The sequence below is a fragment of the Centipeda flueggei ATCC 43531 genome (assembly GCF_000160695.1).
Classification (GTDB): domain Bacteria; phylum Bacillota; class Negativicutes; order Selenomonadales; family Selenomonadaceae; genus Centipeda; species Centipeda flueggei.
The window spans coordinates 114,244-171,914 of record NZ_GG694006.1; the positions used below are offsets into that span (position 1 = coordinate 114,244).

A 57,671-nucleotide genomic window follows, 5' to 3' on the forward strand; every position below is an offset into this window, starting at 1 on the left:
ACTCCGTACATTACGAAGTTGAGCCCTGCCGGTACACATCACATGCAGGATCTGAACGAGGCGGGAGGCATCTCTGCGGTGATGAAGGAACTGTCCAAGAAGAATTTGCTTCATCTGGACGCATTGACAGTGACGGGGACTGTACGCGAGCGGATTGCACACGCAGAAGTCCTGGATCCCACGGTCATCCACAGCGTTGATCATCCCTATCGCACTGAGGGCGGTCTTGCCATACTGAGCGGTAATCTTGCACCGGACTATGCTGTCGTGAAAGCATCTGCCGTGTCAGATGATATGCTTACCTATCGCGGATCGGCGAAATGCTTTAACTCCGAAGAAGAGGGAGTAAATGCCATCATGGAGGGGAAGATCCATGATGGTGATGTCGTTGTCATACGCTACGAGGGCCCAAAAGGCGGACCCGGAATGCAGGAAATGCTGAATCCAACTGCTGTGATTACAGGCATGGGGCTCAAGGTTGGGCTCATCACTGACGGACGTTTCAGTGGTGCAAGTCAGGGTGCCTGTGTAGGGCATGTGTCTCCCGAAGCTATGTCAGGCGGTCCTATCGCACTGATCGAAGATGGGGATATGATTACCATCGACATTCCGAATCGCAGACTTGAACTCGAAGTCAGTGATGAAGAACTTGAAAAACGGCGTAAGAATTGGGTAAAACCAGAACAAAAAATCAAAACGGGATACCTTGCGCGTTATGCTAAGTTAACAACATCGGCCAACACCGGCGCAATTCTGCAGTGATTTTGATTCGACCCATGGGAGATTCTCCTCCTATGGGTTGTTTTTATGATGCTAATTCGATATAATGTCGTTGCGTTGTTCAGGAAAAGAATGGAGAAGCGAACAATATGCATATTGTTCTCGTCGAGCCCGAGATCCCTGGAAATACCGGAAATATTGCACGGCTGTGCGCGGGGACAGGAATGGAGCTGCATCTGGTACGGCCACTCGGATTTTCAACCGATGATAAGCACTTAAAGCGCGCCGGGCTCGATTATTGGCATCTTGTCCGCGTTCACTATCACGATTCCTTTGCGGCGCTCCACCAACAATATTATGAGCATACATTTTACTTCTGCAGTACAAAAGCGCACCACAGCTACTGTGACATATCCTACAAAACAGACGATTTTCTCGTTTTTGGGAAGGAAAGTGCGGGACTGCCGGAGTCTTTATTGACAGATTACGAAGCCAATACTATCCGCATTCCGATGCGGGAAGAAGCACGCTCGTTAAATTTATCCAATGCTGTTGCCGTCGTGGCGTTTGAAGCTCTGCGGCAGCATCGATTTGCTGACTTACGTATATACGGAAACGGCTGCCACGGAAGGAGCACACAGATATGAATGAAGCATTCATTCATTCCTGTTATCAGGAGTTTGAACGGACAAGACTCTTTGAAAACGCTCCCATGCGCTTCCATACAACGTTTCGCATCGGCGGACCTGCGGATCTTCTATTTTATCCGCATAACACAGAAGAAGTGCGTGCGATTATACAGAAAGCGAAACACTATGATATTCCGGTCACCATACTTGGCAATGGGTCCAATCTGCTAATCCGCGACGGCGGTATACGAGGCCTGGTGATTCGTTTCAGTCGTCAGATGTCAGGTATCACGCAGGAGGGGACAACGCTTATTGTCTGCTCTGGAGCTCTTCTGAAAGATATTGCATCATTTGCACAAAAGAAGGGCCTCTCTGGCTTGGAGTTTGCTTGCGGGATACCAGGAAGCATCGGTGGTGCTGTCTTTATGAATGCAGGCGCCTACGACGGTGAAGTGAAATCTGTCGTCATGGCAGTCAAGACCATTTCACCAGATGGAGAGGTACGGCTGTATTCTGCGGATGAGCTGGACTTCGGCTATCGTCACAGTGTTTTTCACACAAATAACGAGGCGATTTGCGAAGCCCACCTGTGTCTTCGTACGGATGATCCATCGTCTATCTTGGAGAGAATGTCCGACCTCAATCAGCGTCGTGAAAGTAAACAGCCGCTTTCCTATCCCAGCGCCGGCAGTACGTTTAAACGACCGCCCGGATATTTTGCCGGCACGCTGATTGACCAGACAGGCCTTAAGGGGCTTACATACGGGGGGGCACAGGTCTCACAGAAACATGCCGGCTTTATTATCAATATAGGCGGTGCGACAGCGCGTGATGTACAGCAGCTCATACACTCTGTACAGAATCGTGTATATGCTAAGCATCACGTAAGACTGTTTCCGGAGCTTCGCATCATTGGAGAACCATAAGGAGAATGTTTTCCCCCATGAAAACATACCATCAGCTGGTTGATTTTGCGTCAAAATACAAAAATATCGTCGTTGCACTTGGCATGTTTGACGGACTGCATATCGGACACCAAAAGATCATCCGCACAGCAGCTGAACAGGCAAACAGGATTCATGGGACTACGTTTGTTTTTTCCTTTACGAATCATCCACGGGCAATTGTTGATTCCTTGGGGGCCCCACGCCGTATCAGCAGTGAACAGGTAAGTCGGCGAATTTTACGGAATTTGGGCGTCGATGTCTTGGTGGAAATTCCTTTCACTCCTGCTTTTGCCGACACCTCACCCGAAGAATTTATTCATCTGCTTTACCGTTATTTTTCACCGCAGTACGTTGTTGTCGGTGAAAATTATACATTTGGGAGGAAAGGCGTGGGAACACCACAGCTCCTGCGCGGTATAGGGAGAAGATATACCATAGAAACCATTGTGTGCGCATCCGTTTTGTACGATAATGTGCCAATCAGCAGTACACGCATTCGTACCTATATCGAACAAGGGGATATAACGCACGTAAATGAGCTTCTTGGATACCCTTTTACAATGATTGGGACGGTAATACACGGGCAGGCGCGTGGACGGCTGCTCGGCTTCCCCACGGCCAATATTGCGCTCTTCGAATTCTATGAGATTCTGCCGAACGGCGTATACGCGGTAACGGTCCTATACCATAATCATATCTATTCAGCCGTTGCCAATATAGGAAATAATCCAACGTTTGGGTCATGTGATCGGCGCATGGAAGTTCACATTATGGACTTTGACGGAGATCTTTACGGAAAGAAGATTCTTGTATCATTTCATAAAAGGATACGGAGTGAGAGGCGATTTGATTCCGTTGATGAACTCATTTCACAAATTAAATCCGATAAAGAATGCGCAGAACGTGCGCTGCAGGAAACTTTTCATTTACAAGAAAAAATTTCTATGGTAATATGAACAACGAAGTTGTGTCCATGACTCAGATAGCGAGTAGTCCGACGTTTTCTTGGTCATTGGCTATTTATTTTATGAGGAGGATTTTTTATGATCACGCAGGAACAGAAGCAGGACATTATCAAGCAATATGCAGTACACGAGGGAGATACGGGCTCTCCTGAAGTACAGATTGCTGTTTTAACTGCCCGCATTCAGTATCTCACTGAGCATCTGAAAGAGCATAAGAAGGACCATCATTCGCGCCGTGGCCTGCTGAAGATGGTCGGACACCGCCGCCGTCTTCTCGGATATCTTTATCAGACGGATATTGAGCGGTATCGCTCTATTATTACAAAACTTAATCTTCGCAAGTAATTGCTTAGCGGAGCAAAGGCACAGGACGGGGATTCCCGTCCTTTTTTACTGCGAAAACAAGGATTCTGCAATGTTTTGTCGAATGCATTAACTGTACGCGTATGTGAAAATCCGAGGAGGGTACTATGCAGAGTTTCGAGATCGACCTAGGCGGACGTAAACTGACGGTCGAATATGGAAAAATGGCGAAACAGGCAAACGGCGCTGTTTTAGTTCGATATGGTGATACTGTTGTATTAGTAACGGCCACAGCATCAAAAGCCCCCAGGGAAGGTGTTGATTTCTTCCCGTTAACCGTAGACTACGAAGAAAAAATGTATGCTGCAGGAAAGATTCCAGGGGGCTTTATCAAGCGGGAAGGACGTCCCAGCAGTGACGCTGTCCTTTGTGCACGTTTGATTGACCGTCCCATCCGCCCGCTGTTTCCGGATGGATTTCGTAATGACGTACAGATTGTGGCTACGGTTCTTTCCGTGGAACAGGATAATCCAGCTGAGATCGCAGCGATGCTCGGAGCGTCTTGTGCCCTGACGATATCTGACATCCCCTTTATGGGGCCAATTGCAGGGGTACGCGTTGGTTATATCAATGGCTCATTTGTCATCAATCCGACAGAGGAGCAGCGCGCTGACTCTGATTTGAACTTAACCGTCGCAGGTTCATACGATGCGGTCATGATGGTGGAAGCCGGAGCAAACGAGTTGCCGGAAGAAATTGTTTTGGATGCTATCCTTTTTGGACATGCAGAGATTCGGCGACTAGTCGAGTTCCAACAGAACATACAGCGGACCTGTGGAAAAGAGAAGCAGATTCCTGCGGTATTCAAAGTATCCGAAGAACTGGAAGAAAAAGTGCGCTCGTATGCAGAAGCCCGTCTTGACGCAGCAACGCGAAACAGCGACAAATTTGCTCGTGACGCAGACATTTCTGCCATCAAGGAAGAGACCATAGTACACTTCACTGAGGAATATCCGGACGCAGTGAAGGAAATTGCCCAGATCCTATACCGTATTGAGAAGGGAATCGTGCGCCATATGATTACGCACGAGAAGATACGTCCGGATGGGCGTGCCCTAGATGAAGTTCGCCCGGTCAGCTGCGAAGTGGGCATTCTGCCGCGTGTCCATGGCTCAGGCCTTTTCACCAGGGGGCAGACGCAAGTGCTCACGGTAACGACATTGGGTTCCATTGGGGATGAGCAGATCATCGACGGACTTGGCCCTGAGACAACCAAACACTACCTGCATCATTATAATTTCCCTGGCTACAGTGTCGGAGAAGCACGACCCATGCGAAGTCCCGGACGCCGTGAGATTGGTCATGGGGCGTTGGCGGAGCGCGCGCTTTTTCCGATGATTCCATCGATTGAGGATTTCCCCTATACCATACGGCTGGTCTCGGAAATATTGGAATCCAATGGCTCCAGTTCTATGGGCAGCGTGTGTGGAAGCACACTCTCCCTTATGTGTGCCGGTGTCCCCATTAAGCGTCCGGTCTCCGGCGTGGCGATGGGCTTGGTGCGCGATGGTGATGACTATTCCATCCTGACGGACATACAGGGGATGGAAGATGCTCTTGGAGATATGGACTTTAAGGTGGCAGGCACATCGAAGGGGATTACAGCCATTCAGATGGATATTAAGATTGCCGGGATCACGCGAGATATTCTTGCCTCAGCCCTTGAGCAGGCAAAGCAGGGAAGAGCCTTTATCCTCTCCAGAATGCTTGAGTGTATCGATAAGCCGGCAGAAGAGCTCTCGCCTTATGCACCGCGTGTAGAAACAATTAGCATCGACATTGAGAAAATACGCGATGTCATCGGTACCGGCGGCAAGGTCGTGCGCAAAATCATCGATGAGACCGGGGTGGATATCGACATCCATGAAGATGGGAATATCTTTATTACATCTCCCAATACAGAGGCCATGAATCTCGCACGCAAGATGATTGAGGATATCGTCCGTGAAGTACAGGTAGGAGAGGTTTACACCGGACGCGTGACGCGCTTCTTGAAGTTTGGGGCATTTGTCGAACTCCTCCCTGGGAAGGAAGGACTTTGCCATATTTCTCAGATTGCCAAGCACCGTGTTGAAAACATTGAGGACGTTGTTCATATCGGCGATCAACTTGAAGTCAAGGTCGTCGAAATCGATGAAAAAGGGCGTATCAACGTCAGTCACAAGGTGTTGCTCTAATGCTTCAAGTTTACACCGGAAACGGTAAGGGGAAGACAACCGCTGCGATTGGATTGGCAATTCGCTCTTTGGGGGCTGGGCATCGTGTATACATGATGCAGTTTATGAAAAGTCTTGCATACGCGGAGCAGCATATTCTAAAGGACTTAGCGAATATGACGCTGGAGACAACGGGAAAGCCTTTCTTTATTGCTGAGGAAGGGATGGTGAACGAAGAGACTAGGCTGGCTTTTGGGGATGATCTCGTCGTTTTTCCACACGGAAAACCACCACATGATTATCTTGCTCTGATGTCTGCCGGCATAGGGCATGTCACCGGACTCCTGCGCGAACAAGTCTTTGATCTCGTCATTCTGGATGAGATCAATGTGGCACTCTCGTTTGGCCTGATTCAGCGAGAGCAAATGGAAGAGCTGTTGAATTTTGTTCCTGTGGAGACAGAGGTCGTCTGCACGGGGAGAAATGCTCCCTCATGGCTTCAGGATCGGGCAGATCTGATCACCAATATGGAAGAGGTGCGTCACTACTACCGACATGGCGTTGACGCGCGTAAGGGAATTGAAAACTAGAGGAGATGAATGTAATGACATCCATGATTCGTGATATTAAATTGGCACCGTCCGGTCATGCAAAAATTGACTGGGTAAAGCGCTTTATGCCTGTCATGGCGGCTGCAGATAAAGAGTATTCAGTGACGAAACCGTTTGCAGGGATTAAGATGGTCATCACGCTGCACTTAGAGGCAAAGACGGCATATATGGCCACAATCTTTAAGCATGCCGGTGCAGATGTTGCCGTGACGGGGAGCAACCCTCTGTCCACGCAGGATGACGTTGCTGCGGCGCTGGTGGAGGAAGGCATCCACGTATTTGCTTGGCATGGCTGTACCGATGAGGAGTATGCCGAATTCCTGAACAAGGCACTCGATATACACCCGGATATTGTCATTGACGACGGCGGTGATTTGGTCGATATGCTTCATACTACGCGGCGCGAACTGCTTCCGTCGCTGATTGGCGGATCAGAGGAAACCACGACGGGCGTTCATCGTCTTCATGCATTGGCGCGGCAGGGAAAACTTGAGTTCCCGATGATTGCTGCCAATGATGCATACTGCAAATATTTGTTTGATAATCGATATGGAACGGGGCAGTCCACTTGGGACGGCATCATGCGTACGACAAACTTGGTCATTGCTGGAAAGACCGTGGTCATCGCAGGCTACGGATGGTGCGGCAAAGGCGGTGCAATGCGTGCACGCGGACTGGGTGCAGACGTTATCATTACGGAAGTCGATCCGATCAAAGCAATTGAAGCCGTTTTCGATGGGTTTAGGGTCATGCCGATGGATGAGGCGGCAAAGATTGGCGATATCTTCTTAACACTTACAGGCAATAAAGACATTCTTAGAAGGCATCACTTTGATGTGATGAAGGATGGCGCGATGATGGCTAATTCAGGCCATTTCGATGTTGAAATCAACATCCCTGAACTGACCGAAGCCTCTGTATCGAATGCCGTTGTGCGTGAAAATATCCGCGAATTTGTTCAGAAGGATGGTCGACGCCTCTATCTCTTGGCAGAAGGGCGGCTGGTCAACCTTGCAGCAGGGGATGGACACCCAGCAGAGATCATGGATCTTTCCTTTGGCGTACAGTTTTTCTCAGCCCTCCATTTAATTCGTCATGGACGGGAAATGGAAAAAGGCGTTCATCTCATGCCGGAGGAAATCAACGTGGAGATTGCAAATATCAAACTGAAATCGCTTGGTATCGCAATCGATGCACTCAGTGCAGACCAGAAGAGCTATCTTGGCCTGGCATAAGGAGATATACGTTGAATACGCTGATTCAGAATGTAACGGCACTTCTCCCGGATGGAACAACGGATGTTGTCAATATTGCCATCACCAACGATGAAATTTTTTCTGTCGGTGATGTTCCTGATGACTTCATCGCACAGAAAGTGATCGATGGGACGAAACATTTTGCTGTTCCGGGATTTGTCAATGCCCATACACATGCTTCGATGACACTGCTGCGCAGTTACGCAGATGACATGAAGCTGATGGACTGGCTGCAGCAGATGATCTGGCCAATAGAGGCAAAGCTTTGCTCAGACGATATTTATTGGGGGGCGATGCTTGCTGCTGCCGAGATGATTCGCAGCGGAACAACGACGTTTGCCGATATGTATGGTCCGGATATGGAGCGTGTTGCCGAAGTTGTTGAGATTTCCGGCTTGCGTGGCGTACTATCCAGAGGGCTTATCGGGCTTGCTCCCGATGCTGAGAAAAAAATTGATGAAAACGTATACCTCTACGAGAATTTCCACGGCACAGCAGATGGTCGCATCACGGTCATGTTTGGTCCTCATGCACTTTATACATGTCCGCCGGACTATCTAAAAAAAGTTGCTGAAAAAGCACAGGCTCTCGGTGCTGAGGTTCACATCCACATGTCAGAGACCATCGGAGAAGTTGAAGATTGCATGAAGAAATACGGGAAACGCCCGTTTGCCCATGTTGCTTCTACTGGCCTCTTTGAAAATGGAACGCTTGCAGCACATTGTGTGCATTTGGATGATGAGGACATTGATATCATCAAAAAGTATCACATTCGTGTGGTACACAATCCGGGCAGCAATATGAAGTTGGCAAGCGGAACGGCACCTGTTCCACGGCTTCTGGCAGAGGGGGTCTGCGTTGCACTCGGCACAGATGGTGCGTCCAGCAATAATAATCTGGATATGCTTGATGAGATCCAGCTGACGGCACTCCTTCATAAGGTAAATACATTAGACCCGTTGGCTGTCCCGGCATTGACCGCCATAAAAATGGGGACGGAATATGGTGCTCAAGCGCTGTCCCTTCCTCATATTGGAAAGCTTCAGAAGGGGGATAAGGCAGATATCGTGCTTTTCTCGATGCACGGTGTAGAGTGGACGCCATGTTATCATCCTGCTTCGCTTCTTGCCTATGCGGCGAAGTCCTCGTCGATTGACACAGTGATGGTCAATGGCTCACTCCTGATGGAAAATGGCGCTCTGACAACACTCGATGAAGAGCGTATCCTCTATGAGGCGCAAAGGGTTGCAGATCGACTGACAAAATAGTATACTGTTTCCCAGATCAATGGGGTATGTATTATGCCTCCGTTCTGTCAAGAACGGAGGCATAATATGATATGGGGGGATTCTTTTTGAAAAAGAAAAGTTCTGGTCGGCGACCGTCTAAATCTGTTTCTGCAAAATACGGAAATACGACGACCAATGGATCAGGACGGAAATACGAACTCATCGGCCTTATCCTGCTCTCCTTCGCACTGATCTCCGGCATAGGGCTGCTCGGTCTCAATGTGGGGTTCGTTGGATTCTTTTTTGCGGATATATTTCGTTATCTATTTGGCTGGGGGGCATTCTTTGCCATCCTTATCGTTCTGCTGATCAGCATACAATATATCACGCATCATCGCGGCGTACAATACACCAAAAAGTTCTTCGGTGTGATTGGTTTATTCATCTCCCTTTTGGCAATATGGCATCATTTTGTCGTTCCTGTGGGCGAAGAAATCCTTCCGCAAAGCCTTTCGGAAGGCGGTGGACTTCTTGGCGGCGGTGTTTTATTTGTACTGCGCGCTCTCTTCGGAGTAGACGGTGCGGTCATTCTATTGGGCACATTCGTCGTCGGTTCAATTCTCCTATCGACTACATGGTCGTTGGCATCCGGCTACATAAAAACGCGTGAACAGGCAAAGAAAAGTGCTCAGGCGGCGGGGGCTGCCCTTCATACAACACGTGAGACAATTGGAACAGTCGCAGAAAAATTTGAGCAGCGGACGACGCAGATGGTCAATCAGATGACCGACACGATGCCGTACAATCAGGAACAAGACCACCTGTTTGTGGGGCAGCACAGCCAGACGGACGATACAAAAAATCAACCAGATGATACTGAAGAAAAGATGCAGAACAGCATGTCAGCGGAACCTGAAATACATACGCCTATCGCAGAGGAAGAACCTATTTCTGCCGCCCCTTCTGTGGAAAGCATGGTGGTAGAGCAGGAGACCAGTTCTGGCGCCTATTTGACAACGCTGAAACAAGAACACGAGAATACACCCACTCAATTCTCCATACAAAAAAGCGAAGAGAATTTACCAGAGGAAATTCCATCTGTGCCGTACGAGCAGCTCATTGAGGTGCTAAGAATTGCGTCAGATGAAATCGAGGAAACAGACGATACGATATCCGACGCAGAGGAACAGGAAGCGTCAGACGAAGAGGAGCGACAGGACGATACTGAGACAGCTACGGCACTGAGTTCTGAGCAGATTAGCTCCCCGGACGCTGAGACAGCAGGGCAAACAGCTTATATACTTCCTAAAGTCACACATATACTTTCTAAGCATGTGAAGAAAGAGAATGAGTCGCTTGACCAAGAAATCGAAGAAAATGCACATACCCTCCAACAGACACTGGAGAGCTTTCATGTGAATGCAAAGGTGGTTAGTGCATGTCACGGTCCTGCTGTAACGCGTTATGATTTGGAACCTGCTCCCGGCGTGAAGGTTAGCAAAATCACGAATTTAGCTGAAGATATCGCTTTACAGCTTGCCACCACATCGGTTCGTATTGAACCGGTGCCGGGAAAAGCCGCCATTGGTATTGAGATTCCTAACCGTATCCTGGAAAGTGTTCAGCTGCGTGACGTTTTGGAGAATCCTGCCTTCCAAGAGGCGCAGTCAAAGCTTACTGTTGGTCTTGGTATGGATATCAGCGGGCAGGCGATCTTTGCAGATATTGGGAAAATGCCGCATTTATTGGTTGCCGGGGCTACTGGTTCGGGTAAGTCGGTCTGCATCAATACGTTGATTTCCAGTATTCTGTTCAAAGCTGCTCCGGATGAAGTAAAGTTCATCCTCATCGACCCGAAGATGGTCGAGCTTTCTAATTACAATGGAATCCCACACCTCATGGTTCCCGTCGTGACGGATCCTAAGAAGGCGTCGTCCGTACTGAACTGGGCTGTGCAAGAGATGGAGAAACGATACGCTGTCTTTGCATCACACAGTGTGCGTGACATCAAGTCGTTCAATCGTCGTTATGCCGAAGAAAAGATGCCGTTCATCGTCATTGTGATTGATGAGCTGGCGGATCTTATGATGGTATCCCCACGCGATGTGGAAGATTCCATTTGCAGAATCCTACAGAAAGCGCGTGCCGCCGGGATTCACATGATCCTAGCGACACAGCGGCCGTCCGTCAATGTCATTACGGGCATCATCAAGGCAAATCTTCCTTCCCGCATCTCGTTTGCGGTCTCCTCACAGGTCGATTCCCGTACGATTTTGGATCGCGGCGGTGCAGAAACCTTGCTTGGTAAGGGGGATATGCTCTTTTCCCCGCAGGGAGCCCCAAAACCGATCCGCGTGCAGGGAGCATTTATCAGTGACGAAGAAGTTGAAATGCTTCTTGACTACATCCGCTCACAAGGACAAGAGGTCAGTGAAAATGAAGAGCTCATTGACTTTATTGAGAATGATTCTAAAGAAGATGATTCTTCCGAAGAGGACGAATCTCTCGTCAAGCAGGACAAACTTCTACCGGATGCCGTAGAGCTAGTCATGTCCACAGGGCAGGCATCATCGTCCAGTATACAGAGGAGATTTCGTGTTGGATACTCCAGAGCGGCACGGCTGGTGGATACTATGGAGGAACTGCATATCATTGGCCCGAGCGGGGGAGGGAATAAACCGAGAGAAATCCTCATGGCACAGGAACAGGCCATGGAATTGGTTAAAAGTCTGATGTAATATATTTTTCCAATGAAATGTGTTATACTTACAAACGAATCGATGCTGGGAGGGCGATTGAATTGAAATATATGACGGGAAAAGAACTGCGGGAAGCATATCTTAATTTTTTTGCAGAGAAGAAGGGACATCTTCGTTTGCCCAGCTATTCTCTTGTCCCGGAGAATGACCCGACGTTGCTTTTGATCGGTGCCGGCATGGCACCCCTCAAGCCATTTTTTACCGGTAAGGTAAAGCCGCCGCGCCATCGCATCGTTACTTGTCAGCGCTGTGTGCGTACAGGAGATATAGAAAACGTCGGGCGTACTGCTCGGCATCAGACATTTTTTGAGATGCTCGGAAACTTCTCCTTTGGAGACTATTTCAAGAAGGAAGCGATTCCTTGGGCATGGGAGTTTCTGACTGAAGTCATTGAACTGCCCAAAGAGAAGCTTTGGGTAACCATCTATCCGAACGATGACGAAGCACGACAGATTTGGTTGGAGCAGCCGGGGCTTTCCCTGGATCATATTGTCCCGTTGGAAGATAATTTCTGGGAGATTGGCCCGGGGCCATGCGGTCCTGATTCTGAGATATATATTGATCTCGGAGCGGAACGTGGCTGTGGCAGTCCGACCTGCAGTGTAGGATGCGATTGTGATCGATTCCTCGAAATCTGGAATCTCGTCTTTACACAATATGATCGCACCGAGGATGGTGAGTATAACCTCCTTGCCCATAAAAACATCGATACGGGCTGCGGACTTGAGCGTCTTGCTTCTGTCGTACAAAATAAGAAGACAAATTTCGAAACCGATTTGCTCTATCCTGTTATCGAATATGCTGTCAATGTATCTCAGACGGAGTATGGCGCTGATCCACAAAAAGATATATCCCTCAAGGTCATCGCCGATCATGCGCGTTCTGTTGTCATTATGATCATGGACGGAATTCTGCCATCCAATGAGGGAAGAGGATATGTATTGCGCCGTACGATACGGCGTGCGATCCGTCATGGACGGATGTTGGGCATCACAAAGCCATTCCTGGACGGAGCGGTTGATGCTGTCATCGAAATCTTTGGTGATGTAAAAGACTTTAGCGAACTCGTATCGAAAGAGGAATACATTAAGCGTGTCATACGCATTGAAGAAGAACGGTTTGCTGCGACGCTCGTCCAGGGCATTGATCTCCTGAATGAAGAGATTGACTCGCTGAAAGCGAATGCACAGCAGATACTTCCCGGAGAAGTCGGATTCAAACTCTATGATACCTATGGATTTCCCCGTGAACTTACTGAGGAAATTCTTCATGAGAATGGCCTCAAGTTGGACGATGCTGGATTTGCGCAGGAAATGGAAAAACAGCGCAACCGGGCAAGAAGTGCACGGGCTGAGAACCAGGCTGTGGCTGTTCCGGATCTTTCCGGATTGGATACATCAGCCCTGACCGAAAACGCAGAGGCGCGCAAGGCTGAGGTTGTCGCCATTTGGCGTGATGGGGCTCTGGTCGACATGCTGCATGATGGAGAAAGCGCCGGAATCATCCTGAGCACCACGCCGTTCCACGCGGAGGGCGGCGGACAGGTAGGAGATGCTGGGCTTCTCCTCAGTGATGTCGGACGAATTGTTATCCGTAATACGAAAAGACTTCCTGATGGGACAGTTTATCATCTGGCGTATGTTGAGGAAGGTCAGATTCAGCGAGGAGAGACAGTTCAAATTCAGCTGGATGAGGTGCATAAGCTATCATCCGCACGTAATCATACAGCAACACATCTTCTTCAGGCGGCACTCCAGAGAATTGTCGGAGATCATGTGCATCAGGCAGGGTCTTTGGTGACGCCTGAACGACTTCGCTTCGATTTTACGAATTTTGAACCTTTGACACAGCAGCAGGTGCAGGATATCGAGGATTTGGTCAACGAAGAAGTTCTTAGCTCAATCGATCTCGACATTTCAACGATGCCAATTGCAGTGGCGAAAGAACGCGGTGCAATGGCTCTCTTTGGAGAGAAGTACGGCGATATTGTCCGTGTGGTTGAGGTTCCGAATTTCAGCATCGAGCTGTGTGGCGGTTCTCATGTATCCAACACAGGACAGATCGGTCTTTTTAAGATCATTGGCGAATCTGGTGTTGCTGCAGGCGTACGCCGTATCGAAGCAATTACCGGCCGTGCGGCATATCAGTATGTGTCAGAAACGGATGCGCTGATCCGTACACTTTCTCAGCGGCTGAAAGTAAAGGCGGGAGACCTGCTCACGCAAGTCGATAAACTGATCGACGAGAAGAAGAATATGCAGGAGCAGTTACGTGTTTTCGCAGACTCTCGCGATCAAGCAGACGCACAAAAACTGCTGTCAGATGTCCAGGAAATTGGAAAATTCCACGTCATTGTTGGAAAAGTAAATGTGGATTCCATGGAGGAACTTCGCAATATTGCAGATCTTACCTGCGAAAAGCTCAGTGCGGGCATTGTCGTTCTTGGTATGGCGGCTAACGATAAGGTGAATCTCGTCGTTAAGGCAGACCAAGATGCTGTAGCCTATGGTGCCCATGCCGGCAACATCATTAAGGCGGCTGCTAAAGCCGTTGGTGGAGGCGGTGGTGGACGCCCCGACATGGCACAGGCTGGTGGAAAAATGCCGCAGAACTTGCCACAGGCCTTTGACGATGCAGTTCTTGTCATACGTCAGCAGGCAGGAAAATAATACAACCATGATGATTGGGCTGTCACGTGCTGACAGCCCTTTTTTAGAAGGCAGAGACATGGAACAGGATATAACACAAAAAATCAAGGGCAAAAGTATTCGTTATCTTATTGTATTTATCTGCATGATTCTTTTGGTCTCTGGCATATTGATTTATGCAAAAAGTACGAGCAGCGGCTTTCATGTTTCTCAAGCGTATATTTCCTGTGAGAAAAAATACCTGCAGTCTTCGGATCGCATGATGGTACAGGAACTCCATGTCAGCACTGGAGATCATGTAAAACAAGGAGATCTCCTGGTAACAGTACAAAAGACTTTTTCTGACGAGGACATCCAACGCTTACAGCAGAGCGTGACACTCGCTCAAAACAATGTTAACCAGCTTCGCGCTGGTGCAGCTGTTTCTGATCAGCCAGAGATTTCACTGATTTCCAACGAAGCTGTTGATGCTGCACGCAGTAAAGTGGAACGTATGTCTGCGTTATATGAGATGGGGGCGGTCAGTGCAGCAAAAAAAGAGGAAGCTGTTCGGGAGTATGAGGAAATGCAGTCTTCTGTGCAAGAAAATAGGGGAACTTCATCGATAGCGTTCAACTCTGCTGCCCTAAAAGGAGCGGAAGATCAATTAAACCAGGCAGAAGCATTGTTAAAAAAGGCAAAAGAACCATCTTATTCTACCGATATCTATACAAAATGGAATGGAGTCGTTTCTCAATTATATGTTCAGAATGGAGATGTCCTCGAACCAGAAAGCAACATTATGGAAATTGAATGCACGGATCACATACGAATCGAAGCAGAAGTTTCCTCCGATACGGCCAAACAAATCTATCTCGGGCAAATTGTTACCTATTCACTAGATGGGATAAAAAGGGAAGGTACGGTAGAAGATATCACCTCTGCAGATGATTCAGGAGAGGAAGATGCCCCAGCCTTAATTTCCGTCTCGATGCCGAACACGGAATGGTCTGATCTTCATCAGACGGATCAAATCGAATTATATTTTTATTTGTAGAGAATGTATGTTTTGTCCATTCTTCTCGCGCACATGAATCTATGCTATACTGTTGCTGAACATATTATGAAAGGAAATGACAAATGATAGATCAAAGACGAAAGGTTCCTTCCACTGATCAGTTGTTTCGTGCGGTTCTCTCTCTGCAGACCGTTGATGAATGCTATCAATTTTTTGAAGATCTTTGCACCATTGGCGAACTTCGTGCCATGGCACAAAGACTTGATGTTGCGCGTATGTTATACGGGGGAAATACCTATGATGAGGTTGTTGCCCATACAGGTGCAAGCACGGCAACAATCAGTCGTGTGAAGCGCTGCCTAAATTACGGTGCAGATGGATACACACTCGTTCTGAAGAATGGATGTCTTTCGGTGAATGCGGACGGAGGAGATACAGATGAATGCTAAAAACGCTATCCTAGAAACCCCATATGGGACAAGAGATCTGCTTCCTGCTGATGTCATTGAAATGCGTTACCTCGATCAAATCCTATCGCAGATCTTTTCCTCATGGGGATATGACGAGATTGCTACGCCGACAATCGAGCATTTGGAAACTCTTGTTTCTCGCATTCAGGAAGAGAATGACCTCTTTATTCTTTCTGGAAATAAAAACAGACTTCTTGCCTTGCGCAATGAAATGACGACGCCGATTGCGCGTTTGGTCAGCAGTCGGTTAAAAGATCTTCCTGCACCGCTTAAATTATCGTATATCGGCAACGTATTTCGCATTGAGCAGACGCAGGAAGGTCGTCAATGCGAATTTCATCAAGCAGGTGTAGAGCTGATGGGATGCCATACTGCGGCGGCAGATGCAGAGATCATTGCGCTTGCCATCGAGGCTGTCCTGGCATGTGGGATAAAGGAGTTCCAGATTCATATTGGGCAGGTGAACTTCCTCAAAGGGATGATGACGGCCTTTGGGATCGATGATGCGCATCGTGAAGCATTAAAGAATGCGATGGAATCTCACGACATTGTGCAAACGAATCAAATCATTGATACACTCTCTATCTCTTCTGCCTCTAAAGAGCTCCTAAAGAGTATTCCTCTTTTGAATGGGAAGGAGGATGTCATTGAGCATATTTACAATCTTCCATTGAACCAAGAAAGTCAACACGCAACGAATAATTTGGTGGAAATATACTCGATCCTGAAAGACTATCACTTGGCAGACTACGTGTATTTTGATTTTGGCGTGATTCGCGATTTTCACTATTATACGGGCATGGTCTTTGAAGGATATTCCCCGGGACTTGGCTTTCCTTTGTGCGGGGGAGGCCGCTATGATGATCTGTTGGGTAAATATGGAACTCCAATGCCTGCGACCGGATTCGCCCTTGGGATGGAACGTGTTGTACTGGCACGAAAGCGACAGAACGTCAATGCACAAATGGCGCAGAAGGACGTATATATCGGATATGGGGAAGGACAGATCCAGCCGGCGATCACACGTGCAAAAGCCCTTCGAAATGATGGCAATGTCGTAGAGCTTGCTGTCGCTCCGCAGACAAAGAATGAAGCGGCATCCTCAGGAAAACAAAAGGGATACATAGCTTTTGAGTATTTCGCATGATACAGCGTATACGGCAGTTTCTGTATGCTGTATTCGGACGTTTGGATGCAGAGGCAAACACATTCGTTCGCTGCTACTTATCCAAAGAAGAGCAGAAGCTGTTTTATGCCATGCACGAAGCGGATCAATTCCATGCATGGCGTGTCGCACGAAGTGCGCAAAAAAAATATCTGCAATATGACGTCGTCCATTCCGATGCGTATATCCTGTTGACGCGATGTGCTCTATTGCATGATATCGGGCGCGAAAAGGGGATGGCTGATGTATGGGGGAAGGTACTGTCCGTCCTTGTGTATCGTTTTCTTCCGCATCTTGTTGAGTATTTTATCCGGGAAACGAGCGGACATCGTGGAAGAATTGGTATAGCGTTGCATATCTGCCAATACCATCCCATCCTTGGGGCAAATAAATTGCGGAAAATAGGAGCGATAAAAGAAGCAGAAATCATCGTACAGCATCAAAAAAAACCAGCACCGGAGGATTCACTGGTGCTGGCTATTCTGAAGGAAGCTGATGGAGAGAACTGAGAGTATGCTATCAGTTCGTTTGGTCATAACAAGGTAAAAAACGGGACGCAGGGAGGTGCGCCGTGGAGAATCGTGCCATTAATATCCGCGCATCTTATCTACGACATTGAGCATTCCAATCCGCTGTGGAAAGATTTGCAAATTGTTGCGGAAAATTTTGAGAGAGCGATCCAGATACATAGGGGAGATTGATGAGTGGTGTGGAGTGATATAAAGATTTTCCACATCCCATAGCGGTGAATCCTCCGGCAGTGGTTCCTCTGCAAATACGTCTAAGGAAGCCCCACGAATCCGCTTTGAGGACAGGGCATCAACAAGGTCGTCTTCATTGACCACGTCACCTCTGGATACGTTGATAAAGAATGCAGTCTCCTTCATCATGTTGAATGCTCTGCTGTCAAAGAGCTGATGTGTCTGTGGGGTCAGAGGAAGTGCAACGATCACATAATCTGCCTTGGACAACGCCTCTCCCAGATGCTCCGTGTCGAACAGTTCATCTACAAACGGCTCGGTCGTTTTCTTTCGCTTGACGGCAACGACACGCATTCCAACGTTCTTTAGATGCTTTGACACCTCTCGACCAATGCTTCCCAAGCCAACGACAGCAGCAGTCTTCCCATAGAGCTCATCAGGGGCTGTGAGCCTCTTCCACTGGTGTGCTTTTTGATTCTCCCACGCTTCGATGAGACAGCGACTGAACGAGAGCATCGTCCCGAGGATGTGTTCAGCCATGGGAATACCGTGAATCCCGCGTGAGTTGGTCAATAAAATATCGGAACGTCGGAAGTTCTCGTTGGCAAGAAGACGCTCTACACCAGCACTGTACGTATGGATCCACTTTAAATTGGGCATTTGTGGAAGAAATGCATCCATATCCATCTGCGCATCATATCCCAAGAGGACATCGATTTGTCCATAATGAACAGCAGCTTCTTTGGGGCGCAGACAGTTAATATGGCAGTCGCCGCTTTTACGGATGAGATCCTTTTGCGAATCACTTAATTGGATAAATGATAATATCTGAAGCGTCATCTGCATCTCCTTCTCATAAAATGAATCCTTTGCATAGGGATTATTCTAGATTCCCCGGAAAAATCCTTTTTTAAGCATTGACCATCGTGCATTTACGTGCTAGTATGTGCTCATATTAGTTCTTTAACGGACTAAAGGATTGGAGCTGTTTTCTATGGAAAATTACATGAATGATTATTTGACGATAGCTTTGCCAAAAGGGAAATTGTTTACCATCTCTAAGAACCTTCTTCATCGTGTTGGACTTTCAGCGGATCACCTGAGTGAAAAATCTCGTAAACTTGTCATTGAAAACAAAGACCTAAAGGTACGATTCATCATTGCAAAAACATCGGATGTTCCTACCTATGTCGAATATGGTGCTGCGGATATCGGAATCATAGGGAAGGATGTTTTGCTGGAATCCCAAAAAGATGTGTATGAAATTTTGGATCTTGGCTTTGGAAAATGTCATTTGATGATGGCTGTTCCCCAAAAGGAAAAGCGTCGACGCTTGCTCGATTACTCCTATACAAGAGTCGCAACCAAATATCCTCATATTGCAGAAAGTTTTTTTGCAAGGCAGGGGATGCAGATGGAGTACATCAAGTTAAACGGCTCCATTGAACTCGGTCCCATTGTTGGACTGTCCGAGAGCATTGTAGATATTGTTGAAACGGGAACGACGCTGGCAGAAAACGATTTGGAAGAGATCGCACACATCTTGGATGTGAGTGCACGCCTGATTGTCAACCGCGTGAGCTTCAAACTGAAATTTCATCGAATCAATGAGATTGTCAATAACCTGAGACCGATTATAGAGAGTGGGGAAATCCTATGAAGATCATTTCTGTTGCTGATGTCGGCATAAAAGAGGCTGAATTACAGCTCATGAAAAAAGCCTTTGACGAAATTGAGCTGGGGGCGTCCATGCGGGCGAAGAATCAAGAGATTTTCGGCGAAGACCTGACGGCAAGCGAATTGGTTCATCACATTGTTCGAGATGTACGTAGCGGGGGAGATCAAGCACTTCTTCGTTATACTAAATTACTGGATGGTCTCGACCTAAGCAGCACGGACATTATGGTGTCTGAATCCGAGTTACAGGCGGCAGCGGATCAGGCCGATGCAGCCGTTCTTGCTTCACTGGAGCGGGCAGCAAAGAATATCTTCGCCTTTCACGAAGAACAAAAGCCGAAATCATGGATGACCTATCGCGCCCATGGTTCGATCCTGGGGCAGGAAGTGATTCCACTCTCGCGCGTTGGTATTTATGTTCCAGGAGGGACGGCGGCGTATCCGTCATCTGTGCTCATGAACGCCATACCTGCCATTGTCGCTGGCGTTGACGACATTATCATGTCAGTTCCAACCAAAGGCGGTGTCCTCAATCCATATGTATTGGCCGCCGCACACATGCTTGGCATCAAGAAAATATTCAGGGTCGGCGGAGCACAAGCCATTGCCGCTATGGCATACGGAACAGAAAGTATCCCTCGTGTCGATAAAATCACAGGGCCTGGGAATCTTTTTGTCACCTTGGCGAAGAAAGAAGTATATGGGTATGTAGATATCGATATGCTTGCGGGTCCCAGTGAAATTCTGATTCTAGCGGATGAGGAGGCTTCTCCAAAATATATTGCGGCAGATATGCTCAGCCAGGCCGAACATGACCCTCTGGCATCCAGCATCTTAATCACCGATAGTGCGGACTTGGCATCGAACGTTCGCTGTGAAATACAAGATCAGCTGCAGAGTCTGCCGCGCATGGAGACCGCTTCTGCCTCACTGGAACGTAACGGACGCATCATCGTGACGGAAAATATTCAGCAATCCGTTCATCTTGCAAACTATTCTGGACCTGAACATATTGAACTTCTCGTGAAGGATGCCTTTCACTTACTTCCAGAGATCCGATGTGCAGGCGCTGTCTTTGTGGGCTCATATTCTCCGGAGCCATTGGGGGATTATTTCGCAGGACCGAATCATGTTCTTCCGACAGGAGGAACAGCACGGTTTTATTCCGTCCTCAATGTAGAAACCTTTATGAAGCGAACCAGCATCATATCTTATACGAGAAAAGCGCTTGATGAAGTGAGTGATGACATCATCCGCCTGGCAGAAACAGAGGGGCTGGAAGCCCATGCAAGAGCCATTCGGACAAGGAGAGACAATATATGTTGAACTACCGAAACGGATTGGATCGTATGCCATCCTATGACACGACAGAACAGGATTGGAAGATCAAAGTAAATGCCAATGAATCGAACCTTGGACTTCCTCCATTGGTCGAGGAACGTGTGCTGTCCCGATTATCACGCGTTGCATTCCAACGCTATCCGAATCTGGAATATGATATGTTATGTGAACAGATTGGATGTGCCTACGGATGGGGGAAAGAAAACGTTATCCTAGGAAATGGATCCAGTGAGATCATCGAAAAGATATTCTATGTCTTTGGTGGTGATGCCACGCATAAGATCGTTTACCCTGCTCCTTCCTTTTCTATGTATAAAATCTATGCAGCTGCATCTGGGGCGCAGGATGTTGTTGTCCCGCTGCAAGAGGATTATTCTCTTGATGCAGATGCATTCATTCAGGCCGTAAATCAAAACAATGCATCTCTTGCCGTTCTTTGTAATCCAAACAACCCCACCGGCAATGTCCTGTCGATTGAAACCATAGATTATATTGCCGGGCGAATTCGCTGCGCTTTTCTCATTGATGAAGCATACACAGAATTCTGTGATCAGAGTGCCGTTTCGCTTCTAAAAAAATATGATCACTTGATGATTGCACGTACCTTCTCCAAGGCCTACTCCTTGGCTTCGTGTCGTGTCGGCTATATGTTGGCACATCGTGATATCATTGACATGGCTGCGAAAACATATATGCCGTATCATATCAATACGTTATCCTTGACCACGGCAGACACCGTCTTTCAAATGTGCGCTGAATTTGAACCGCAGATCCAGATGATCTGCGGAGAACGTGATCGTATGCAGGAAAAATACAAACATTTGCGCGGTGTAACGGCATATCCGTCATATACCAATTTTATCCTGATTCATTATGCAGGAGCATGCGCGCTAAATGATGAATTGATCCACCAGGGAATTGGTGTGCGTAGTTTTCACAATGCACCTCGGCTGGAGGATACGCTGCGCATTTCCATGGGAAGACCCAATGAAAATGACGCCGTGTTTCGCGCAATAAAAGATTATGTGGAGGCACGTACATGAGTACACGACACGCAGAGATTCACCGGACAACAGCGGAGACCGATGTCCTTGTATCCATGGAGCTCGACGGAAGCGGAACGTCTCATATTGATACGGGGATTGGATTTTTTGATCACATGCTCACGCTGTTTGCCGCACATGCTCGTGTCGATTTGAGCGTTACGTGTCATGGGGATATCGAGGTCGATGGACATCATACGGTGGAGGATATTGGCATCAGCATAGGCGATGCATTTCGGACAGCCATTGGAGACAAGCGTGGTATTTCCAGATATGGTACCTTCTTCCTGCCAATGGATGAAACGTTGGCAATGGTCTCCTTGGACATCAGCGGACGTCCGTTTTTGTGTTATGACCCGGGAACTGAGCCAATGACACCGATGATCGGAACCTATGACACAGAACTCACCGAGGAGTTTTTGCGTGCTTTTTCCACCCATGCAGGAATCACGCTTCATGTGAAAATTTTATACGGAAAAAATTCACATCATCGTATAGAAGCCGTGTTCAAAGCATTTGCACATGCACTGCGTATTGCCATAGAGAAGGACGCACGAGCAGGTGACGCGATTCCATCCACCAAGGGGCTTCTGTAAGGAGAGCACATGATTACCGTAATAGATTATGGGGCAGGTAATTTATTTAGTGTCGAAAAAGCATTTTCGGCAATCGGAGCAGAGGTATGTGTAAGCGAAAGATCAGTGGATCTTACATCTGCAGATAAAATTGTCCTGCCAGGCGTGGGTGCATTTGGAGACTGCATGACCAGACTCAATGCGTCGGGGCTGGTCCCTTTGCTAAAAGAGCGTATTGCCGAAGGGGTACCGCTCCTTGGAATATGTGTTGGGCTTCAGATCCTATTTGAGGGCAGTGAGGAATCACCGGATGTGCAGGGGCTGGGACTTCTGCGCGGACATGTGAAAAAAATCTCTGCAAAAAACAAGAAAATACCGCACATGGGTTGGAATGCCGTGCATATTGCAGAGAATTATAAGGGAAGTGGACTGCTCAAGAACATCCCGGATGCCTCTTATGTTTATTTTGTACACAGCTACCATGCGGTTCCTTCCGATCCTTCGATGATTTCATCGACATGTTGCTATGGAGAGGAGATCACCGCATCGATTGCTTCCAAGCACATCATGGCAACGCAGTTTCATCCGGAAAAATCCGGGAAAATCGGGCTGGCGATGATAAGAAATTTTGCAAACTGTTGATAGGAAGGATTTTTATGCTGATTCTCCCTGCTATTGATTTACGCGGCGGGAACTGTGTCCGCCTTATTAAAGGAGATTTCAAACAAGAAACTATCTACAGTGAACATCCCGAAGAAATTGCTCTTCGCTGGGAAGGAGAAGATGCAGAATTTCTTCACGTGGTTGACTTGGATGGAGCTCTTGCTGGAGAGCCGCAGAATATGGACGCGATAAAACGTATTCTTCAGGCGGTGACAATACCCATTGAGGTCGGAGGCGGCATACGGTCAATGGAATCGATTGATCGTCTCCTTTCCATCGGTGTTTCGCGTGTTATCTTGGGCTCTGTTGCCGTGCACAAAGAGGAACTGGTACAGGAGGCATGCAGCACATACGGAAATCGTATCGTCGTTGGCATTGATGCGAAGAAGGGAATTGTCGCAACGGATGGATGGGAAAAATCCGGCGGCATATCGGCAGTAGAGCTTGCGAAAAAACTCGGCGCATTTGGCCTGGAGACGATCATCTATACTGATATATCACGTGATGGGACACTTTCCGGTGTGAACGTCACAGAAACGGCACATTTGGCTCGCGCCTCCGGGATCAAGGTGATTGCCTCGGGCGGAGTGAAATCCATCAGCGATATTGAGGAACTCAAGAAAAGGGAATGTGATGGCATCATCGGGGTGATTGTCGGAAAATCCATTTATGAAGGAACACTATCTCTCATCGAAGCAATCTCAGCATCGCGTTGACATGTACGTGTATCTTTCGAAAGGATTGATTTCATCATGCAAACAACCTTTGCAAAACGTGTCATCCCATGTCTGGATGTCAAAAATGGACGCGTGGTCAAAGGAACAAATTTTGTTGGACTAAGGGACGCAGGAGATCCTGTCGAATTAGCAAAACGATACGACGAAGAAGGTGCTGATGAAATTGTATTTCTGGATATCACAGCATCTCATGAAAAACGGAAGACGATGGATCACGTCGTCTCAAGCTGTGCGTCCGAGGTATTCATTCCGCTCACAGTTGGCGGCGGGATAAGCACCTTGGATGATATGCAGCATATACTCAAGGCGGGAGCCGATAAGACTGCAGTCAATACCGCCGGCGTAAAAAATCCGGAATTGATCCGAGAGGGAGCTTTACGATTTGGCCGTCAGTGTATTGTCGCTGCAATCGATGCACGTCGTACCGGAAGAGATACATGGGAAGTGTATATCAATGGCGGACGTACGCCAACGGGACTTGACTGTGTAGCGTGGGCAAAGGATGCAGTACGTCTTGGAGCCGGTGAAATTCTGCTGACAAGCATGGATGCAGATGGGACAAAAAACGGCTATGATATAGAACTTACACGTGCCGTATCAGAAAGCGTCAACGTTCCTGTGATTGCTTCCGGAGGAGCAGGAACACTGCAGCATTTTTACGATGTTCTCACAAAAGGAAAAGCGGATGCCGTTCTTGCTGCGTCGCTGTTCCATTATGGTGAGTTCACGATAGAAGAGGTAAAAACATATCTTAGGTCACATGGACTGGGGGTTCGATTATGATGAATGTAGATATGTCAATGATTCAATTTGACGACCGAGGGCTGGTGCCGGCAATCGTACAGGAAGAAAACAATCAAGTCCTGATGCTGGCATATATGAATCGGGAATCGCTTGAAAAAACAATAGAGACTGGATTTGCATGGTATTACAGCCGCAGCCGCCAAAAGTTATGGAAAAAAGGCGAAACATCGGGTAATGTCCAACGCATAAAAGAAATCTCTTACGATTGTGACGGTGACACCATATTGCTGCGTGTCAAGCAGTCAGGCGTAGCGTGTCATACAGGCACCTACTCATGTTTTAGTGGTCGTAAACTCTATGACGCAGACAGTAAGAGTATTATCCCTCTAATAGAAAAAGAAGAGCATCCATTGACTGAAGTTTTGGCGTCCCTTTATCAGGTCATCCAGAACCGGCGCCTGCATCCGGTCGAAGGATCCTATACCAACTATCTATTTGATAAAGGACAGGATAAGATCCTGAAGAAACTCGGCGAAGAAACGGCAGAGACGATCATTGCCTCCAAGAATAACATTCGCGAAGATGTCCTCTATGAGATGGGAGATTTGTGGTATCATTGTCTCGTCTTGTTGGCGTATCACAACATGACGCCGGAAGATCTGCTGGAAGAATTGAAGCGGAGAAACAGCGGAGGAAAATATCATAAATTTGCCGGCAAGACAGGCATACGTCCAAATATGTGATCCCTCTGTTTTTCACCAGCTATCCATAATGGTAATTATGGATAGCTGGTGAAATAAAGAAAAACTGGAGCAAAAGATATGTGAATCTTATAACTTGTCATTGACAATAACGCAATTTGAAACTATAATTTAGATATTGGGTTATATAACTATAGATTATAGTTTTAATCAAGGAGAGTGTTCTTTTATGGCAAAGAATCCGGTCAAAATTACCGAGACTGTCCTCCGCGACGGACATCAGTCGTTGGTAGCAACGCGCATGCGCATTTCGGACATGCTTCCGCAGCTTGCGGCGCTTGATGCCATCGGCTACAATGCTCTTGAGGCATGGGGCGGTGCTACATTTGACACATGCCTTCGCTTCCTCGATGAAGATCCGTGGGAGCGCTTGGATATTCTGAAGAAGAATCTTAAAACGCCAATTCAGATGCTCCTTCGTGGCCAGAACCTGCTTGGATACAATCATTATTCCAACGATGTTGTTGAGAAATTTGTCCAGAAAGCATCTGCACACGGCGTCGGTGTCTTCCGCATCTTTGATGCATTGAACGATATCCGCAACCTGAGGGTTGCTATTGATTCGGCTCTGAAATGCCCGGAGAAACCGCATGTCCAAGGCTGCCTTGTATATACGATCAGCCCGGTTCACACAAACGAAAGCTTTGTTGAATTGGCTGTCGAGCTCGAGAAGATGGGATGTCATTCCGTCTGCATCAAGGACATGTCAGGCCTGCTGAAGCCATATGTTGCTGAGGATCTGGTCAAGAAGCTCAAAGCAGCGGTGAAGATCCCCATCGATCTCCATACACATTGCACCTCTGGATTTGGTCATGCAACGTATCTGAAAGCCATCGAGGCGGGTGTTGATATCATCGATACAGCACTGGCTCCCTTCTCCAGCGACACATCTCAGCCGTGTACTGAAACGATGGTTGCGATGCTGGAGGGAGAAGAGCGTGATACCGGACTTGACCGTCAGGCAATGACGCCGATCTCCAAGTACTTCCTCAAGGTAAAGCAGGATCTCATTAAGACGTTCAACCTTAAGGGATACTTTGACGTCAATCCGAATGTGTTGGATTTCCAGATTCCTGGCGGTATGCTTTCCAATCTTGCGAACCAGCTCAAAGAAGCCGGCATGGAAGACAAGTACCAGGATCTTCTCGACGAGATGCCGCGCGTACGCAAAGATGTCGGCTATCCGCCGCTCGTTACACCCTCTTCGCAGATCGTTGGAACCATGGCAACGTTTAACGTTATGAGCGGCCAGCGTTACAAGATGGTGCCGAATGAGTTCAAGGATCTTGCTCGCGGAAAATTCGGCAGAACCCCCGTTGAGGTCGATCGTAAGTTCCTGACCGATACACTTGGGATTGCTCCGGAAGATATCATCGAAGACTGCTCGATCGAAGATGCAAAGGCAAAGACATTCGCCGAGTTTAAGGAAGAACTGAAAGGAAAGGGATATCTCAATCCGACCGATGAGGATGTTCTCTCCTATGCCCTTTTCCCACAGGTTGCAGAGGAGTTCTTCAAGGCACACTACAAGCCGATTACAGCATACGTAAAAGAATAAGCTCAGACATAAAAAAGAAGGTGGAACGTGATTCGTCGCGTTCCGCCTTCTTTTATTTTTCCTTGAAGAATACCGATTTTCCAATAAATTCTCGAAAGATGGAATTATTGGGGATATCATCGATGTCATGAATTTCATCGACATATTGAAGAAAACGCAGAATCAATCGCGCTTCTGTATATCCCTCTTCCCCTCTGCCTATCGCCTCTAAAAGAGGTACTGCATATTTTTTTAACACACCAATTTCATAGATCAGCGCGGAATTAAACAAAACATCGGCTTCTTCCTGAAATGGGAAAATATATTTTTCCTCCCCAGCCCTGACATCCGGCCACTGCTTAATCGTCTTAATGGCCTTCGCACCACGAAATTGATGATCTCGAACCAATCTGCGAAGAAACCGCACATCTGTAGTCGGAATACGATTATGCGCATCAATATTCAGTTGTGTTAATGCACTAATATATATTTTGTATTTATTTTTTCGTGCTATATCGGCCGTAAGCCGTTCATTCAGGCCATGAATTCCTTCAATAATAATTGGTTGATCTTCTTTCATCAACAAGAAATTATCGTCATGCCATTCCCTCTTTCCTGTAATGAAATTGTAGTAAGGGATTTGTACCCTATGTCCATTTAAGAGTTCCAGCATATTTCGATTGAAGAGAGCTGTATCGATGGCGTCGATCGACTCATAGTCATACTGTCCTTTTTCATTTCGAGGCGTATCCTCACGATTTAAAAAATAATCATCCAATGAGATCATAATGGGATGCAGCCCGTTGACTCGAAGCTGTATCCGCAGTCTCTGAGCAAAGGATGTCTTCCCGGAAGATGATGGTCCAGCAATCAGAATGAGTCGTATATTGTTTCGATGTGAAGCGATGTGATCCGCAATTTGCCCGATACGTTTCTCCTGCAATGCTTCAGATACGCGTATAAGTTCTCCCATACGATGTTCTGTATTGATCTGATTTAGATCCGAGATGTATGGGCACTCCAAGATCCTCGCCCATTCCTTCGCTTCAGAAAGAATGTGTCCAAATTTCGGTTGCTCTACACGTGTTCTGATTTTCCCGTCTGTCATTTCATCTGGTGTACGTATCAAGACACCGGATTGTTCCATATCTAATGCAAACTGTCCGAGAAGTTTTGTCTCTGGGAGCATCGCTCCATACAGGTAATCTGGATAGTTACAGCACGTATATATACTGATCATGGGGTGGGGAAGTGAGGCAATCAGTGCAGCTTTTCCCCTATTACCGCGCGTCTGAAAGAGTTCAATTGCTTCTTGGCGCGGAATACCGTGTTTAAGAATAGGCACGTTGTTTGCAATCATCCCCCGCATCTCTTGTTCGATGTCTTGGATGAATCGAAGATTGATGGATTGTCCTGGGATTTTAACTTCACAATATAGGCCTTTATTGACCGTAAACTTGGCGACGACTTCTGCCTCTTTGTTCATATTGGACAGCGCAACGATAAAGAGAAAGAGTACGGAACGTTGGTAGATTCTCCATCCAAGGGCAGTATTCAACTCAATAAATGAAATCTCATCATCATGATTATATTCTGACTGTATATCTCGTACTTCGCCGTTGATTTTAGCAGCAACAATTGGACTAGAGTAGTTCTGCGCTTCCTCTTGTGCAAGCTGTATCAATGTTTCTTGCATCAGAATCCCCCTTCTCTCTTTACAGAAAAACCTGCTCACAATGAGCAGGTTTTCATCAAATAAAGAATGTAACAATTTTATAGGTAATTGCACCCATGACAGCCGTACACGGGATTGTCAGCACCCACGCTATTACCATTTGCTGTGCGACACCCCATCGGACTGCGTTAATGCGTTTTGCCGCTCCTACGCCCATAATGGAGCCGGAGACGACATGTGTTGTGCTCACAGGCAAATGCAGCAAAGTTGCACCAAATATGATAATGGATGAGTTCAAATCCGCCGAAAAGCCTGAAATCGGCTGTAATTTAAATATCTTACCTCCGATGGTCTTGATGATGCGCCATCCTCCGACTGCTGTTCCACAAGCCATTGCAGTTGCGGCAAGGATCTTGACATAGGTGGGGACTTCGAACGCATCAATATATCCACCAGCCAATAAGGCGAGTGTAATGATGCCCATAGACTTCTGTGCATCGTTGGAACCATGAGAAAATGCCATAGTAGCAGCCGATAGGATCTGCATCTTCTTGAATTTCCCGTTGATGGATGTCGGACGTGAATGCCCAAACACACGGAACAACAGCAACATAATTATGCATCCAGATACCATACCGACCAATGGAGATAAAATCAACGAGAGGACAATTTTTTCGATTCCCGTGAAGTTCAATCCGTCGACGCCAGAGGACGTCATCAAAACAGCGCCGATCACTCCCCCGACAAGTGCGTGTGAACTGCTGGAAGGCATCGAAAACTTCCACGTGATCACATTCCATACAATAGAGCCGAACAGTGCAGCAATAAGAACGTGTTCGTCTACATGAGATGCTGATTTTACGATATCTGAACCGATGGTCTTCGCCACACCGGTGCTGTACATTGCACCGAAAAAATTAAGGACTGCGGCCATAATAATGGCGTGCTGCGGATGAATCGCTCTCGTGGAAACAGAAGTTGCAATCGCATTCGCTGTATCATGAAAGCCGTTGATAAAGTCGAATATCAATGCCAACAGGATCACTAGAAAGATCAAGAGCTGCAAATTAGGCATATTTCATTACCACTCCTCGCAGCATATCAGCAATATGTTCGCAATGATCCAGCGTATCTTCCAGCTGTTCCAGAACATCTTTCCAGCGAATGAGTTCGATAGGATCTTTCTCGTGTTCAAACAGATAGGCAACTTCGCGACGATAGAAGAGATCGCCTTCACTTTCAAAGCGTTCAATCTTGTGCGATGCGTCCAATATGCCTACTTGATTTTTGCGGATATTCCCCAAAAAAGATACCGCACGAACAATTTCCTCCGTTGCAGAGAGCAATAATTTGGTCAGGTTTATTGCTCCCGGCATTGGTTCCCCCATATGATACATATCATATCGCTGTAGTATCCCTTGGAGGAGATCCACACCGTCATCGAGATTGTTTGCCAATGCGTATATGTCTTCACGATCGATCGGTGTAATGAAAGTGAGATTCAGCTTGTCAATAATACGGTCATTGATGGCATCCGCTTCGTGTTCAATTTTGTTGATTTCTTCTACCTTAACCGCCGTTGTTTTGTAATCCCGGATGACCTCGTCCAGAATCAAAGCTCCTGCATGAAAGAATTTTGCACTTTCAAGGAATAGATCAAAGAACTCATCATCCTTCTGTTTGAAATTAAACATAAATCCAGATCCTCCCCAGGAATACATTTACTTGGAGGTACATACAGAAAAATCACATCCCAATAATATCATTATTTCAGATTGACAGCAAGCCAAAATTTGACCGTACTCAAATCCTTTCGGCAAGCCGCTCTGCGAGGAGTGTATAGCGGCGTCTCGTTCGATCATTGCTTACAGCGGTAAAGAGTGCAGTGCGATCTCCTACAAGGATCACACGTTTTTTTGCGCGTGTGACAGCAGTATATAGGAGGTTACGCTGCAGCATAATATGATGCGCACGTACAAGCGGCAAAATTACAGTGCTGTATTCGCTGCCTTGACTCTTGTGTACACTCATGACATAGGCGAGTGTAAGTGATACAAACTCATCCCGTGTATACGTGACATCCACATCATCCGTATATTGCACGATAAGTTTCTCTGTATCAATCCATACAATACGGCCAACATCGCCATTGAAAACATTTTTGGTATAGTCATTTCGTATCTGCATGACCTTATCGCCGCTGCGAAATCCTGCGATCAACTTATTGTCTTCCGTTTGTGGGTTAAGGGCTTCCTGCAGCGTACGGTTGAATGCATCTACGCCACATGCTTCACGACGCATGGGCGAAAGCACCTGCATGTCCATCACAGAGTGTCCCGTAGCAATCAATGATTGACAAATTGATAGGATTTGTTTCGCAGCTTCCTCGGCGGATACTGCCGGAACAAAGGAGAAATCATCTTCCGTAAATGTCGGCATACATCCAGTGTTGATTGCATGTGCATTGAGCACGATTGTTCCTCTGTTATTCTGACGAAAAATCTGTGTCAGACGCACGCACGGAAAAACGCCCGAACGAAGAAGATCTTTTAGTACCGATCCTGGCCCAATTGCCGGAAGTTGATCTGCATCTCCAACGAAGATAATATGTGTGCCCGGAAGGACAGCGGAAAGCAGGTGCTGCATAAGCACAATATCCATCATGGATACCTCATCGATGATGATAACATCTGCCTCGAGCATACATTCTGCATCGCGTGCAAAATGCATCTCACCGTCTTCGCGTCCTTGTGCTTCGAGCATGCGATGTACAGTGGCTGCGGGAGCCCCTGTCGCCTCCGAAAGACGTTTTGCAGCACGGCCTGTTGGCGCGGCGAGAAGGATCTCCAGCCCTTGCTCTCCCATAATATCAATCATGCTTCGAATCACTGTTGTCTTTCCTGTGCCAGGGCCGCCGGTAAGTATGACAACGCCATGAAGCAGAGATGCAATCACGGCATCTCGCTGCTGCTGTGCGAGTGTTACGTCATGTTCTTTCTCCCATGTGCTGACAAGTGCTGCTGGGTTGTGTACGTGAATTGGTTCTGCCTTTTGCTTCAGCATGCGGAGGAGATCTGCGGTTTCCACCTCTGCATGATACAATTGGGGCGAGTAAATCAGACGCTCTCCCATCTCGTCCACGGCATAGACGCGATGCATTTTCACCTCGCGTCGGAGTACATCCATAATGTCAGCATGCTCGACACCTAGACGCTTGGCAGTATGCTCAATCAGCAGCGCCTCTGGAATGCAGCAATGCCCATTGGACGCAATTTGTGCCAGTTCAAAAAGGATGCCTGCTGCAATCCGTTCCATTGAGTTTTTTTCCCACCCACATGCTGCAGCAATCGTATCCGCCGTGACAAAACCAATACCATCCACTTCTTGTGCCAGCTGATATGGATTTGTCTCCATCACCTTTAGAGAGAGCAAGCCATATTGCTTGAAGATACGGGCGGCATATCCCCCGGTCACACCGTGCTCTTCCAGCCAAAGCATAATATCACGCAGTTCGTTTTGCCTATGATAGGATGCTGTGATTTTCTCTGCCGTTTTAGGTCCAATTCCGGTAACTTCCGTTAGACGACGTGGGGTGCTCTCTATGACCTTTAGCGTGTCTGTACCAAAACGTTCAACGATACGACGTGCTGTTGCCGGGCCGATTCCTTCGATCACACCGGAAGACAAAAACCGTTCAATGCCATGTGCCGTCGTCGGTGCACTAACGCGCATTTGCATCGCTCGAAACTGTCGCCCAAAACGAGGATGCACAACCCATGTTCCGCTTAAATGCACTTCCTGTCCGAGAAGCGGTGCGGGAAGGTTCACCGTTGCCGTACATTTTGACTGACCTTGCAGCCGCAGGCGAAAAACAGAAAATTCATCATTTGCAGCCGAAAAAATGATATGATCTACAATACCGGTTAGTCGTTCTTCCTTGTTATTGAAATCAAGATCTTTCTGAAGCTGCATCATCGACCTCCGTCAGCTGCTCCCAATTGGTATAGCGCTGTATAATTTCCTGCTCTTTCTCTGCATACGATGCAGCAACAGTGCGGCTGCGTTCGGGGTCACTTTGTGTTTCCGGTAAATTCATCTCGTATTCCAACCATTTCAGCTCTGCCTCAGCCATAGCGATCTCTGCTTCAGCACGTTCGATCATTTCCTGACGGCGGTCCGTAGGCAGCGTGCTTGCTGACGACTGACTATGGGAATTGTTTTTTTGCGCAGGAGGTTGTTCTGTTTTCTTCTTTTGGGAGACATGTCCCTGCTCTTGTGGCTGTGAAGACGCCTCTTCTTTTTTCATCAGATAGTAACTGTACCCACCGAGATACTCCGTGATCGTTCCTTTGTTCAACACCAATGTGCAGTTTGCTGTCTTATCCAGAAAATAGCGATCGTGAGATACGGCAATGAATGTTCCAGGGAAGGCCATAAGAGCCTCCTCTACTGCCTCACGTGCCGGGATATCAAGATGGTTCGTCGGCTCATCCAGAACGAGAAAATTTGCTCCTGTCAGCATCAGTTTCAGAAATGCGACGCGCGCCTGTTCACCGCCGGACAATTCCCCAATACGACGGAGCACATCATCTCCGTGAAAGAGAAATGTACCGAGATAGCTGCGCGCTGTCTCCTCGCTTAATCCGTAGGTATAGCTAATTTCATCTAAGATCGTATTATTGGGGTTAAGGCCTTCGTGCTGCTGGGAAAAATATCCAATCTTGACACGACTGCCGATCTTCACACGTCCTTCTGCTTCACGTTCTCCCACCAGAATTTGAAGGAGTGTCGTCTTCCCTGCACCATTTTCTCCGATCAGTGCCACACCGTCTCCTTTTCGTATCAAAAGGGAGATATGATCAAGAATACGATGCCCATCCTGATAGGAGAATGAGACATCCTCAAGTTCCGCAACACGCTGTGCGCACTCTTCCGGCGGAGCAAAGGAAAAGAATTGAAACTGCGCTGCTTCAGGCGGAAGTACGATGCGTTCCAACCGATTAAGCTGACTCTGTCTGCCGCGTGCCTGTTTTGCTTTTATCCCTGCTTTATACTTGCGAATGTATTCTTCTGTCTTACGGATATGGTCCTGTTGTTTTTCGTAAGCATGCTGAAGTGCTGTGCGGCGCTCATTTTTTATGCGTATGTAATGTGTATAATTTCCTGTATACGACGTAATGGTCTGATGTTCGAGCTCGAGAATATGCGAGGCGACACGATCAAGAAAATAACGATCATGAGAAATTAAAAGCACACCGCCTCTGTAGGAGCGGATAAATTCCTCCAGCCATTCGATCATGCCGATATCCAGATGGTTGGTCGGCTCGTCTAAAAAAAGAAAATCCGGTTTACGCAAAAGTGCTTTGGCAAGACATATACGTGTTGTCTGACCACCGGAAAAATGATGAACATCCTTAGTCAAATCCGATTCGGAAAAACCAAGGCCAAATGCAACGCGCCGAATATGTCGTTCAAAATCGTACCCATTCATGGATTCGAATTGATTCACAAGATTTCCATAGGCTTTGAGATCTTCTTCGCTGCTCTGTCCGGAAGAGATACGACGTTCCATCCGTTCTTTTTCTTCACGAAGTGAAATAATATCAGAGAAAGCGCTGTATAATTCATCATACAGTGTTTCCGAAGAAAATACTGCCTGCTGCTCAACGTAACCGATGGTATCGGTCGGATCGACAGACACCGTACCATCATCCGCCTCCTCTCGTCCAAGGAGAACACGCATCAGTGTTGTTTTACCGCTTCCGTTAGCGCCCACAAGACCTATTTTATTACCGCGCATAATTTCAAGGTTCACATGAGAAAAAAGTGTATGTATCCCATACGATTTTTCCAGCCCAACCGCCTTAAAACTCCCCATATTACGCTTCTCCATCTTTGTGCTTTCGCGCTGACTGATAGTCACGTCCGATATATATGATTGCCTGCTGTTCTCCGGCTCCGTCCACCGGCATAATAACGCATGGGAACGGCATGCCATAAAAAAGATTGACATGCGAATCCGCCGTCATGACTGCAGTTTTTGGACGATCTGACGATCGTCCCGTCTCGACACTTGAAATTCGAAATCCTTTTGCCTGCAGAATATCTGCTACTTCTGCCCCTGCCCCATTAATTCCGCTGGAATTGACGATGAGGACTGAAATACAGTCCGTTGAATCCTGTCGCTTTTCTGTGCCTGCTTCTTTTGATTCTTTTTGTTCGGCTGTACGATGTGCACTGATCACACGATCTCCCTCCGCCAACAGTTCATCAGAAGAAGGAAAATTGACTTTCGTACTGTTCTCCATCATTCTGCGCAGCCGTTCCGGCATATTGGCGAGGTATTGATCGGCATCCCGTTCAGCTTCTTCACGCATTGGTTCTGACAGTTCTCTTCCGACGCCTTCCATGAGCAGTGATCTTGATGCGACAATGTCCGGAATCCAATAACTCACATCTCCTAGGTATGCAGGAGTTCCTGCAACCATTGCCATCGAAAGTCCATCTGCTTCAATATGTTTAAACCGTTTTGTCAGCGCAATCAACTGTCGCAGAGAAAGATCGGTCTGAACTACATTCTTTACTTCCCCTAATATTGCAGAGATGCGGGGCAGAATCTCCGGGGATATGAGGCGGGTAAAAAAAGCCCGAATGAAGCGCTGCTGGCGTGAAATGCGCCCGATATCCCCTTCCCCATCCCGATAACGCACATACTGAATGGCATGAGCACCATCCATGTGCTGCATGCCGGGCTGAAGGTCAATGATAAGACCGCCATTGTCGTCCCAGGGATCTTCATAATGCATGCGTTTCTCTACGTCGATATCAACACCGCCGACAGCGTCGACAATCCGCTCAAACGCTGATATGTCAATCAAAATATAGTGTGATACAGGCACACCGAGCAGCTTGCGAACAGATGAAATTGTCAGATCATGGCCGCCAAATGCATAAGCATGGTTGATTTTATCATATCCATAGTTTTCGATTTCAACGCGCGTGTCGCGAGGGATGGAGAGCAGTGCTATCTGATCTTTTTTTTCATCGACGGCGGCAAGCATCAGCGTATCGCTTCGTCCGATATCGTTATCTCTGCGATCTATGCCCATGAGCAGCACGTACCCGAGATCGCCGTAAACACCGGTACACCCGTTGGCCGCCCTTAATGAACTGGAAAAAATATATCCTCCTGCATAATAAATCACACACACCAGTACAAATGAAAGCGTAAATATAATTCCTGCATACTTAGCAAACATACGATCTGTTGTTGCCTCATCCGATGGGGTTATTTCAGGTTCTTGTGCCATCGAGTCGTAAATCTCCCTCTCCGCTTATATCGATCGGATTTAGTATAGCAAAAACAGGCATTCTGCGCAAACGATACCTACAAACGAAAGGCTTTGTAACTGGTCAATTTGGCTTTACAAAGCATTACATTTCATGTAAACTGGTATCCATAATTTAAACATCTGGATTTATACACATAAACAGATAAAGGAATAATCCAGATACGGGGAATATGGCACAATATTGCAGGGGGAAAATTATGCTTAGACTTCCTGTATCAAAATTAAAAGATGGCATGATCCTTGGGCAGAGCCTATTCAACACTGCTGGTGGAAGTTATTTGGTCAAGGGGCAGCCTGTCACCATTGACTATATACGAAAGCTACATCAGATCGGTATTCAGTCCGTAACTGTTACTTCCATGGATCCTGCATACAAGCTGCCGCCGCCTCCAGATGTGATTGAAGAAAAAACACGGATCAATGCAATCGGCACAGTCTACAATACATTCCAATCTATTGAAGAAAATGGAACACTTGATGTAGATGCATTACAAAAAGTGACAGATTCCATTGTCTTTGATCTTTTTGAGAATCATGAAAACCTCGTTCAGCTGACGGATATTCGTGCCCATGACGCATATACGTTTGCTCACAGCGTCAATGTAGCCGTTCTTTCGGCTATGATGGGGATGCTATGTCATCTTCCCAAAGATGAGTTATCACTCATTACTCTTGGAGGACTCTTACATGATCTAGGGAAAGTAGATGTAAACACAGACATCCTTACCAAAAGACGGGGACTAAACGACAATGAGTTCAAGATCATGAAAAAGCACCCAGAAGATGGTGCTCGTCGTATTCTGAAAATGAACGATCTTCCAAAAACGAGTATCCTGGCTGCTATTGCCAGTCAACACCATGAGCACATTGATGGAACGGGGTATCCAAACGGAATTACAGGGAATGAAATGCATCGTTATGCTAAGATAACAGCGATTGCAGATGTCTATGATGCCCTGACTAGTGAACGCCCATATAAGAAGGCGTATATGCCAAATATTGCCTATAATATCATGTACAACATCAATAAAGGTCAATTTGATAGAGACCTGCTAAATACGTTCTTTAATAATGTAGCACTCTATCCAGAAGGAGCCGTGTTAAAAACGACTTTGGGGTTCGCCGTTGTCAAAGAGAGTAAGTTTGGTCGTACAACAACTCCAATTATTATTCTTTTTGCCGATACCAATGGAAAACTATTACATGAAAGAACCGTTATTGATCTTTCAGACATAAAAGATGGTGCAAAATCTATACAACTTGTGCCAACAGGAAATGAACTGTATCACTTTATCCATGAACTAGGTGTCGATCCGTCTTCCTATCTTGAAGAAGAACGCAAAAAAGATAAGGATGCAGGAATAAAATCCTCAGGATTATCCACCGCACCATGTGTGAATATTACTTGACCAGTTAGTTGATCTGTACAAAAAGAACAGTACGCACGGACAATCATGGGAGCATTCCACAAATCTCCTGAAGGGGTTCGTTCGTACTGTTTTTTTATATCCTTTTCGCAAGGAGCACATCTGACATTTCGGATATTGTATTACAATTTCCAACAGGGTAACCGATCTCTTCAAGATCTTTTCCGAGCCTTAGAAGATGCGGTGCAACAAGAGAGGCACGATCTAAGAGATCTGTATCTCGGAAAATCTTCCAAGGAGCCCCCTCACCTATTACCTGCCCATCTGCAAGTAAAACTAAATGTTGCGCCACACAAAGAATATCTTCCATACTGTGTGAAACAAGTATGATGCACATCTTTTGTTCACGATTCAACACAGAAAGCATTGCTAGAAGTTCTTCACGACCACGTGGATCTAGACCAGCAGTCGGTTCATCCAATACAAGGTAACGCGGTGCAAGAGCCAGCACTCCGGCGATTGCCGCACGTCTGCGCTCTCCTCCAGACAGAGCAAATGGAGAACGATCCCGATACCCTTGCGGAAGATGCAGCAGATCCATTGCTTCCTGTACGCGTTTTTCAACATCTATCTCAGATAGTCTTTGGTTGCGCGGGCCAAAAGCAATATCTTCATAAACGGTTTCTTCAAAGAGCTGGTACTCCGGATACTGAAATACCATACCGACGCGAAAACGAAAGGAGCGTTCAGTTATATCGATGTTTTTTTGCTTTGTCCAGAGCGATACTCCATCAACAGTGATATTTCCGGATGTCGGCCGGATAAGGCCGCCGATCATTTGCATCAGTGTAGATTTTCCAGCACCTGTTTCTCCGGCAATCGCAGTAAATGATTCTTCTGTAATCGTTAGCGAAACATCGCGAAGTGCTGTGTGGGAAAGCGGTGTATCCTCCATATAGATATGGGAGACAGAATTTATCTCGATAGACAATGGACCAACTCCTCGTCTGTTAAAATATCTTGCGGCAGATCTTCTCCACCGATACGCAGCCGCTGCGCAAGATCAGCTGCAAGAGGAAGATCCATCCCTAAACTTCGCACATATTCCGGCTTGCTAAACACGTTCCGGGGCGTACCGTCCATGACAACTTTTCCTTTATCCATCAAAATGATTCGATCAGCGGCAATGGCTTCTCCCATAAAGTGGGTGATGTATACAATCGTTGTCCTTTGTTCCTCATGCAGTTTCTTCACTGCCGAAAGAACCTCAGCACGACCACGTGGGTCAAGCATTGCCGTTGGCTCATCAAGAACAATACACTCAGTGCGCATCGCAATAGCCCCAGCAATAGCTATACGTTGTTTCTGCCCGCCGGAGAGAAGATGAGGCGCATCACCGGCGTGTGTACTCATTCCGACAAGATTAAGAGCATCTCGCACACGTTTTCGTATTTCCTCCGAAGGAACACCAAGATTTTCAGGTCCAAAGGCAACATCATCCTCAACAATAGCTGCAATCAACTGGTTATCCGGATTTTGAAATACCATACTTACTTTTTGTCGAATCTGCCAGTGCAAGGATTCATTCCGTGTGTCCATCCCATCAACAAGGCACTGCCCTGATGTCGGAAGAAGAAGTGCATTCAGATGACGTGCAAGTGTAGATTTTCCAGAACCATTAGCACCAAGGACAGCAACAAATTCCCCTGATGGAATGGAAAGAGTGATTCTGCTAAGTGCTTCATGTTCTTCATCATCTCCACTTTGATAGATATGTGACACTCGATCAAGTGAAAAAAACGGCTTTGATTGCATCATTTCCTATCATCCTGTGTGTTTTTTGTTCGAGTCTTTAGGTAAACATGGAATATTGTTCCTTTACCGACTTCACTCTCAAGGGTAATTGTTCCGTGATGTGCTTCAACAATCTCACGTGCGATCGCGAGCCCAAGACCATTCCCCCCCATGCGGCGTGAACGCGCTTTATCGACGCGATAAAACCGATCAAAGATTCGCCCTTGATCTTCTGCTGCAATACCAATGCCACTATCTGCGACAGATAGATGGATACGTCCATTTTCTGACAACACAATGGAAACCATTATATGCCCATGATCCAATGTATACTTCACTGCATTATCGATCAATATCAGTATAAGTTGCCGTATCTTTTGCTCATCAGCATATATCTCCATATGGCTGGGAAGCATCTCTTTAATAGCAATATCCTTTTTCTCGGCAAACGCCCGCATCATGCGAACCGTCTGTCTAGCGACAGCAGCAATGTCCATACGCACTGGTTTGAGCTGTAAGGCTTTCCCATCTGTTCGCGCAACTGTGAGCAGGTCACTCACGAGTTTCGTCATCTTCTTTACCTCATCGCGCACATCCTCAATCACTTGCTTTAGAAAAGGCGATGTGATTGTCGGATCACTGCGCAGAAGATCTGCAGAGGCGAGGACAACAGCGAGAGGTGTGCGGAGTTCATGTGAAGCATCTGCGGCAAATTGACGCTGGCGTTCGTATGCCTCGCGAATTGGCTGCATAGCTCCACCGGAAAGAACATAACCAATAGCGGCAGCAAAGATGATAGCGATCACCCCCAACGCTGCCAGCGCTGATGTTGCCTTTTCTAGTCCATTATACATGGCAGTAACATCTTTGCCAACGTACACAGTCTGCATTGGCATCGGGGGGCTGGAGACAGTCTGCGATGTCATCATTACTTTCGTCTGTACACCGCGCTCATTCATCTTAGTAAAAACACGTACCTCACGATCCGACGGAGCCCACGCGCTGACAATATCCAAAACAAAGGACTCAATGCGGGATGACGCACGTGAAAAATTGATTAAACGTCCATGGTCATCAAATACATAATAAAAAAGACGGTCATTGGTACTCCGGTATAATTGTGCCTCATCAGCATCTATACCGGAATGCAATTCATGATATACTTGTGATTCCACGACACTGTCTGCCGTATCCAAGAGCTCTCGCGCCTGTTCGGATGTAATCGCCCACTGCATCGTTTTATGCATAGCAAAAAGGAGGACGATAACCAGCCCTCCCATAACCAGTGCATAACGCAGCATCAAAAATAAGCGGCTGCGTCCGAATAGATTGCGTTCGCTCAATTCGATGCCTCCAATTTATAGCCGACACCACGTATTGTCTTGATGGATGCCTCCTCTCCTGCTGCATCTAGTTTTTTTCGCAACATCTTCATATAGGAGTCGATATTATTTGAGCTGACGTCTGCCTCCAGTCCCCAAATACGATCAAGAATAATATCACGCGGAACAACGATACCAATATTTTGTGCCAGTAAGTCAAAGAGCTGGAACTCTCTCGGAGAAAGTTGAATTATTTTACCATTCTTTTCGAGAATATTTGCCGTACGATTCAGCTTAAAGCCGCCGATTTCATCGACTTCGTGTTGTATACGCTGCGTTGACCGTCTGCCAAGTGCACGCAGGCGCGCCAAAAGCTCAGAAAACTCGAATGGCTTTACGAGATAATCATCCGCACCAGCATCGAGTCCCTTCACTCGATCCTCCACAGAGTCCCGTGCTGTCAGCATGAGAATGGCACGATCATAGCCGTTTCGGCGCAGGCGTGCACAGGCATCGACTCCTGACTCGCCCGGCATCATCCAGTCCAAGATCAGAATATCGTACTCTGTGTAGGTTGCATACGCATAAATATCACTGCCGTCTGTCACCCACTCAACACTGATGTCGTTTTGTTCAAGCATATATTGGATGAGCTTGCCAAGGCGCAGATCATCTTCTGCCAAAAGCACACGCATAATACCATCTCCCTGCTATATCGAATAGAATTATAGATAAGGGGGGTGAAAGATAGCTGAAAAAGGAGCTAACGCATCGCTATGTGCACTGATGCAATCATGCGATAAAAGACAAATATCCCAAGCCCGTAGCAAGTCAGCATAATGACTCCCATCGGAATGGCTGTATAATCACCTGCGATGCCTACCACAGGCATCATGCAGGCTCCCAGCAGCATCGAGAAACATCCAATCAATGCAGAAGCACTGCCCGCATTTTTCCCCTGTCGTGAAAGCGCGAGAGAAAAGCTCGCCGCACCCATCACCGAGAGTGGTATGATGGTAATAAAGAGTAGAATAAAGATAACAGGAAGCGGTGCGGAAACAAAAAATCCAATCAGAAGCAAGCTGCTCCCGATCAGTGGAACAAGTACGGCATATTTCAACATAACGATATCCGGCACACGTCCAGCAAAACGGGCCGGTAAAATTCCGGCAAGGAGAAGCCCCGCTCCAATCACGGCAAAAATCATACTAAATCCCTGTGGAGAGACACCATAGATATTCTGAAAGACGAATGAAGAGCCAGAGAGGTAGGAAAAGAAGGCACCAAATACGAAGCACTGCAACAGACAATGTCCGAGAAAATAACGATCATGTAAAAGGATGGGGAATTTCTTCAGAGAATCCATCACGTTCTTGCTGCGTTGTTCTTTGGGGAGCGTCTCTTGATAAGCGAGAGTTGCACCAGCCAGCACTACGCCGATGAGTGTCAATAAAATGAAAGTGGCGCGCCACTTTGCAAAAAGAAGAATCTGTCCGCCGATCACAGGCGCAATAATGGGGGCAAATCCGTTGACCATCATGAGTACAGAAAAGAACCGTGTGAGCTCTGAGCCTTCGCAAACATCACGTGCGATTGCACGTGAGATAACAATTCCGCTCGCCCCAGCGAAACCGGCAAAGAAGCGAAAGAAGAGGAAAAGATATATATTCTGCGCGAGTACGCAGCCGAGCGTTGCACCGACAAAGACAAGCATTCCGATCAGAAGAGGCCTGCGGCGTCCCCAGAGATCACTCCATGGACCGGCAAGAATCTGTCCAAGTGCCATGCCCAGCGTTGTCATAGTAAGCGTCATCTGTACTAATGACGTTGGGACAGAAAAGGCTTCCTGCACCTCAGGCAGTGCCGGGAGATACATATCCGTTGAGACCGGTGCAATTGCCGTCATAACACCAAGGAATATGGTCAGCCAAAGCCGCGTACGCGCATTCATGTCCATTGTATTTCTCCCTGATTCTCGTTTGCTGTATGTACCAATTTTTTCAAGCAGCGTTTGCAGCAGTTGATTTCTTTCCGCGGCTCATCAGCCATGCCTTTATCGTTTCCCATATTGCAGTTGCAATGACGATTCCCGCTGCGATGGATGCCGCATAGAGGAAGGTCTTTATCCCCTGCGTACCAAATTTATCCCAGTCAGCAGCAACTGCATAGAACATTGTTCGGTAGAGCGAACCACCGGGAACCATGGCGATAACACCGATGATCAAAAAAATTGTTGCGGGGCATTTATAAAAACGTGCCAGAATTTCTGCGGCAAGTGTCGCAAATACAGCTCCAGCAAAGTAACCGGCATACTCATTCCAATCGAGTGCTATGAACAGGATGGTGAATCCCCAGGCAATCATACAGACTACAGCTCCTACACAGGCATCTTTGATATGCCCATGCCAAAGCAGATGAAAAAAGAATCCACCGATGAGAGACGTGAGGAGATAGACCCACCACGTTGTTTGAAAAGCGATGATGGTTCCTGATGAACTAAACGCAAAGCCGGTAGCGATCAGCAGGCTCAGAATAAATGCCTCTGCACTCTTGAGCAACCCGGAAATCGTTTCCTGACTGAACATATCGCGAATCGAGTTCATGAGGGCAAGCCCTGGGATCACCGGCATAATGTTGCCCATATTTATCGCAGCCGGATGAATATCCATCCCCATCCACATGAATGAGTTGGCAAAAACACCACCGATAAAACTAAGCAAAACAAGGGCACAGTATGGATTCAGTTTTGTTCTGCCAAGCAAATATTGAATGAGCCGAAGAAAAACACCAACGATCCCGGCACATACGGCATCTTCTAAACGCCCGCCGAAAAAAGCAGAAAAACTGCCCGCGATAATGGCCCAATAAAATACAGACGCTTTGAGAGAAATCTCATCCATCGTATCAATGTCGCGTATACGCGCCTTTATTTCATCCGAAGTGATGGGACGTGCACAAATTTCTCGTGAAAGTTGATTTAATGCGATCAATCGCTGAAAATCAAAGTTCTGGCCCGGAACACGACGCATCTGTGTAATGACGCCGATGTCCTCCCCACGTATCGTCACAACAATGCTGGAGGTAATGACCATGACATCCACATGGCGAACTCCGTAGGCGCGACATATAAAGTTGATCGTTCGCTCTACGCGGCTTACCTCCGCACCAGTTACGAGCATGCGCTGCCCAATGTCGATGGCACGTTCCAGAATCTTGTTGATGTTAATTCGTGCTGTTTCGTTTATCATAATGAACATAGTTATAACATGACTTTACTGCCATGTCACGCTTTTTCAAAGAAAAACAGCAGAACCGTTTTCACAGTCCTGCTGCACACTCCATGTATGATATTATTCTACGGTAACAGACTTTGCGAGATTCCGCGGCTTATCCACATCGCAGCCGCGCGTAATTGCAGCATAGTACGCAAGCAGCTGAAGCGGGATAACCGAGAGAATCGGCATAATGAACTCATCGGATGCCGGTACGTGCATCACATGATCCACGTACTTTTTCAATTCAGTATCCCCTTCGGCAGCAATACCGATAACAACGGCATCACGTGCCTTGACCTCCTTGATGTTGGAAAGGGTTTTCTCGTAAACGTTCCGCTGGGTTGCCAGTGCGATGACCGGAACACCTTCTACGATCAGAGCAAGTGTACCATGCTTCAGCTCACCCGCAGCATAGGCTTCTGCGTGGATGTACGAAATCTCCTTGAGCTTGAGTGCTCCCTCGAGGGATACGGAATAGTCAAGACCGCGGCCAATGTAGAAAACATCCTCATTAAACCCGTACTGCTTGGCAAATGTCTTGATGGGATCAACGTCAGACAAGATCTCTGAAATCTGCGAGGGAATCTCCTGCAGATGTTCCACTAGTTCCGCCGTGCGCTTTGGCGCAATCATCCCCTTGATCTCCGTCATATACAGTGCAAGCATGAAGAAGAGGACGAGCTGTGTTGTGTATGCTTTCGTCGATGCAACGGCAATCTCAGGTCCTGCCCATGTGTAAACGACCTGATCTGCCTCGCGCGCAATGGAGGACCCAACGACGTTCGTAATCGCAAGTGTCTTTGCTCCACGACGCTTGGACTCCTTGAGTGCCGCAAGGGTGTCACTGGTCTCGCCGGACTGCGATACAACGATCAGCAGCGTCTTGTCATCGACAATTGGGTCACGATAACGGAACTCTGATGCGACATCCACTTCGACCATGACGCGAGCCATTTTCTCAATATAGTATTTCCCAACGAGTCCTGCATGATATGCCGTACCACAGGCGACAATATAGATCTTGTTGAATGAATTGAGATACTCGGGGGTCCAAGAGAGTTCTTCAAAAGAAATACTCTTCTTGTCACTCGTAATGCGCTGGCTCATCGTGTCACGAACGGCTTTCGGCTGTTCATGAATTTCCTTGAGCATGAAATGCTCATAGCCTCCTTTTTCCGCGGCCTCAGCATTCCACGTAACTTCAAATACCTTCTTGGCAACGGGCTCGCCCTTGCGGTCAGTGATCTCGACACTGTCCTTGCGTACAATGGCAAGTTCGCCGTCCCCCATGATGTAGGTGCGGCGTGTACGGGAGATAATCGCGGGGATATCCGAGGCGATATAGTTCTCCCCTTCGCCGAGGCCAATGATCAGCGGGTTGTCCTGCTTTGTGCAGACAAGCATATCCGGGTGTTTGCGGCTCATAAATGCCAGAGCATAAGACCCTTCGATACGACGCAGAACCTCGCGAACAGCTGCAACGAAATCGCCTTGATATACGTCCTCCAGAAGATGAACAACTACTTCTGTATCCGTTTCGGACTTAAATACATGACCTTTTTCGATGAGCTCTTCCTTCAGTGAAAGATAATTTTCGATAATGCCGTTATGGACAATGGCAAAATCGTTGTGACAATCCACATGAGGATGTGCATTCACATCCGACGGACGACCGTGCGTCGCCCAACGCGTATGACCGATACCGATGTTGCCAACGGGGACATTTCCCTTGATCTTGTCACGAAGCGCAGACAGGCGTCCAACACTTTTCTCAACACGAACACTTCCGTTGTCGTAAACAGCGATTCCGGCTGAGTCATAACCGCGATACTCCAGTTTGGACAGACCATCCAGCAGAAACTCTGCTGCCTGACGATCACCGACATAACCAACAATTCCACACATAAAAATACCTCCTGATCGAGTAAAATATCGCTCAGGGATTTCACTCTGACTGCAGCTTTGTCCACGCAGTCACCCGCATGATTTGACCACAGCCTATCGGCAGAGTATGCCGGAAGGCATCCGCTGACGGCTCGACAACCTTCTCCTCGTCCTCTGAGAAAACATCTCCCCAGAGCCAGCGCTAAGAATAATTAATTCTTTTTTATAAATGAAATCCCCCATGCATCAGATGATGCATGGGGACATTCTATCCGATATAGCACAATAAGTCAATCGTTCACATCTGCGAGCAGAAAAGATGCTGTTAATTCATGGCATTTTGGCGACATAGTGACTGAAACTCCCGATGACGAGCTGCGGAAATTCTTCATGAAGAAGATGCATAAAATTTTTCGTCCCAACGGGCATCCCCTCCCCCCCCGGCATGACTTGCAGAAATTGCGTCGGATCGATATTGAGATTTCTCATCTGAATCATCTGGACTGGAAGCTCACGGAAAAATTGCTGCCAAGCATGGAGTTCCTCGGGGCGATCGGTAAATCCCGGAAAATGCAGCAAGTTGATGGAAACATATACTTGGTGTTTCAATGCATAATGGATGGACTCCTTAACAGAGTCCAGCTGATAGCTTGCGCGATAATATGCATTGTAGCTTTCAGGCCGTGCGCTAATCATGGATACACGCAAAGAATCAAGCCCTGCATCGACAATTTTTCTCATGCCTTCCGGATATCCGGCATTGGAGTTCATGTTGATTTGACCGCGCGTGGTTACGCTGCGTATTTTACGAATTCCAGCAGAAATCCGATCTGCGGCAAGCGACGGTTCACCTTCACAGCCCTGTCCAAAGCTGATGATTCCATCCGGGGCGAGCGAGAGATGATAGATGCCAACCTCAGCGATTTCATCTGCTGTCGGTGCGAAGGTTATTCGCTCTTGCGGAGACGGACAGCATTCTGAGCTCTGTAGGGATATGCAGCCGAGACAGTTGGCATTACAGACGGGTGATGTCGGCACACCGCATTCCCAGCGCCGGTAGAACAGGTTCTGTGCCGTGAGACAATGATAGTTCAGCGAGCAGTTCCCCACCTGCTCTACAATGCGGTTATGGGGGAGCTCTTTCATCGTGCGGCGCACCAGCTTCTTGAGTCCAGTGCTATTATAGTTGGATGGATCCCATTTGTCATTTTCGTCCGTATATACGGCAGTCACCCACAGCTGTCCACGATAGGACAATACGGCAGTATAGCCATATAATGGGAGTAGAGATGCATCATCTTTGCGATGAAAAGCAGGAAGATGGGTTCGCGTGTAGCCCTGTGGAAGAATGGCCGCTACGGCAGTGCCATTGATCTCTTCCTCACATCCATCCACACGCAGACCCACTGCCTTATGCGAAGGCATAAACATAAGATCAGCACTGTCAGGAAGCGGAATGAGTTCATCGGGATGAAGTAAAACATTTGATGTGCCAACCCGACCTAACCCCTGCAGATCCACTGCCTCACAGATGTTGCCGTGATGGTCGGCATAGACTGCCGTAATCCTATCCTTCTTCTCATGCAGAAGTGTCGCCGTTCTCGTTCGTTTCATGATCGCCCTCTTGATGTTTTTTCTTCTTCCGATGTGGATTATAGCGGTTCATTGCGAAATCTGTCCCATCCGTTACGATACACGTCACTGCGGGCAAAAGATATGCTATCGTCTCGCGAATCTTTGGCGTATCCTCTGGTGCAAATGGAGCAAGAACGTGGTTGATGACGGTCCATCCGGCTGGCGGACGCCCAATGCCAATACGAACACGAGCAAACGCCTCGCTGCCGACATGGGAAAGGATAGATTTAATCCCATTATGCCCGCCTGAACTTCCTTTCTTCCGAATACGTACTGTCCCGACAGGAATATCCATATCATCGTGAACAACGATCAAATCTTCACTGCTCAGTTTGTAGTAGGAAAGCATGGGGCCGATCGCTTCCCCGCTGTTATTCATATAAGTCAATGGTTTGACAAGGAAAATCTTTTCTCCGCCAATGCGCGCCTCTGCAACAGATGAAGAGAAATCCTCTTTCCATGCAGAGACGTTCAGATGCTCTGCCAGAGCATCGATCAGCATGAAGCCAACGTTGTGCTTGGTGTTGGCATACTCTGCTCCAGGATTCCCAAGCCCCGCAATAAGTTTCATTCACTACTCCTTCGTCGGATCACCAATCATAAAGAGATAGGCAAGTACTAGTATGCCAAGAGCAATACGATACCAGCCGAATGCGGTAAAGTCGTTGCGCTTTATGTATCGCAAGAGAAACTGAATCGAGAGAATCGACACGGCAAATGCTGTTACCATGCCAACAGCGAGAATAAGCAGTTCTGCCCCCGTGTAGTGCCAGCCAAATTTGACAAGTTTCAGAAAGGATGCGCCAAACATGACAGGAATGGCAAGAAAGAAGGTGAATTCCGTTGCGACATAGCGGCTAGCCCCAAAGATAATGCCGCCAAGGATTGTTGCCCCGGAGCGGCTCGTCCCCGGAACGAGCGAAAGCACCTGAAAGACGCCAATGATGAATGCCGTACGATAGTCCAGTGCAGCAAGGCTCTCGACACGCGGCGTCCGGCGTTTATTCCAGCGCTCTACAACAATGAAAAGAATACCGTATAGTATCAGCATGGAAGCAACAACAGGCGCATTCATGAAATGTTCTTCCATGTATTTGTTGAACGCGAGCCCGATCACTGCAGCAGGCAGACAGGCAACGATGACTTTCCCCCAGAGATCCAATGTATCACGTCGCTCTGATCTAGACTTACTTCCAAGAAACGGATTTAGCTTTTTTGCATTCAGTACCACAACAGCAAGAATAGCGCCGAGCTGGATGACAACCAAAAACATATCCATAAAGGCAGTTGATACATTCAGTCGAATAAATTCGTCAACGAGGATCATGTGCCCTGTGCTGGACACAGGAAGCCACTCGGTGAGTCCCTCAACAATTCCCAGAATAACGGCCTTCAGCATCTCCGCCAATGTTATTTCCACGGTATATAAATCCTCCTTCGACTATACCAACAGAAACATACTATATATGCGTGCGCCTGTGTGGTACCACTAAAATCCCGCCTATTATAGCATACTTACCTGGCTTATGCACGATACGCATAGAAAAAAGGCTGCCGAAGCAGCCCTCGTTCAAACGTTTTCTTTTAGACCAAACCATGTGCCAGCATGACGTCTGCCACCTTGGAGAATGCAGTGATATTTGCGCCCGCAACGAGATCATCGGGGTCAGCATAAAGCTCTGCATTTTTCTTCGCATCACGATAGATATGGCTCATGATCTTGCGAAGGCGCTTATCCACCTTCTCAAAAGTCCACTGGCGGCGCTCAGAGTTCTGCGACATCTCAAGGGCGGATACGGCCACACCGCCCGCATTGGCTGCCTTTGCCGGGGCAAAAAGCACTTTGTGGCTCTGGAAATACGCAATGGCATCGAGCGTAGACGGCATATTTGCACCTTCGCCGACAGCTTGGACTCCATTAGCGACCAGCAGCTTGGCAGAATCCAGATTGATTTCACTCTGTGTCGCGCACGGAAGTGCAATATCGCACTTCACCGACCAGACGCCGCTGCATCCTTCGTGATACTCTGCATTCGGGTGCGTATCTGCATATTCCTTAATTCGTGCACGACGCACTTCCTTGATCTCCTTGAGTGCAGCAAGGTCAATGCCGTCCGGATCATAGATGTAGCCGTTCGAATCGGAGCACGTTACAACCTTCGCACCAAATTCCTGCGCCTTCTCAATGGCATAAGTAGCGACATTTCCAGCGCCGGAGACAACGATTGTTTTGCCAGCGAGGTCGATTCCTTTTGCCGCAAGCATATCCTGCACGAAGTAGAGAAGGCCATAGCCCGTCGCTTCAGTACGCGCAAGACTTCCCCAATAGTCCGTACGTTTGCCCGTCAGGACACCCGCATCGTAGGAGTCACGAATGCGCTTGTACTGCCCAAAGAGATAGCCGATCTCACGCCCGCCGACGCCAATATCGCCTGCCGGCACATCCACATTCGGGCCGATATGACGATAGAGCTCCGTCATAAAGCTCTGGCAGAATTTCATCACTTCGTTATCTGAGCGACCGTGCGGGTCAAAATCTGACCCCCCTTTGCCGCCGCCGATGGGAAGGCCGGTCAGAGCATTCTTGAAGACCTGCTCGAAAGCAAGGAATTTCAGGATGTCAAGCGTAACACTTGGATGGAAGCGGAGACCTCCCTTGTAGGGTCCCAAGGTGCTGGACATCTGGACGCGGAATCCGCGGTTGACCTGAATCTCACCTTTGTCGTCTACCCAAGGTACACGGAAGGAGATGATGCGGTCCGGTTCGATCATGCGCTCCAGAATCTTGTGCTCCTTATACTCAGGATGCTTTTCCAAGAGAGGGACAACCGAGGTCAGCACCTCACTGACGGTATTTTTAAAATGGCTTTGATCGGGATCGCGCTTCGATACTAGATCCAAAATATCATCCACGTACTGTTTCATGTTCGACATAATAATTCCTCCCTCTTATCCTTCCTGGAGATTATCCAGTGAACGAGAATGAGTATAGCATAGAGGGTGAAGTTTTGTATAGCGGTTGTGGTCATGAATACAATATGCATTTACAAATACAGAGAGTGTTCCCCTACTCCCGTTCAATGAGGAGAAAGGAACACTCTTCCCAATTTATAGATGGTATGGTTCATGACGGCTGATCTTGAACGAGCGATAGATCTGTTCCATTAAGAACAGCCGTATCAGTTGATGCGGCAGGGTAAATTGTGAGAAGGACAGTCGCAGATCTGCACGTTGGCGCAATTCATCAGACAGTCCGAAGGGACCGCCGATCAGAAATGCAATATGGCTTTCTCCCATGAGTATCAGCCGATCAATCCGTGCGGAAAACTTCTCGGAAGACATCTCCTCGCCGCCCACATCCAAAACGATCAGGTAAGCCCTCTGTGGGATTTGCGAAGACAGCCGTTCGCCCTCGCGGCGAAGAACTTCCTCCTTTTCTGCAAGAGAAGGTCGGTCCTTCATGCGTTCTTCGATGATCTCGATCGTACGCAGATCGGCATAAGGGCGGAGACGTTTTTCATACTCTGCGACTCCATCACGCAGATATTTTTCCTTCAGTTTTCCAGCACAGACAACGGTGATCTTCAACGATCCTCCTGCGGCATCTCTTCAAGTACAACCTCTACTTTATGTTTTGTATCGTTGCGGTCATATGTTACCGTTACCTTATCACCAACCTTATAGGAAGCAATCTTATTGCGCAGATCGGAAACACTATTTACTTCTTCTCCATTGATTTCAAGGATAATATCCCCGCGCTGGAAGCCGGCTTTTCCACAAGGACCATCGAGTGAAAGGCGGAAGATATAAACCCCCTTGTCAATGTTTAGCTGATAACCATAACGTGCCGCAGTAGTCGGATCGAATACAGAAACGCCGAGATATGGACGTGCCACGTAGCCTTTCTCAATCAGTTCATTTACAATTGCCTGAACAGTGTTGATGGGAATGGAAAATCCCATACCTTCTACACCGCTTGCGGCAACTTTGGCACTATTGATACCGATGACTTCTCCATCAGCATTCACCAGTGCACCACCGGAGTTTCCAGGACTGATCGCTGCATCCGTCTGAAAAAGTTTGACACGACGATCGCTGACATCGAGCGTACGATTCAGCGCACTGATGACACCTGCCGTGACGCTTCCTTGAAACTCCAGGCCCATTGGATTCCCGATTGCAATGGCAGGTTCACCAACGACCACACCATCTGAGTCACCAAAGCGTGCTGTTGGCAGATTATCCTCGTCCACCTTCACCACAGCAAGATCGGTAAATTCATCTTGACCGACTAGTTTCCCTTTTAGGGTTCGTCCGTCCGAAAGGGAAACAATGATCTCCTTTGCGCCACTAATGACGTGATTGTTCGTAACGATATATCCGTCGCTGCGAAAGATAACACCAGAGCCAACGCCCTCAGTCTGAACAGGGTTATTGAACCAATCACGCGCAACAGCCTTGTTGGTAATACCTACAACAGCAGGACCAACAGCTTTTGCCGCGCGCACGACCGGGGTGTTTCGTGCATCAGAAACATTTGAGATGTTAACGGTCTGTGCCGGATTTGTTACTGTCGACCGACTATCAGCAGCAGTTCCCATCGAACATCCACCCAAAATAATAAGCAATACTAAAACGGCTGCTGCAGTCAAGATAGGGCCTTTACGCTGATAAAATTTTGATTGTGAATTCATAATTACATCTCCTTTTTACAGAATAATTTCTGCACCGCCTTCCGGCTGACAAGTCTCAATATCCAGCATCATACCGCGCGATGCAAGAATGTCTTTGATTGTTTTTTCAGCAAGATCAGGGCTGTTGTTTTCTTCGGAAAGATGTGCCAAAAGCACCTTATGAGGAGGGTGGTTCATTCGTGTTAAAGCCCATCCTGCCTCAGAATTGGCAAGATGCCCGCGATTTGATAGAATTCGCCGTTTTAGAGACCATGGATATCGCCCTTTCCGTAGCATATCCATATCATGGTTAGCTTCCAAAATAAGCACATCTGAATCTTCTATTGCATTCTGTACCGTATCGGTCACAACCCCGAGATCCGTTGCAATTGTACAGGAATAGGAGCCTGTAATACGAAAGCCACATGGATCCACTGCGTCATGCAATATAGGGAATGGATGCACCATAACATTACCAATTGGAATCGATTCGGTTATGCTTTGCATATATTTAGAGAACATTCCTCCTCCAGGGATGTGAGAAAGTGTCCCTGACGTTGCAAAAATTGGCACATGATATTGCCTTGTAAATGTTTTTAGTCCACGTACATGATCAATATGTTCGTGTGTGATAAGCAAAGCGTCTAAGCTTTTGGGGTCAATTCCATGTGCTTGTAGCCTTTTTGTAATACGTGCTGCACTAATACCGGCATCTACAAGCATCCTTATTCCATCCAGTTCAACATATATTGCATTTCCCTTGCTCCCACTCGCTAATACCGTTACGCGCAACATATCTCCCTCGCTTCAGATTCAATAATATTCCCGCATTCTGTAAATATCCTGCATTTATATATACAAAAGGTTATGGATGGGATAAAATAATGATACTCCCATTTTTTATAGTACATCATATACTAGTCAACAAAACCGAACACGAAAATATAAAATCAGTCAAGGGAACTTTGATTGCGTACAGTGCCCGCGAAGATGCAATACTCGGCATGCTTCAGGCTACGATTCAAAGGGGAAGATAGCCGAGCGTATACGCAGGGCTATCTTCGTTGTATAAAACCACGCGGCTATCGCATGGTTTTCTTTTATACAAAAAGCGCAGGAAATCTCTCTCCTGCGCTTTTTGCTTTCACTTTTGAGTCACCACAAAGATAATGCACGCTATACTTTTACAAAGTTATGTACAACTCGAGCACTGAAGTAGATCAAGATATTTCTTGACTCACTCGCTTGTGTGCTCGCTCTCCTCCTCAGATGCACCTTCATACTTCTTGATGTCGGCGCTGTCCGCATCACGCTTTGCCTTAGTGATGGAGAGAGAGATACGCTTACGTTTCGTGTCGATGCGGAGCACCTTGACGATAACGATGTCGCCTGTGTGCACTGCCTCATCTGCACGTTCTATGCGTTTCTCGGCAAGCTCTCCCATCGGGATTAGCCCGTCAAAGCCAGGCTCAATCTCCATGAATGCACCAAAGTCTGTCAGCTTGATGATCTTGCCTTCGATGAAGTCGCCCTCGGCGTATTTCTCCGCCTTTTCGATCCACGGATCCGGGAGCGTATCCTTGACCGAGAGCGAGATGCGCTTAGTGTCGCGATCCACGCTCTTGACGTAGACATCAAGCTCCTGCCCCACCTCAAGCACCTCCGAAGGATGCTTAACACGATGCCATGCCAGATCAGAAATATGCGCGAGTCCGTCCACGCCGCCGATGTCGATGAATGCACCGTAATCTACGAGACGCTTGACTGTGCCACGTACAATCTGCTCCGGTTCAATCGCAGAGAACACAGCCTCTTCCTTTTCTGCGCGGTCACGCTCGAGCAACTTGCGGCGCGAAAGGACGAGACGGCGCTTCTGCACGTCGATCTCAATAATCTCTGCCTCAACTGTTTGATCAACATAGACGGAGAGATCTTTGACGAAGTGAAGCTCCATCTGGGATGCAGGAATAAAGCCGCGCAGTCCCATGACGTAAGCAACGAGACCGCCCTTGACTTCTTTGGCAACCTTTGCCTCAACGGTTTCGCCCTTCTCCTTGATGACCTCGATGTCTTTCCACGCTGCCATCTTGTCGGCTTCAACCTTCGAGAGGCTGCCGCCGTTATCGCCGCCAAGAGACTTGATGTAGACATCAATCTCATCGCCAACCTTCACAACATCGCGTGCATCGTCCGGTGCAGGAACGGCAAGATCCCTCTTGGAGACAGGAATCTCCTGCTTGTAGCCAATATCCACATACGCCTCATCGCGGGATACCTGGACAACGACCCCTTTGACCACGGTGCGCTCTTGGATATCGGGCATATCTTCCTGTTCCAAAAGTTCCTTCATGCTCTGCTCTGACACTGTTTAAAAACCTCCTTGATAATCCAGTCCGGCGTAGAAGCACCGGCTGTAATACCAATTTTATTAACATGATTCAACCAATCGGACTGCAGTTCATCTGCTGTCTCGATGTGATAGGTTTGACATTTTTCACTGCACAGCTGTGCAAGCCGTGTCGTGTTTGCGCTGTTCTTCCCCCCGACGACAATCATTGCATCTACGCGTCCTGCCAGTTCGATCGCCGCTGACTGACGCATATCGGTCGCCGTGCAGATCGTACGCAGGATCTTGATGTCGCGCGACTTATCCAGAAGGACAGACGCGATGTGCCGAAAGCGATTGCTCGAAAACGTCGTCTGACAAACAACGCCGAGTTTCCCAAAAGTTGGCAGCGCCGCTGCCTCTTCTTCGCTCTCGATAATGTGTGCCCGCTGTGCCGTCCACTCGAAGATACTCTTGACCTCTGGGTGGTTTTTTTCGCCAATGATGACAACGGTATAGCCCTCCTCCGAGAGCTGCTTTGCCGAAAGCTGCGCCTTCTTGACGTGTGGACAGGTTGCATCCACAAGATCCAGCCCGCGCTGCTCCGCCTGTGCATACACCGACGGACCAACACCATGCGAACGGATGATGACGGTTCCCTTCTGCATCTCGTCCAAGGTACTGACCGTGCCGACGCCCTCCTCTTTCAGGCGTTCCACCATCTGCGGATTATGTATGATCGGGCCGAGTGTACTGGATGTCCCATCGGGGGAAGCGTTCTCTCTGGCGATCTCAATGGCGCGTTTGACGCCATAACAGAAGCCGAGATGTTCCGCTAAAATAACCTCCATAGATCTCTCCAACACATACCGAAATACACGGCAATCCTTATCCCACTCACACAATCTGTTTAACAGTATAACACGGCTATCGCAGGCGTGCAAATAAATTTTTTCAATTCGCGCAAAAACTTTGACGCACTGTTTAGGGAAACACTGATAAATACGGCACGACCATCTTGACACATCTTTTTCGCCCGCTTTTCGTTAGCGAATCCTCTACATAGCCCTTGCTATGCGTCCGGTTTGCTGCCTCAATCGGAGAACAAATCTACGCTAATCCGGCATAGCTTATTCTATCAGCGATTCCCTAGTTCCACGTGATCGTGGTGACGATTGCCTCCACTGCCTCAACGGAAACCGGATCCTCGAAGGAGAGGGAGAAAGTATACCCGCCGCGCGACCAGAGAGCAAGATGCACCAGCTGCCCCGTCCCCTTGACGCGGATGTACTGCCGTCCGGCCTGAACGACCTGGTTCACTTCGTACGTCGTGCTATCACCGCTGATATCTGCATTCCCCGCCGCCATGCGGAAGAGGATCTCCTTGCCGGCGCTGTTGCGATAAAAGATTTCGGCAAGGCTTTTGTCGATTACGATAACATTCTTCTGCGCATAGCCCACAGGAAGGAGGGTCGGTGTGTAGACCGGCAGTCCGGCCACTGCCCATGCGTCGCGGACGCTTGGATACTCCACGAGCGGCGACGGCATTCCGGCCATCGGTTCCGCACCGACGGCCGTCGGCATCGCCTCTGCCGCTGTGGCAAACGCCGCACACGAAGCAACCAGCCCAACCATTATCAGACGTTTTACATCATTGTACTTCATCAAGACCTCATTCCTATTACCAAAGGATCACTGCGTATTATAACTGCTTCAGTTCTCTTTTCTTTGACGCTGCGCCCGCAAGCATGGTACGGGCATTCGCAAGTGCCGCCCATGTGACATCGTCCCCTGATGCCATGCGTGCGATCTCGCGGACGCGCTCCTTTTCACTGAGCGACTCGACGCGTGTCACCGTCGCTCCATCGACGACGGATTTCGCAATATAGAGATGTACATCCGCCATACAGGCGATCTGCGGCAAGTGCGTGATGCAGAGCACTTGCTTATACTGCGCGACGAACGCAATCCGTTCTGCGACCATCTGCGCAGTGCGCCCTCCGATCCCAGTGTCGATTTCATCAAACACCATGCTTGTCCCATCGGTATCCCGTGCCGCGACGATGGACTTGATGGCGAGCGCGATGCGCGAGAGTTCGCCGCCCGAGGCAATTTTCTCCAGTGGCTTTTCCGCCTCGCCGATATTTGCGGAAAACAGCATCGTGAGGCGATCTGCACCGCGGCTCGTATACTGCTCTTCCGGTGTGACGACAATATGAAAACGTGCCTGCTTCATGCCGAGCCACTGCAGTTCCTGTTCAATCTTTACGGAGAGTGCCGCACCGACCTTCTGCCGTTGTTTTGTCAGCTCTGCAGCGCATTGTTCCATGCGCTGACGGAGCCTTGCAATCACCGCATCCAGTTCCTCTATGTCCATATCATAGCGTTCGGCGGAGGAGATCTCTGTGCGCAGCGATTCGAGGCGCGCTAGAACAGCAGAGATGCTGCCGCCATATTTCTTCTTGAGGCGCTCGATCACATCCATACGCAGCTGAATCTTGTCCAGCGAGGCGGGATCTGCGTCGATGCCCTCTAGGTAGTCCCGCACCTCATAGGATGCCTCCTGCAGGGAGATATACGCCTCCTCGATCATCGCCTGCGCCCCCGCAAGGCTTTCATCGTAGCGCGCGATCTCCTCCAGTGCGTACGTGACGCGCGATAGTGCCGTCAGAACAGCAGCCCCCTCCTCCGTATCCTCACTGAGGAGATTGCTCGCCTCGGCGGCGTGCTCCATCAAGCGTTCCGCATGGGAGAGACGGCGAATCTCCGTCTCGAGTTCCTCATCCTCTCCCTCTGTGAGTTCCGCCTCTGCGATCTCCTGCTCCTGCCAGCGGAGCATATCCAGACGCTCGGCGATCTTTGCATTTTCCTCCGTACGCGTCTCACGCTCTTTCGTCCGAGCCTTCCAGTCCCGATAGATATCCTGATAGGCACCCAGACGCTCCGCGAGATCGGCATCACCGCCTTCAAGGAGGCTGCGCTGCGCCTCTTCGCGCAGAAGTGCCAGGTTTTCGTTTTGTCCATGGATGTCCACGAGATGCGGTGCAAGTTTTTTGAGAAAGGTCAGCGTCACATGGGCACCGTTGACAAGAATGGAGCTTTTCCCCGCACGCGATACTTTGCGTACGATGATCAGCTCATCATCGCATTCGATCTCCTGCGCGGCGAGCAATGCGGACACGGCAGAGTTTTCCTCGATGGAAAAAACAGCCTCCACGCGCAGAAAATCACAGCCGCTGCGTATGACGTCGGCAGGGACACGCTGTCCGAGGATTGCCCCCAGTGCACCAATCAGAATGGACTTGCCCGCACCGGTTTCACCCGTGAGGATGTTCAGTCCTGTGCCGAATTCGACTGTCACCTCTTCCAAAAGGGCAAAATTCTGAATTCGTAGGCTGTGCAGCACCACACATCCCTCCTTTTAGTGCATGAGTTTTTGAATGCGTGCAACGATATCCGCCGCTGCCTCCTTCGGGCGGATGAGCACGAAAATATGGTCGTCGCCTGCAATCGTTCCAATGACCTCCGACCATGCCGACGCGTCAAGCGCAGATGCCACCGTTCCTGCTGCCCCCGGCGCAGTGCGCACGACGACGATGTTCTCACTGAAATCACAGCTCTGCACATTGTCCTTGAAGACACGGCGCATGCGCGTCTCGGAAAAACGCTGTCCC

General features: G+C 48.0%; 51 protein-coding genes (2 of these 51 only partly in view). 25 read left to right on the forward strand and 26 right to left on the reverse strand.

Annotation, left to right across the window (positions count from 1 at the left end; genetic code table 11):
- From ilvD to HMPREF0908_RS00595, 15 genes are all read left to right on the forward strand, one after another.
- Nucleotides 1–762 carry the final stretch of a dihydroxy-acid dehydratase gene (ilvD, locus tag HMPREF0908_RS00525; protein WP_006689448.1) on the forward strand. 891 nt of this gene lie to the left of the window's left edge, so 762 of the gene's 1,653 nt are visible here — the last part of the coding sequence; the start codon falls outside the window, past its left edge; the stop codon is at nucleotides 760–762.
- A gap of 107 nt (nucleotides 763–869) precedes the next feature.
- Nucleotides 870–1,367: a tRNA (uridine(34)/cytosine(34)/5-carboxymethylaminomethyluridine(34)-2'-O)-methyltransferase TrmL gene (gene trmL, locus HMPREF0908_RS00530; RefSeq protein WP_006689449.1), complete on the forward strand. Its 498-nt coding sequence runs from the start codon at nucleotides 870–872 to the stop codon at nucleotides 1,365–1,367.
- On the forward strand, nucleotides 1,364–2,275 hold the full coding sequence (gene murB, locus HMPREF0908_RS00535; RefSeq protein WP_006689450.1) for a UDP-N-acetylmuramate dehydrogenase: 912 nt from the start codon (nucleotides 1,364–1,366) through the stop codon (nucleotides 2,273–2,275). The genes trmL and murB overlap by 4 nt, the downstream gene beginning before the upstream one ends.
- Before the next feature lie 17 nt (nucleotides 2,276–2,292).
- The gene (locus HMPREF0908_RS00540; RefSeq protein ID WP_040572274.1) at nucleotides 2,293–3,252 is read left to right on the forward strand and encodes a bifunctional riboflavin kinase/FAD synthetase; all 960 of its coding nucleotides are present in this window, start codon (nucleotides 2,293–2,295) and stop codon (nucleotides 3,250–3,252) included.
- 87 nt (nucleotides 3,253–3,339) lie between these two features.
- Nucleotides 3,340–3,606 (forward strand): 30S ribosomal protein S15, encoded by a 267-nt coding sequence (gene rpsO / locus HMPREF0908_RS00545; RefSeq protein WP_006689452.1) that lies wholly within the window; start codon nucleotides 3,340–3,342, stop codon nucleotides 3,604–3,606.
- A gap of 125 nt (nucleotides 3,607–3,731) precedes the next feature.
- The gene (locus tag HMPREF0908_RS00550) at nucleotides 3,732–5,801 is read left to right on the forward strand and encodes a polyribonucleotide nucleotidyltransferase (protein WP_006689453.1); all 2,070 of its coding nucleotides are present in this window, start codon (nucleotides 3,732–3,734) and stop codon (nucleotides 5,799–5,801) included.
- Nucleotides 5,801–6,370 carry a cob(I)yrinic acid a,c-diamide adenosyltransferase gene (locus tag HMPREF0908_RS00555; protein ID WP_006689454.1) on the forward strand — a complete coding sequence of 190 codons (570 nt, stop codon included), beginning with the start codon at nucleotides 5,801–5,803 and terminating at the stop codon, nucleotides 6,368–6,370. Before HMPREF0908_RS00550 ends, HMPREF0908_RS00555 begins: the two co-directional genes overlap by 1 nt.
- Nucleotides 6,371–6,384: 14 nt before the next feature.
- Nucleotides 6,385–7,626, forward strand: coding sequence for an adenosylhomocysteinase (locus HMPREF0908_RS00560; protein ID WP_040572275.1), 1,242 nt, complete (start codon nucleotides 6,385–6,387; stop codon nucleotides 7,624–7,626).
- Between the two features lie 11 nt (nucleotides 7,627–7,637).
- Nucleotides 7,638–8,915: an amidohydrolase gene (locus HMPREF0908_RS00565; RefSeq protein WP_006689456.1), complete on the forward strand. Its 1,278-nt coding sequence runs from the start codon at nucleotides 7,638–7,640 to the stop codon at nucleotides 8,913–8,915.
- Between the two features lie 71 nt (nucleotides 8,916–8,986).
- Nucleotides 8,987–11,614, forward strand: coding sequence for an FtsK/SpoIIIE family DNA translocase (locus HMPREF0908_RS00570; protein ID WP_006689457.1), 2,628 nt, complete (start codon nucleotides 8,987–8,989; stop codon nucleotides 11,612–11,614).
- Between the two features lie 71 nt (nucleotides 11,615–11,685).
- Nucleotides 11,686–14,304 carry an alanine--tRNA ligase gene (alaS, locus tag HMPREF0908_RS00575; RefSeq protein ID WP_245522908.1) on the forward strand — a complete coding sequence of 873 codons (2,619 nt, stop codon included), beginning with the start codon at nucleotides 11,686–11,688 and terminating at the stop codon, nucleotides 14,302–14,304.
- Between the two features lie 7 nt (nucleotides 14,305–14,311).
- Nucleotides 14,312–15,319 carry an HlyD family secretion protein gene (locus tag HMPREF0908_RS00580; RefSeq protein WP_006689459.1) on the forward strand — a complete coding sequence of 336 codons (1,008 nt, stop codon included), beginning with the start codon at nucleotides 14,312–14,314 and terminating at the stop codon, nucleotides 15,317–15,319.
- Between the two features lie 83 nt (nucleotides 15,320–15,402).
- Nucleotides 15,403–15,729, forward strand: a complete 327-nt coding sequence (locus tag HMPREF0908_RS00585) for a YerC/YecD family TrpR-related protein (protein ID WP_006689460.1) — start codon at nucleotides 15,403–15,405, stop codon at nucleotides 15,727–15,729.
- Nucleotides 15,698–16,897, forward strand: a complete 1,200-nt coding sequence (gene hisZ, locus HMPREF0908_RS00590) for an ATP phosphoribosyltransferase regulatory subunit (RefSeq protein ID WP_006689461.1) — start codon at nucleotides 15,698–15,700, stop codon at nucleotides 16,895–16,897. The genes HMPREF0908_RS00585 and hisZ overlap by 32 nt, the downstream gene beginning before the upstream one ends.
- On the forward strand, nucleotides 16,894–17,424 hold the full coding sequence (locus HMPREF0908_RS00595; protein ID WP_006689462.1) for a hypothetical protein: 531 nt from the start codon (nucleotides 16,894–16,896) through the stop codon (nucleotides 17,422–17,424). Before hisZ ends, HMPREF0908_RS00595 begins: the two co-directional genes overlap by 4 nt.
- A 78-nt stretch (nucleotides 17,425–17,502) precedes the next feature.
- Here the strand turns inward: HMPREF0908_RS00595 and HMPREF0908_RS00600 are convergent, their stop codons facing one another.
- Nucleotides 17,503–18,456 carry a D-2-hydroxyacid dehydrogenase gene (locus tag HMPREF0908_RS00600; RefSeq protein WP_040572276.1) on the reverse strand — a complete coding sequence of 318 codons (954 nt, stop codon included), beginning with the start codon at nucleotides 18,454–18,456 and terminating at the stop codon, nucleotides 17,503–17,505.
- A gap of 154 nt (nucleotides 18,457–18,610) precedes the next feature.
- Between HMPREF0908_RS00600 and hisG the strand changes: the two genes are divergently transcribed.
- The 9 genes from hisG (at nucleotide 18,611) to HMPREF0908_RS00645 (ending at nucleotide 26,715) form a co-directional block, all read left to right on the forward strand.
- A complete protein-coding gene (hisG, locus tag HMPREF0908_RS00605; RefSeq protein ID WP_006689464.1) occupies nucleotides 18,611–19,276 on the forward strand; it encodes an ATP phosphoribosyltransferase in 666 nt (221 codons plus the stop codon).
- Complete coding sequence (gene hisD, locus HMPREF0908_RS00610; RefSeq protein WP_006689465.1) at nucleotides 19,273–20,619, forward strand: histidinol dehydrogenase; 1,347 nt, start codon at nucleotides 19,273–19,275, stop codon at nucleotides 20,617–20,619. The genes hisG and hisD overlap by 4 nt, the downstream gene beginning before the upstream one ends.
- On the forward strand, nucleotides 20,613–21,677 hold the full coding sequence (gene hisC / locus HMPREF0908_RS00615; RefSeq protein ID WP_006689466.1) for a histidinol-phosphate transaminase: 1,065 nt from the start codon (nucleotides 20,613–20,615) through the stop codon (nucleotides 21,675–21,677). The genes hisD and hisC overlap by 7 nt, the downstream gene beginning before the upstream one ends.
- Nucleotides 21,674–22,273, forward strand: a complete 600-nt coding sequence (gene hisB, locus HMPREF0908_RS00620; RefSeq protein WP_006689467.1) for an imidazoleglycerol-phosphate dehydratase HisB — start codon at nucleotides 21,674–21,676, stop codon at nucleotides 22,271–22,273. Before hisC ends, hisB begins: the two co-directional genes overlap by 4 nt.
- Nucleotides 22,274–22,282: 9 nt before the next feature.
- Nucleotides 22,283–22,894 carry an imidazole glycerol phosphate synthase subunit HisH gene (gene hisH, locus HMPREF0908_RS00625; RefSeq protein ID WP_006689468.1) on the forward strand — a complete coding sequence of 204 codons (612 nt, stop codon included), beginning with the start codon at nucleotides 22,283–22,285 and terminating at the stop codon, nucleotides 22,892–22,894.
- A 14-nt stretch (nucleotides 22,895–22,908) separates the two neighbouring features.
- Nucleotides 22,909–23,631 carry a 1-(5-phosphoribosyl)-5-[(5-phosphoribosylamino)methylideneamino]imidazole-4-carboxamide isomerase gene (hisA, locus tag HMPREF0908_RS00630; protein ID WP_006689469.1) on the forward strand — a complete coding sequence of 241 codons (723 nt, stop codon included), beginning with the start codon at nucleotides 22,909–22,911 and terminating at the stop codon, nucleotides 23,629–23,631.
- A 36-nt stretch (nucleotides 23,632–23,667) separates the two neighbouring features.
- Nucleotides 23,668–24,435: an imidazole glycerol phosphate synthase subunit HisF gene (gene hisF, locus HMPREF0908_RS00635; protein ID WP_006689470.1), complete on the forward strand. Its 768-nt coding sequence runs from the start codon at nucleotides 23,668–23,670 to the stop codon at nucleotides 24,433–24,435.
- Nucleotides 24,435–25,139, forward strand: a complete 705-nt coding sequence (hisIE, locus tag HMPREF0908_RS00640) for a bifunctional phosphoribosyl-AMP cyclohydrolase/phosphoribosyl-ATP diphosphatase HisIE (RefSeq protein WP_040572455.1) — start codon at nucleotides 24,435–24,437, stop codon at nucleotides 25,137–25,139. Before hisF ends, hisIE begins: the two co-directional genes overlap by 1 nt.
- Nucleotides 25,140–25,326: 187 nt before the next feature.
- Nucleotides 25,327–26,715 (forward strand): pyruvate carboxylase subunit B, encoded by a 1,389-nt coding sequence (locus HMPREF0908_RS00645; RefSeq protein WP_006689472.1) that lies wholly within the window; start codon nucleotides 25,327–25,329, stop codon nucleotides 26,713–26,715.
- Nucleotides 26,716–26,767: 52 nt separating this feature from the next.
- Here the strand turns inward: HMPREF0908_RS00645 and HMPREF0908_RS00650 are convergent, their stop codons facing one another.
- The 6 genes from HMPREF0908_RS00650 to HMPREF0908_RS00675 all read right to left on the reverse strand — a co-directional run bounded on the left by HMPREF0908_RS00650 (nucleotide 26,768) and on the right by HMPREF0908_RS00675 (nucleotide 35,679).
- A complete protein-coding gene (locus HMPREF0908_RS00650) occupies nucleotides 26,768–28,390 on the reverse strand; it encodes a nucleoside kinase (protein WP_006689473.1) in 1,623 nt (540 codons plus the stop codon).
- A 55-nt stretch (nucleotides 28,391–28,445) separates the two neighbouring features.
- A complete protein-coding gene (locus tag HMPREF0908_RS00655) occupies nucleotides 28,446–29,444 on the reverse strand; it encodes an inorganic phosphate transporter (protein ID WP_006689474.1) in 999 nt (332 codons plus the stop codon).
- On the reverse strand, nucleotides 29,437–30,063 hold the full coding sequence (locus tag HMPREF0908_RS00660; protein WP_006689475.1) for a DUF47 domain-containing protein: 627 nt from the start codon (nucleotides 30,061–30,063) through the stop codon (nucleotides 29,437–29,439). The genes HMPREF0908_RS00655 and HMPREF0908_RS00660 overlap by 8 nt, the downstream gene beginning before the upstream one ends.
- Before the next feature lie 109 nt (nucleotides 30,064–30,172).
- Nucleotides 30,173–32,344 carry an SF1B family DNA helicase RecD2 gene (gene recD2, locus HMPREF0908_RS00665; protein WP_006689476.1) on the reverse strand — a complete coding sequence of 724 codons (2,172 nt, stop codon included), beginning with the start codon at nucleotides 32,342–32,344 and terminating at the stop codon, nucleotides 30,173–30,175.
- On the reverse strand, nucleotides 32,319–34,247 hold the full coding sequence (gene abc-f / locus HMPREF0908_RS00670; protein ID WP_040572278.1) for a ribosomal protection-like ABC-F family protein: 1,929 nt from the start codon (nucleotides 34,245–34,247) through the stop codon (nucleotides 32,319–32,321). The genes recD2 and abc-f overlap by 26 nt, the downstream gene beginning before the upstream one ends.
- Before the next feature lies 1 nt (nucleotide 34,248).
- Nucleotides 34,249–35,679, reverse strand: a complete 1,431-nt coding sequence (locus tag HMPREF0908_RS00675) for an LCP family protein (protein ID WP_040572279.1) — start codon at nucleotides 35,677–35,679, stop codon at nucleotides 34,249–34,251.
- 239 nt (nucleotides 35,680–35,918) lie between these two features.
- Here HMPREF0908_RS00675 and HMPREF0908_RS00680 point away from each other — a divergent pair, with 239 nt between their 5' ends.
- On the forward strand, nucleotides 35,919–37,130 hold the full coding sequence (locus tag HMPREF0908_RS00680) for an HD-GYP domain-containing protein (protein WP_040572280.1): 1,212 nt from the start codon (nucleotides 35,919–35,921) through the stop codon (nucleotides 37,128–37,130).
- Between the two features lie 94 nt (nucleotides 37,131–37,224).
- Here the strand turns inward: HMPREF0908_RS00680 and HMPREF0908_RS00685 are convergent, their stop codons facing one another.
- The 19 genes from HMPREF0908_RS00685 to argR form a co-directional block, all read right to left on the reverse strand.
- Entirely contained in the window at nucleotides 37,225–38,079 is an 855-nt protein-coding gene (locus HMPREF0908_RS00685) for an energy-coupling factor transporter ATPase (protein WP_040572281.1), read from the reverse strand.
- Nucleotides 38,064–38,903, reverse strand: a complete 840-nt coding sequence (locus HMPREF0908_RS00690) for an energy-coupling factor transporter ATPase (RefSeq protein ID WP_040572456.1) — start codon at nucleotides 38,901–38,903, stop codon at nucleotides 38,064–38,066. Before HMPREF0908_RS00690 ends, HMPREF0908_RS00685 begins: the two co-directional genes overlap by 16 nt.
- The gene (locus tag HMPREF0908_RS00695) at nucleotides 38,903–40,225 is read right to left on the reverse strand and encodes a sensor histidine kinase (RefSeq protein WP_040572282.1); all 1,323 of its coding nucleotides are present in this window, start codon (nucleotides 40,223–40,225) and stop codon (nucleotides 38,903–38,905) included. The genes HMPREF0908_RS00690 and HMPREF0908_RS00695 overlap by 1 nt, the downstream gene beginning before the upstream one ends.
- Entirely contained in the window at nucleotides 40,222–40,899 is a 678-nt protein-coding gene (locus HMPREF0908_RS00700; protein WP_006689484.1) for a response regulator transcription factor, read from the reverse strand. The genes HMPREF0908_RS00695 and HMPREF0908_RS00700 overlap by 4 nt, the downstream gene beginning before the upstream one ends.
- Before the next feature lie 68 nt (nucleotides 40,900–40,967).
- Entirely contained in the window at nucleotides 40,968–42,161 is a 1,194-nt protein-coding gene (locus tag HMPREF0908_RS00705) for a multidrug effflux MFS transporter (protein WP_006689485.1), read from the reverse strand.
- Between the two features lie 43 nt (nucleotides 42,162–42,204).
- Nucleotides 42,205–43,461 carry a threonine/serine exporter family protein gene (locus tag HMPREF0908_RS00710; RefSeq protein ID WP_006689486.1) on the reverse strand — a complete coding sequence of 419 codons (1,257 nt, stop codon included), beginning with the start codon at nucleotides 43,459–43,461 and terminating at the stop codon, nucleotides 42,205–42,207.
- Nucleotides 43,462–43,554: 93 nt separating this feature from the next.
- Nucleotides 43,555–45,384: a glutamine--fructose-6-phosphate transaminase (isomerizing) gene (gene glmS / locus HMPREF0908_RS00715; protein WP_006689487.1), complete on the reverse strand. Its 1,830-nt coding sequence runs from the start codon at nucleotides 45,382–45,384 to the stop codon at nucleotides 43,555–43,557.
- A 309-nt stretch (nucleotides 45,385–45,693) separates the two neighbouring features.
- Nucleotides 45,694–46,977 (reverse strand): radical SAM family protein, encoded by a 1,284-nt coding sequence (locus HMPREF0908_RS00720; protein ID WP_006689488.1) that lies wholly within the window; start codon nucleotides 46,975–46,977, stop codon nucleotides 45,694–45,696.
- Nucleotides 46,943–47,569: an aminoacyl-tRNA hydrolase gene (gene pth, locus HMPREF0908_RS00725; RefSeq protein ID WP_006689489.1), complete on the reverse strand. Its 627-nt coding sequence runs from the start codon at nucleotides 47,567–47,569 to the stop codon at nucleotides 46,943–46,945. The genes HMPREF0908_RS00720 and pth overlap by 35 nt, the downstream gene beginning before the upstream one ends.
- Nucleotides 47,570–47,572: 3 nt before the next feature.
- Nucleotides 47,573–48,418 (reverse strand): undecaprenyl-diphosphate phosphatase, encoded by an 846-nt coding sequence (locus tag HMPREF0908_RS00730; RefSeq protein WP_211204772.1) that lies wholly within the window; start codon nucleotides 48,416–48,418, stop codon nucleotides 47,573–47,575.
- Between the two features lie 164 nt (nucleotides 48,419–48,582).
- Nucleotides 48,583–49,932, reverse strand: coding sequence for an NADP-specific glutamate dehydrogenase (gdhA, locus tag HMPREF0908_RS00735; protein ID WP_006689491.1), 1,350 nt, complete (start codon nucleotides 49,930–49,932; stop codon nucleotides 48,583–48,585).
- 174 nt (nucleotides 49,933–50,106) lie between these two features.
- A complete protein-coding gene (gene rlmH / locus HMPREF0908_RS00740; protein WP_006689492.1) occupies nucleotides 50,107–50,586 on the reverse strand; it encodes a 23S rRNA (pseudouridine(1915)-N(3))-methyltransferase RlmH in 480 nt (159 codons plus the stop codon).
- Nucleotides 50,583–51,692: a S1C family serine protease gene (locus HMPREF0908_RS00745; protein ID WP_040572283.1), complete on the reverse strand. Its 1,110-nt coding sequence runs from the start codon at nucleotides 51,690–51,692 to the stop codon at nucleotides 50,583–50,585. Before HMPREF0908_RS00745 ends, rlmH begins: the two co-directional genes overlap by 4 nt.
- A gap of 15 nt (nucleotides 51,693–51,707) precedes the next feature.
- Entirely contained in the window at nucleotides 51,708–52,463 is a 756-nt protein-coding gene (locus HMPREF0908_RS00750) for an MBL fold metallo-hydrolase (protein ID WP_040572457.1), read from the reverse strand.
- 445 nt (nucleotides 52,464–52,908) lie between these two features.
- Entirely contained in the window at nucleotides 52,909–54,021 is a 1,113-nt protein-coding gene (rpsA, locus tag HMPREF0908_RS00755; RefSeq protein ID WP_006689495.1) for a 30S ribosomal protein S1, read from the reverse strand.
- Entirely contained in the window at nucleotides 54,018–54,848 is an 831-nt protein-coding gene (ispH, locus tag HMPREF0908_RS00760; protein ID WP_006689496.1) for a 4-hydroxy-3-methylbut-2-enyl diphosphate reductase, read from the reverse strand. The genes rpsA and ispH overlap by 4 nt, the downstream gene beginning before the upstream one ends.
- Nucleotides 54,849–55,146: 298 nt before the next feature.
- Nucleotides 55,147–55,662 carry a DUF4367 domain-containing protein gene (locus HMPREF0908_RS00765; RefSeq protein ID WP_006689497.1) on the reverse strand — a complete coding sequence of 172 codons (516 nt, stop codon included), beginning with the start codon at nucleotides 55,660–55,662 and terminating at the stop codon, nucleotides 55,147–55,149.
- A gap of 37 nt (nucleotides 55,663–55,699) precedes the next feature.
- Complete coding sequence (gene recN / locus HMPREF0908_RS00770; protein ID WP_040572458.1) at nucleotides 55,700–57,403, reverse strand: DNA repair protein RecN; 1,704 nt, start codon at nucleotides 57,401–57,403, stop codon at nucleotides 55,700–55,702.
- Nucleotides 57,404–57,418: 15 nt separating this feature from the next.
- A protein-coding gene (gene argR / locus HMPREF0908_RS00775) for an arginine repressor (RefSeq protein WP_006689499.1) crosses the window boundary here: on the reverse strand, nucleotides 57,419–57,671 show its 3' portion. Its footprint extends 200 nt past the window's final position; the window shows 253 of its 453 coding nt (coding positions 201–453); its start codon lies off the right edge, out of view; it ends in the stop codon at nucleotides 57,419–57,421.

What these genes read in the sequence shown, in the direction of transcription:
- abc-f (WP_040572278.1), bottom strand. Translation starts at nt 34,247, where the DNA reads ATGGGGAGTTTTAAGGCGGTTGGGCTGGAAAAATCGTATGGGATACAT.
- HMPREF0908_RS00560 (WP_040572275.1), top strand. Translation starts at nt 6,385, where the DNA reads ATGACATCCATGATTCGTGATATTAAATTGGCACCGTCCGGTCATGCA.
- HMPREF0908_RS00580 (WP_006689459.1), top strand. Translation starts at nt 14,312, where the DNA reads ATGATGATTGGGCTGTCACGTGCTGACAGCCCTTTTTTAGAAGGCAGA.
- trmL (WP_006689449.1), top strand. Translation starts at nt 870, where the DNA reads ATGCATATTGTTCTCGTCGAGCCCGAGATCCCTGGAAATACCGGAAAT.
- HMPREF0908_RS00555 (WP_006689454.1), top strand. Translation starts at nt 5,801, where the DNA reads ATGCTTCAAGTTTACACCGGAAACGGTAAGGGGAAGACAACCGCTGCG.
- hisIE (WP_040572455.1), top strand. Translation starts at nt 24,435, where the DNA reads ATGAATGTAGATATGTCAATGATTCAATTTGACGACCGAGGGCTGGTG.
- HMPREF0908_RS00650 (WP_006689473.1), bottom strand. Translation starts at nt 28,390, where the DNA reads ATGCAAGAAACATTGATACAGCTTGCACAAGAGGAAGCGCAGAACTAC.
- HMPREF0908_RS00720 (WP_006689488.1), bottom strand. Translation starts at nt 46,977, where the DNA reads ATGAAACGAACGAGAACGGCGACACTTCTGCATGAGAAGAAGGATAGG.
- hisB (WP_006689467.1), top strand. Translation starts at nt 21,674, where the DNA reads ATGAGTACACGACACGCAGAGATTCACCGGACAACAGCGGAGACCGAT.
- HMPREF0908_RS00540 (WP_040572274.1), top strand. Translation starts at nt 2,293, where the DNA reads ATGAAAACATACCATCAGCTGGTTGATTTTGCGTCAAAATACAAAAAT.
- alaS (WP_245522908.1), top strand. Translation starts at nt 11,686, where the DNA reads ATGACGGGAAAAGAACTGCGGGAAGCATATCTTAATTTTTTTGCAGAG.
- HMPREF0908_RS00700 (WP_006689484.1), bottom strand. Translation starts at nt 40,899, where the DNA reads ATGCGTGTGCTTTTGGCAGAAGATGATCTGCGCCTTGGCAAGCTCATC.
- HMPREF0908_RS00595 (WP_006689462.1), top strand. Translation starts at nt 16,894, where the DNA reads ATGATACAGCGTATACGGCAGTTTCTGTATGCTGTATTCGGACGTTTG.
- hisG (WP_006689464.1), top strand. Translation starts at nt 18,611, where the DNA reads ATGGAAAATTACATGAATGATTATTTGACGATAGCTTTGCCAAAAGGG.
- ispH (WP_006689496.1), bottom strand. Translation starts at nt 54,848, where the DNA reads ATGGAGGTTATTTTAGCGGAACATCTCGGCTTCTGTTATGGCGTCAAA.
- hisH (WP_006689468.1), top strand. Translation starts at nt 22,283, where the DNA reads ATGATTACCGTAATAGATTATGGGGCAGGTAATTTATTTAGTGTCGAA.
- hisD (WP_006689465.1), top strand. Translation starts at nt 19,273, where the DNA reads ATGAAGATCATTTCTGTTGCTGATGTCGGCATAAAAGAGGCTGAATTA.
- HMPREF0908_RS00705 (WP_006689485.1), bottom strand. Translation starts at nt 42,161, where the DNA reads ATGGACATGAATGCGCGTACGCGGCTTTGGCTGACCATATTCCTTGGT.
- gdhA (WP_006689491.1), bottom strand. Translation starts at nt 49,932, where the DNA reads ATGTCGAACATGAAACAGTACGTGGATGATATTTTGGATCTAGTATCG.
- HMPREF0908_RS00745 (WP_040572283.1), bottom strand. Translation starts at nt 51,692, where the DNA reads ATGAATTCACAATCAAAATTTTATCAGCGTAAAGGCCCTATCTTGACT.
- HMPREF0908_RS00675 (WP_040572279.1), bottom strand. Translation starts at nt 35,679, where the DNA reads ATGGCACAAGAACCTGAAATAACCCCATCGGATGAGGCAACAACAGAT.
- HMPREF0908_RS00600 (WP_040572276.1), bottom strand. Translation starts at nt 18,456, where the DNA reads ATGACGCTTCAGATATTATCATTTATCCAATTAAGTGATTCGCAAAAG.
- hisA (WP_006689469.1), top strand. Translation starts at nt 22,909, where the DNA reads ATGCTGATTCTCCCTGCTATTGATTTACGCGGCGGGAACTGTGTCCGC.
- HMPREF0908_RS00655 (WP_006689474.1), bottom strand. Translation starts at nt 29,444, where the DNA reads ATGCCTAATTTGCAGCTCTTGATCTTTCTAGTGATCCTGTTGGCATTG.
- pth (WP_006689489.1), bottom strand. Translation starts at nt 47,569, where the DNA reads ATGAAACTTATTGCGGGGCTTGGGAATCCTGGAGCAGAGTATGCCAAC.
- recD2 (WP_006689476.1), bottom strand. Translation starts at nt 32,344, where the DNA reads ATGATGCAGCTTCAGAAAGATCTTGATTTCAATAACAAGGAAGAACGA.
- glmS (WP_006689487.1), bottom strand. Translation starts at nt 45,384, where the DNA reads ATGTGTGGAATTGTTGGTTATGTCGGTGATCGTCAGGCAGCAGAGTTT.
- HMPREF0908_RS00570 (WP_006689457.1), top strand. Translation starts at nt 8,987, where the DNA reads ATGGGGGGATTCTTTTTGAAAAAGAAAAGTTCTGGTCGGCGACCGTCT.
- rpsO (WP_006689452.1), top strand. Translation starts at nt 3,340, where the DNA reads ATGATCACGCAGGAACAGAAGCAGGACATTATCAAGCAATATGCAGTA.
- HMPREF0908_RS00660 (WP_006689475.1), bottom strand. Translation starts at nt 30,063, where the DNA reads ATGTTTAATTTCAAACAGAAGGATGATGAGTTCTTTGATCTATTCCTT.
- HMPREF0908_RS00765 (WP_006689497.1), bottom strand. Translation starts at nt 55,662, where the DNA reads ATGAAGTACAATGATGTAAAACGTCTGATAATGGTTGGGCTGGTTGCT.
- hisF (WP_006689470.1), top strand. Translation starts at nt 23,668, where the DNA reads ATGCAAACAACCTTTGCAAAACGTGTCATCCCATGTCTGGATGTCAAA.
- hisZ (WP_006689461.1), top strand. Translation starts at nt 15,698, where the DNA reads ATGCGGACGGAGGAGATACAGATGAATGCTAAAAACGCTATCCTAGAA.
- HMPREF0908_RS00550 (WP_006689453.1), top strand. Translation starts at nt 3,732, where the DNA reads ATGCAGAGTTTCGAGATCGACCTAGGCGGACGTAAACTGACGGTCGAA.
- HMPREF0908_RS00690 (WP_040572456.1), bottom strand. Translation starts at nt 38,903, where the DNA reads ATGCAATCAAAGCCGTTTTTTTCACTTGATCGAGTGTCACATATCTAT.
- HMPREF0908_RS00710 (WP_006689486.1), bottom strand. Translation starts at nt 43,461, where the DNA reads ATGTTCATTATGATAAACGAAACAGCACGAATTAACATCAACAAGATT.
- hisC (WP_006689466.1), top strand. Translation starts at nt 20,613, where the DNA reads ATGTTGAACTACCGAAACGGATTGGATCGTATGCCATCCTATGACACG.
- HMPREF0908_RS00680 (WP_040572280.1), top strand. Translation starts at nt 35,919, where the DNA reads ATGCTTAGACTTCCTGTATCAAAATTAAAAGATGGCATGATCCTTGGG.
- HMPREF0908_RS00645 (WP_006689472.1), top strand. Translation starts at nt 25,327, where the DNA reads ATGGCAAAGAATCCGGTCAAAATTACCGAGACTGTCCTCCGCGACGGA.
- HMPREF0908_RS00585 (WP_006689460.1), top strand. Translation starts at nt 15,403, where the DNA reads ATGATAGATCAAAGACGAAAGGTTCCTTCCACTGATCAGTTGTTTCGT.
- rpsA (WP_006689495.1), bottom strand. Translation starts at nt 54,021, where the DNA reads ATGAAGGAACTTTTGGAACAGGAAGATATGCCCGATATCCAAGAGCGC.
- murB (WP_006689450.1), top strand. Translation starts at nt 1,364, where the DNA reads ATGAATGAAGCATTCATTCATTCCTGTTATCAGGAGTTTGAACGGACA.